At 38.5% G+C, this 57,671-nt stretch carries 50 protein-coding genes and 2 pseudogenes; 42 read left to right on the plus strand and 10 right to left on the minus strand.

Translation table 11 applies throughout. The features are described from left to right. Window positions 1-466: 466 nt before the first annotated feature. From AC3ANV_RS11310 to AC3ANV_RS11335, 6 genes are all read left to right on the plus strand, one after another. Window positions 467-1,900 (plus strand): MDR family MFS transporter, encoded by a 1,434-nt coding sequence (locus tag AC3ANV_RS11310; protein ID WP_488313681.1) that lies wholly within the window; start codon window positions 467-469, stop codon window positions 1,898-1,900. A 101-nt stretch (window positions 1,901-2,001) separates the two neighbouring features. After that, window positions 2,002-2,730, plus strand: coding sequence for an ABC transporter ATP-binding protein (locus tag AC3ANV_RS11315; protein WP_488313682.1), 729 nt, complete (start codon window positions 2,002-2,004; stop codon window positions 2,728-2,730). Beyond that, window positions 2,727-3,473, plus strand: a complete 747-nt coding sequence (locus tag AC3ANV_RS11320) for an ABC transporter permease (protein WP_488313683.1) — start codon at window positions 2,727-2,729, stop codon at window positions 3,471-3,473. The genes AC3ANV_RS11315 and AC3ANV_RS11320 overlap by 4 nt, the downstream gene beginning before the upstream one ends. 270 nt (window positions 3,474-3,743) lie before the next feature. Continuing rightward, on the plus strand, window positions 3,744-5,561 hold the full coding sequence (ftsH, locus tag AC3ANV_RS11325) for an ATP-dependent zinc metalloprotease FtsH (RefSeq protein WP_488313684.1): 1,818 nt from the start codon (window positions 3,744-3,746) through the stop codon (window positions 5,559-5,561). A gap of 208 nt (window positions 5,562-5,769) precedes the next feature. Further along, on the plus strand, window positions 5,770-6,558 hold the full coding sequence (locus AC3ANV_RS11330) for a hypothetical protein (protein ID WP_488313685.1): 789 nt from the start codon (window positions 5,770-5,772) through the stop codon (window positions 6,556-6,558). Window positions 6,559-6,648: 90 nt separating this feature from the next. Then, window positions 6,649-6,840 carry a hypothetical protein gene (locus AC3ANV_RS11335; protein ID WP_488313686.1) on the plus strand — a complete coding sequence of 64 codons (192 nt, stop codon included), beginning with the start codon at window positions 6,649-6,651 and terminating at the stop codon, window positions 6,838-6,840. A gap of 122 nt (window positions 6,841-6,962) precedes the next feature. On the opposite strand, the gene AC3ANV_RS11340 is transcribed toward AC3ANV_RS11335, so the two are convergent. Further along, window positions 6,963-8,777: a helix-turn-helix domain-containing protein gene (locus AC3ANV_RS11340; protein ID WP_488313687.1), complete on the minus strand. Its 1,815-nt coding sequence runs from the start codon at window positions 8,775-8,777 to the stop codon at window positions 6,963-6,965. A 385-nt stretch (window positions 8,778-9,162) separates the two neighbouring features. On the opposite strand from AC3ANV_RS11340, the gene AC3ANV_RS11345 reads away from it, so the two are divergent. The 13 genes and pseudogenes from AC3ANV_RS11345 (at window position 9,163) to AC3ANV_RS11405 (ending at window position 24,346) form a co-directional block, all read left to right on the plus strand. After that, window positions 9,163-10,302 carry an acyl-CoA dehydrogenase gene (locus AC3ANV_RS11345; protein ID WP_488313688.1) on the plus strand — a complete coding sequence of 380 codons (1,140 nt, stop codon included), beginning with the start codon at window positions 9,163-9,165 and terminating at the stop codon, window positions 10,300-10,302. A 46-nt stretch (window positions 10,303-10,348) separates the two neighbouring features. After that, window positions 10,349-12,316: an acetate--CoA ligase gene (locus AC3ANV_RS11350; RefSeq protein ID WP_488313689.1), complete on the plus strand. Its 1,968-nt coding sequence runs from the start codon at window positions 10,349-10,351 to the stop codon at window positions 12,314-12,316. A gap of 158 nt (window positions 12,317-12,474) precedes the next feature. Beyond that, entirely contained in the window at window positions 12,475-13,836 is a 1,362-nt protein-coding gene (accC, locus tag AC3ANV_RS11355) for an acetyl-CoA carboxylase biotin carboxylase subunit (RefSeq protein ID WP_488313690.1), read from the plus strand. A gap of 15 nt (window positions 13,837-13,851) precedes the next feature. Beyond that, window positions 13,852-14,064 (plus strand): acetyl-CoA carboxylase biotin carboxyl carrier protein subunit, encoded by a 213-nt coding sequence (locus AC3ANV_RS11360; protein WP_488313691.1) that lies wholly within the window; start codon window positions 13,852-13,854, stop codon window positions 14,062-14,064. 21 nt (window positions 14,065-14,085) lie between these two features. Beyond that, window positions 14,086-15,006, plus strand: coding sequence for a hydroxymethylglutaryl-CoA lyase (locus tag AC3ANV_RS11365; RefSeq protein WP_488313692.1), 921 nt, complete (start codon window positions 14,086-14,088; stop codon window positions 15,004-15,006). Between the two features lie 10 nt (window positions 15,007-15,016). After that, on the plus strand, window positions 15,017-15,799 hold the full coding sequence (locus AC3ANV_RS11370) for an enoyl-CoA hydratase (protein ID WP_488313693.1): 783 nt from the start codon (window positions 15,017-15,019) through the stop codon (window positions 15,797-15,799). A gap of 24 nt (window positions 15,800-15,823) precedes the next feature. Further along, entirely contained in the window at window positions 15,824-17,368 is a 1,545-nt protein-coding gene (locus tag AC3ANV_RS11375; protein WP_488313694.1) for an acyl-CoA carboxylase subunit beta, read from the plus strand. 32 nt (window positions 17,369-17,400) lie between these two features. Next, window positions 17,401-18,102 (plus strand): CoA transferase subunit A, encoded by a 702-nt coding sequence (locus AC3ANV_RS11380; RefSeq protein WP_488313695.1) that lies wholly within the window; start codon window positions 17,401-17,403, stop codon window positions 18,100-18,102. Between the two features lie 27 nt (window positions 18,103-18,129). After that, window positions 18,130-18,780, plus strand: coding sequence for a 3-oxoacid CoA-transferase subunit B (locus tag AC3ANV_RS11385; RefSeq protein ID WP_488313696.1), 651 nt, complete (start codon window positions 18,130-18,132; stop codon window positions 18,778-18,780). 598 nt (window positions 18,781-19,378) lie between these two features. Then, window positions 19,379-21,559: a transglycosylase domain-containing protein gene (locus AC3ANV_RS11390; protein WP_488313697.1), complete on the plus strand. Its 2,181-nt coding sequence runs from the start codon at window positions 19,379-19,381 to the stop codon at window positions 21,557-21,559. A gap of 118 nt (window positions 21,560-21,677) precedes the next feature. Then, a pseudogene (locus AC3ANV_RS11395) lies at window positions 21,678-22,024 on the plus strand (tryptophan 2,3-dioxygenase family protein); the annotation flags it as partial. Window positions 22,025-22,475: 451 nt separating this feature from the next. Continuing rightward, window positions 22,476-22,985: a hypothetical protein gene (locus AC3ANV_RS11400; protein WP_488313698.1), complete on the plus strand. Its 510-nt coding sequence runs from the start codon at window positions 22,476-22,478 to the stop codon at window positions 22,983-22,985. Beyond that, window positions 22,985-24,346 carry a DUF6056 family protein gene (locus AC3ANV_RS11405; RefSeq protein WP_488313699.1) on the plus strand — a complete coding sequence of 454 codons (1,362 nt, stop codon included), beginning with the start codon at window positions 22,985-22,987 and terminating at the stop codon, window positions 24,344-24,346. Before AC3ANV_RS11400 ends, AC3ANV_RS11405 begins: the two co-directional genes overlap by 1 nt. Before the next feature lie 92 nt (window positions 24,347-24,438). Here the strand turns inward: AC3ANV_RS11405 and AC3ANV_RS11410 are convergent, their stop codons facing one another. After that, entirely contained in the window at window positions 24,439-26,112 is a 1,674-nt protein-coding gene (locus AC3ANV_RS11410; RefSeq protein WP_488313700.1) for a ribonuclease J, read from the minus strand. 180 nt (window positions 26,113-26,292) lie between these two features. On the opposite strand from AC3ANV_RS11410, the gene AC3ANV_RS11415 reads away from it, so the two are divergent. The 6 genes from AC3ANV_RS11415 to AC3ANV_RS11440 all read left to right on the plus strand — a co-directional run bounded on the left by AC3ANV_RS11415 (window position 26,293) and on the right by AC3ANV_RS11440 (window position 32,560). Continuing rightward, a complete protein-coding gene (locus AC3ANV_RS11415; RefSeq protein ID WP_488313701.1) occupies window positions 26,293-27,399 on the plus strand; it encodes an FtsZ/tubulin family protein in 1,107 nt (368 codons plus the stop codon). A gap of 177 nt (window positions 27,400-27,576) precedes the next feature. Next, a complete protein-coding gene (locus AC3ANV_RS11420; protein ID WP_488313702.1) occupies window positions 27,577-28,494 on the plus strand; it encodes a DUF7847 domain-containing protein in 918 nt (305 codons plus the stop codon). A gap of 26 nt (window positions 28,495-28,520) precedes the next feature. After that, window positions 28,521-29,189, plus strand: a complete 669-nt coding sequence (locus tag AC3ANV_RS11425; protein ID WP_488313703.1) for a DUF4129 domain-containing protein — start codon at window positions 28,521-28,523, stop codon at window positions 29,187-29,189. Further along, complete coding sequence (locus tag AC3ANV_RS11430; protein ID WP_488313704.1) at window positions 29,186-30,325, plus strand: DUF4350 domain-containing protein; 1,140 nt, start codon at window positions 29,186-29,188, stop codon at window positions 30,323-30,325. The genes AC3ANV_RS11425 and AC3ANV_RS11430 overlap by 4 nt, the downstream gene beginning before the upstream one ends. Beyond that, entirely contained in the window at window positions 30,322-31,251 is a 930-nt protein-coding gene (locus AC3ANV_RS11435) for an AAA family ATPase (RefSeq protein WP_488313705.1), read from the plus strand. The genes AC3ANV_RS11430 and AC3ANV_RS11435 overlap by 4 nt, the downstream gene beginning before the upstream one ends. Next, window positions 31,202-32,560: a DUF58 domain-containing protein gene (locus AC3ANV_RS11440; protein ID WP_488313706.1), complete on the plus strand. Its 1,359-nt coding sequence runs from the start codon at window positions 31,202-31,204 to the stop codon at window positions 32,558-32,560. Before AC3ANV_RS11435 ends, AC3ANV_RS11440 begins: the two co-directional genes overlap by 50 nt. Here the strand turns inward: AC3ANV_RS11440 and AC3ANV_RS11445 are convergent. Next, entirely contained in the window at window positions 32,538-33,518 is a 981-nt protein-coding gene (locus AC3ANV_RS11445) for a stage II sporulation protein M (protein ID WP_488313707.1), read from the minus strand. The two genes, AC3ANV_RS11440 and AC3ANV_RS11445, sit on opposite strands and share 23 nt — an antisense overlap. Window positions 33,519-33,627: 109 nt before the next feature. Between AC3ANV_RS11445 and AC3ANV_RS11450 the strand changes: the two genes are divergently transcribed. Further along, window positions 33,628-34,437: an RDD family protein gene (locus AC3ANV_RS11450; protein WP_488313708.1), complete on the plus strand. Its 810-nt coding sequence runs from the start codon at window positions 33,628-33,630 to the stop codon at window positions 34,435-34,437. A gap of 68 nt (window positions 34,438-34,505) precedes the next feature. Here the strand turns inward: AC3ANV_RS11450 and AC3ANV_RS11455 are convergent, their stop codons facing one another. Continuing rightward, entirely contained in the window at window positions 34,506-35,075 is a 570-nt protein-coding gene (locus AC3ANV_RS11455; protein ID WP_488313709.1) for an isochorismatase family protein, read from the minus strand. Between the two features lie 397 nt (window positions 35,076-35,472). Between AC3ANV_RS11455 and AC3ANV_RS11460 the strand changes: the two genes are divergently transcribed. The 10 genes from AC3ANV_RS11460 (at window position 35,473) to AC3ANV_RS11505 (ending at window position 47,958) form a co-directional block, all read left to right on the plus strand. Further along, window positions 35,473-37,650 carry a malate synthase G gene (locus AC3ANV_RS11460; RefSeq protein ID WP_488313710.1) on the plus strand — a complete coding sequence of 726 codons (2,178 nt, stop codon included), beginning with the start codon at window positions 35,473-35,475 and terminating at the stop codon, window positions 37,648-37,650. A 184-nt stretch (window positions 37,651-37,834) separates the two neighbouring features. Then, window positions 37,835-38,812, plus strand: a complete 978-nt coding sequence (locus AC3ANV_RS11465) for a proline dehydrogenase family protein (RefSeq protein ID WP_488313711.1) — start codon at window positions 37,835-37,837, stop codon at window positions 38,810-38,812. A 585-nt stretch (window positions 38,813-39,397) separates the two neighbouring features. Next, the gene (locus tag AC3ANV_RS11470; RefSeq protein WP_488313712.1) at window positions 39,398-40,939 is read left to right on the plus strand and encodes an NCS1 family nucleobase:cation symporter-1; all 1,542 of its coding nucleotides are present in this window, start codon (window positions 39,398-39,400) and stop codon (window positions 40,937-40,939) included. 473 nt (window positions 40,940-41,412) lie between these two features. Then, entirely contained in the window at window positions 41,413-42,690 is a 1,278-nt protein-coding gene (ftsZ, locus tag AC3ANV_RS11475) for a cell division protein FtsZ (RefSeq protein WP_488313713.1), read from the plus strand. A gap of 107 nt (window positions 42,691-42,797) precedes the next feature. Further along, window positions 42,798-42,959, plus strand: coding sequence for a hypothetical protein (locus AC3ANV_RS11480; RefSeq protein WP_488313714.1), 162 nt, complete (start codon window positions 42,798-42,800; stop codon window positions 42,957-42,959). Continuing rightward, entirely contained in the window at window positions 42,932-43,750 is an 819-nt protein-coding gene (locus AC3ANV_RS11485) for a formate/nitrite transporter family protein (protein WP_488313715.1), read from the plus strand. Before AC3ANV_RS11480 ends, AC3ANV_RS11485 begins: the two co-directional genes overlap by 28 nt. A 207-nt stretch (window positions 43,751-43,957) precedes the next feature. Beyond that, on the plus strand, window positions 43,958-45,130 hold the full coding sequence (locus tag AC3ANV_RS11490) for a glycosyl hydrolase family 18 protein (RefSeq protein ID WP_488313716.1): 1,173 nt from the start codon (window positions 43,958-43,960) through the stop codon (window positions 45,128-45,130). A 106-nt stretch (window positions 45,131-45,236) separates the two neighbouring features. Next, a complete protein-coding gene (locus AC3ANV_RS11495) occupies window positions 45,237-45,983 on the plus strand; it encodes a hypothetical protein (RefSeq protein ID WP_488313717.1) in 747 nt (248 codons plus the stop codon). Window positions 45,984-46,196: 213 nt separating this feature from the next. After that, entirely contained in the window at window positions 46,197-47,387 is a 1,191-nt protein-coding gene (locus AC3ANV_RS11500) for an aminotransferase-like domain-containing protein (protein WP_488313718.1), read from the plus strand. 301 nt (window positions 47,388-47,688) lie between these two features. Then, window positions 47,689-47,958 carry a Spo0E family sporulation regulatory protein-aspartic acid phosphatase gene (locus tag AC3ANV_RS11505; RefSeq protein WP_488313719.1) on the plus strand — a complete coding sequence of 90 codons (270 nt, stop codon included), beginning with the start codon at window positions 47,689-47,691 and terminating at the stop codon, window positions 47,956-47,958. Window positions 47,959-48,149: 191 nt separating this feature from the next. Here the strand turns inward: AC3ANV_RS11505 and AC3ANV_RS11510 are convergent, their stop codons facing one another. Next, a complete protein-coding gene (locus AC3ANV_RS11510; RefSeq protein WP_488313720.1) occupies window positions 48,150-49,205 on the minus strand; it encodes a two-component system sensor histidine kinase NtrB in 1,056 nt (351 codons plus the stop codon). A 255-nt stretch (window positions 49,206-49,460) separates the two neighbouring features. Between AC3ANV_RS11510 and AC3ANV_RS11515 the strand changes: the two genes are divergently transcribed. Both AC3ANV_RS11515 and AC3ANV_RS11520 read left to right on the plus strand, forming a co-directional pair. Then, a complete protein-coding gene (locus AC3ANV_RS11515; RefSeq protein WP_488313721.1) occupies window positions 49,461-49,937 on the plus strand; it encodes a hypothetical protein in 477 nt (158 codons plus the stop codon). Window positions 49,938-50,048: 111 nt separating this feature from the next. Beyond that, window positions 50,049-50,522 carry an SRPBCC family protein gene (locus AC3ANV_RS11520; RefSeq protein ID WP_488313722.1) on the plus strand — a complete coding sequence of 158 codons (474 nt, stop codon included), beginning with the start codon at window positions 50,049-50,051 and terminating at the stop codon, window positions 50,520-50,522. Window positions 50,523-50,587: 65 nt separating this feature from the next. Here the strand turns inward: AC3ANV_RS11520 and AC3ANV_RS11525 are convergent, their stop codons facing one another. Then, entirely contained in the window at window positions 50,588-51,658 is a 1,071-nt protein-coding gene (locus AC3ANV_RS11525; protein ID WP_488313723.1) for a sulfite oxidase, read from the minus strand. A gap of 167 nt (window positions 51,659-51,825) precedes the next feature. Here AC3ANV_RS11525 and AC3ANV_RS11530 point away from each other — a divergent pair, with 167 nt between their 5' ends. Further along, window positions 51,826-53,370, plus strand: coding sequence for a phospholipase C (locus AC3ANV_RS11530; RefSeq protein WP_488313724.1), 1,545 nt, complete (start codon window positions 51,826-51,828; stop codon window positions 53,368-53,370). Window positions 53,371-53,467: 97 nt separating this feature from the next. Here AC3ANV_RS11530 and AC3ANV_RS11535 read toward each other — a convergent pair whose 3' ends face one another. From AC3ANV_RS11535 to AC3ANV_RS11545, 3 genes and pseudogenes are all read right to left on the minus strand, one after another. Next, on the minus strand, window positions 53,468-53,830 hold the full coding sequence (locus tag AC3ANV_RS11535) for a P-II family nitrogen regulator (RefSeq protein ID WP_488313725.1): 363 nt from the start codon (window positions 53,828-53,830) through the stop codon (window positions 53,468-53,470). A gap of 22 nt (window positions 53,831-53,852) precedes the next feature. Further along, window positions 53,853-55,070: an ammonium transporter gene (locus AC3ANV_RS11540; protein WP_488313726.1), complete on the minus strand. Its 1,218-nt coding sequence runs from the start codon at window positions 55,068-55,070 to the stop codon at window positions 53,853-53,855. Between the two features lie 612 nt (window positions 55,071-55,682). Next, window positions 55,683-55,871: pseudogene (locus AC3ANV_RS11545) on the minus strand (helix-turn-helix transcriptional regulator); the annotation flags it as partial. Here AC3ANV_RS11545 and AC3ANV_RS11550 point away from each other — a divergent pair. Beyond that, window positions 55,859-56,149 carry a hypothetical protein gene (locus tag AC3ANV_RS11550; protein ID WP_488313727.1) on the plus strand — a complete coding sequence of 97 codons (291 nt, stop codon included), beginning with the start codon at window positions 55,859-55,861 and terminating at the stop codon, window positions 56,147-56,149. The pseudogene AC3ANV_RS11545 and the gene AC3ANV_RS11550 sit on opposite strands and share 13 nt — an antisense overlap. A gap of 153 nt (window positions 56,150-56,302) precedes the next feature. Here the strand turns inward: AC3ANV_RS11550 and AC3ANV_RS11555 are convergent, their stop codons facing one another. Continuing rightward, a complete protein-coding gene (locus tag AC3ANV_RS11555) occupies window positions 56,303-56,425 on the minus strand; it encodes a DUF1259 domain-containing protein (protein WP_488314190.1) in 123 nt (40 codons plus the stop codon). A 718-nt stretch (window positions 56,426-57,143) separates the two neighbouring features. On the opposite strand from AC3ANV_RS11555, the gene AC3ANV_RS11560 reads away from it, so the two are divergent. Together AC3ANV_RS11560 and sda are read left to right on the plus strand one after the other, a co-directional pair. Next, the gene (locus AC3ANV_RS11560) at window positions 57,144-57,383 is read left to right on the plus strand and encodes an HPr family phosphocarrier protein (protein ID WP_488313728.1); all 240 of its coding nucleotides are present in this window, start codon (window positions 57,144-57,146) and stop codon (window positions 57,381-57,383) included. A gap of 100 nt (window positions 57,384-57,483) precedes the next feature. Then, window positions 57,484-57,642: a sporulation histidine kinase inhibitor Sda gene (gene sda, locus AC3ANV_RS11565; RefSeq protein WP_488313729.1), complete on the plus strand. Its 159-nt coding sequence runs from the start codon at window positions 57,484-57,486 to the stop codon at window positions 57,640-57,642. Window positions 57,643-57,671: the final 29 nt, after the last annotated feature.

The following is a 57,671-nucleotide window of genomic DNA, read 5'->3' on the forward strand; positions in this document are numbered from 1 at the left end:
CATCTTTTCGTAAGAACATTTGCGAAAATTGCCTAGAAACTTAGTAAATGAACTTTATTAAGCTTCAAAAGCAACAAAGTTTACGAAAAGAGCCTTAATAAAAGATGGGTTAGCCAATAAATTCAATTGGTTGACTCATCTTTTGTTTTACATTTCATAAAAAAAGTACTTGAGAGTTGGGAAACTTTGAACTGTTAATTATTTATTTTTGTATAAGCTTTGGTATAGGATAGGGTGGACTTTTCCCGTGGGCACTTGATGATGAGAAAAGTCGTCCTTTGACCCTATCAATTTACTTAGGGCGTTTCTTATTAAAGGGAGTACCGCTTATTTTGTTGGATCAAGTTTGAGCCTGAGCCGTAGTAGTGGTTCCTACTGTTATTTTCCTTTAGAATGAAAAGGAGTTTTGAATTCGTCAGAGGAGTGTAAAAATCAATATTTTTCAGTAGAGGGAGTGGAAGCGAAAATGAAGCAATACAATACCAGTGCAATTATGGCGTCACTGCTTATATGCGGTTTCGTCGGTATGTTCAGCGAGACGGCTCTCAACATTGCGCTAAGTAATTTAATGGATGTATTCCAAATTTCAGCCGCAACCGCACAGTGGTTGACGACAGGTTTCTTGCTTACTCTCGGCATTCTGATGCCGATGACCGGGTTGCTGCTCCAATGGTTTACGACGAGGCAATTATTTATCGGTTCTCTTGCGAGCTCGATTGTCGGCACTTTGATTGCGGCGCTCGCATTCAAGTTCGAAATTCTTCTAGTCGCTCGCGTTCTACAGGCGGTCGGAATGGGTCTGTTGATTCCGCTCATGTTCAATACGATTCTCGTTGTGTATCCACCTGAGAAACGTGGGGCAGCGATGGGGTTCGTCGGACTTGTCATCATGTTCGCACCGGCGACCGGTCCGACCGTAGCAGGTCTCCTAATTGAATATTTAACATGGCACTATATATTTTGGCTTTCACTGCCGTTTTTAGTCATAGGGCTGTTGGTAGGGCTGAAATATTTGGAAAACGTCACCGAGGTCACGAAGCCCCGAATCGATCCACTGTCAGTTATATTATCAACGATCGGCTTCGGTGGTGTCGTCTTCGGCTTCAGCAAGGCAGGTGAAGGCGCGGAGGGATGGACCAACATGGTCGTAGTCACTTCAATCGTCATCGGGCTAGTGGCGCTCGTGCTTTTCACACTAAGGCAAAAGGGTATGCGCGAACCAATGATGGACCTAAGCGTCTTCAAGTACCCAATGTACAACGTCGGGCTGCTTTTGGTACTGTCGTGTATGATGATCATCTTGTCTACCATGATTATTCTGCCAATGTATCTTCAGAACGGAATGAGACTGTCCGCGTTCGCAACTGGACTTATGCTGTTGCCTGGCAGCGCCCTGAACGGTATCCTTTCGCCGCGTATGGGGCGTTTGTTCGACAGGTATGGGCCGAAGTGGCTAGTTATACCCGGCCTCGTCTTCGTCGCGATAACGTTATGGTTTCTCTCCAGCATATCGCCCACTTCTTCGGTTGCTTTTATTGTCTGTTTGCATATCGGGCTAATGGTCGGCATCTCAATGGTCTGGATGCCGGCGCAGACAAATGGCCTGAACCAGCTGCCACCGGATTTATACCCACACGGTACGGCAGTCCTGAACACACTTCAGCAAGTTGCGGGCGCAATCGGCACAGCGATTGCGATTATCATCCTTACGAGCGGCATGGAGAAGTATTTGCACGGCTCCCCCACGCCTACTAAACCGAGCGAAATGGCTAATGCGATGACGTTCGGCTCACAGAACGTGTTCTTGTTCACCTTGATCGTGACGCTAATCGGTCTGGCTTTGGCGTTCTTCATCCGCCGTGTTGTCGTCAAACATGCGGCGATGAATTCGATGCATTGATGTTCCGATGGAGCCTGCGGGCTCCATTTTCTCGTCGTTTAGGAAACTATAAAATAATTTGGTATGGACTGACCACACCAGAATCAAAAAGGGGAACCGAGATGTCAAACGATAATGAATTAATAAAATTTGAGCATGTTTATTATTCTTTTGGGGATACATCTATTTTAAAGGATATTACCGGCTCCTTTCTTGAGGGCAAAATCACTACTTTAGTCGGTCCTTCAGGAGCAGGGAAGACAACCTTGTTTAAATTATGTAATGGACTGATCTCTCCTGATTCAGGTGAAATTTTTATTAATGGCAAAAAGATTGAAAGCTATGATCCGGTTGAATTGCGCCGGAAAATCGGGATTGCTCTTCAAAGTGCAACGATGATCGGTGGAAGTGTTTGGCGAAACCTGGCATTGCCATTGACTTTACAAGGAAAGAGATTGCCTGAGGAGAAAGCCAAAGAATTATTGAATCTCGTCGGATTGGAAGAAAAATTCTTGAACCGGAATGTGAAGGATTTATCCGGAGGCCAGCGGCAAAAAGTATCCATCGCACGCACCCTAGTGAATAGACCGGAAGTGTTGCTGCTTGATGAAATCACTTCCTCGCTCGACCGTGTATCCCAGCAGGAGATTGAAGAACTGATCGTAAGAATTAATAAAAAATATTTCACAACCATTATCTGGATTACGCATAACCTAGAGCAAGCCTTATCGATTGGAGACTATTCGTGGGTGATGATGGGCGGAGAAGTGATTGAAATCGGGGAGAGTGACATCCTTCATCATCCAAAAGATGAAAGAGTGGAACGCTTCGTAAGGGGGGATATGGAGTGAGTTTTCTAACACTGACATTAGCCCTTATTTTCGTATTAATCCCGCTTATTTTATCGAAAACATTAAAACTTGGATTGGAAAAGGACACTATCATCGCGACGGTTCGCTCGATTTTTCAATTATTGATAGTCGGGTATATCCTTAAATTCGTATTTGCTTCGGAGCATTATATTTTTATTATATTAATGCTGATGCTGATGATTGGGGCTGCAACACAAAATGCAAGAAAAAAAGGCCGATCGATTAAAGGAATGACATGGAAGCTGGTGGTAACCTTCTTGTTCGTTGAAGTGCTGACCCAAGCCATATTGATTGGATTTCACATTACACCTCCGACAGCACAATACATCATTCCCATCAGCGGGATGGTCGTCGGAAATTCGATGGTACTTGCGATTTTGTTTCTCAATCGGTTCACGGCAGAGGTCGAAGCGCGTCATGATGAAACAGAATTGATTTTGTCTCTGGGTGGTACACCCAAGCAGGCCATCCAAACGTCTCTTATTACTTCGATAAAAGCTAGCACGATTCCGACCATTGAAAGCCAGAAAACAATTGGTCTTGTTCAACTGCCCGGCATGATGAGCGGGCAAATTATTGCTGGCGCCAATCCCGTACAAGCTGTGCAGTTTCAGTTGCTCATTCTTTTTCTCTTATTAACGACGGCCGTTGTCACCAGTATTTTGATCGGATTTTTATCGTATCCAACCTTGTTTAACAAACGGATGCAGATGCAAAGGTAAAATTGGTATTCAATTTATGACAGGGTGTTATCAAATTTTTTGACAATTGACATCTTGCCATTTATTATATCTATATTATGACATAATGTCATATGAAAATGGCTTGTACAAAGTAGATAGAGGAGCGTTGCCGAAAATAACTTAGTTGAAAAGTTCGCCAAGGATTTATCAAATCAAGAAGCAATGGAAAACTAAAAGATAGAAATCAAACTTTTGAAAAATAGACTCGCCCCAAAGTGAGTAATTTACTAACCCCTTGGAGGAACTGAAATGAAACAAATCAAACCACCGAAGAAACCGCTCCTTTTTTACTATGGAATTTTAATCGTCGTAATTTTGCTGTTAAATTCGTTTATTTTTCCTGCAATTTATAATCATTCGGTAAAAGAAGTAGATTATGGGACCTTTTTAACCATGGTTGAAAAAGGGAAGGTCAAACAGGTTGATATCGAAGATGATACGATTATGTTTAAACCTTATGATACAAGTGAGGCAAAGCTATATAAAACGGGAACAATCGAAGATCCACAATTAGTGGACCGCCTTCATAAAGCGAATGTTAAATTTACGAAGGTCATTCCAAAAGAAACTTCACCGTTATTAAATTTTATTTTGACATGGATTCTTCCGTTCCTTATTTTTCTAGCGCTTGGCCAATGGATGACGAGAAAGATGCAGAGTAAGATGATGGGCGGAGGAGGACCGTTTTCGTTTGGAAAAAGTAATGCAAAGGTATATGTTGAATCAGAAACAGGGATTACGTTCAAAGATGTGGCAGGACAAGATGAAGCAAAAGAGGCATTACAAGAAATTGTTGATTTTCTTCATAACCCTAAGAAATATAAAGAAATCGGTGCAAATATTCCTAAGGGAGCCTTGTTAGTAGGACCGCCGGGAACAGGAAAAACCCTTCTTGCCAAAGCAGTAGCAGGGGAATCTAAGGTTCCATTCTTTTCTATGTCCGGTTCGGAATTTGTTGAGATGTTTGTCGGTATGGGTGCTGCAAGAGTCAGAGATTTATTTAAACAAGCCCAAGAAAAAGCACCGTGTATTGTTTTTATTGATGAAATTGATGCGATTGGAAAAAGCCGTAATTCGGGTATGCCAGGGGGCAATGATGAACGGGAACAAACTTTAAATCAGCTTTTGACGGAAATGGATGGATTTGATGCCGATAAAGGCGTTGTCATCCTGGCGGCAACCAACAGACCGGAAACGCTTGATAAAGCACTCCTAAGACCAGGCAGATTCGATAGAAGAGTTCCTGTTGAATTACCTGATTTGGCAGGACGTGAAGCAATTTTACGGGTACATGCCGAGGATGTGAAATTAGATGACCAAATTGATTTTAATGTGATTGCCAGGGCTACGTCCGGAGCTTCCGGGGCTGATTTAGCCAATATTATCAATGAAGCAGCACTAAGGGCTGTCAGATTAGGCCGTAACAAGGTGATTCAAAATGATTTGGAAGAATCAGTAGAAGTGGTTATCGCCGGCTACCAAAGGAAAAATGCAGTGATTTCGATGAAGGATAAATTGACTATCTCCTATCATGAGATTGGCCATGCTTTAGTTGCAGCAAAACAAAGTTTTTCGGCACCTGTTCATAAAATCACCATCATCCCTAGGACTTCCGGTGCTCTTGGCTATACAATGCAGGTGGATGAGCATGAAACGGTCCTGATGACGAAAGAACAGGCTTTGGATAAAATCACCACCTATATGGGAGGTCGTGCGGCAGAGGAGATTATTTTTAAAACCGTCACATCCGGCGCTTCCAATGATATTGAACAAGCAACAAAGATTGCCAGAGCGATGGTAACAAGGTTTGGAATGAGTGAAGAATTTGATATGATGGCACTGGAAACCGTGAATAATCCCTATTTAGGCGGAGATACGTCTCTCATGGTATCGGCAGAAACGGCATCTAAAGTAGATGCGGAAATTCTTAAAATTATTAAATCCTGTCATCAAAAAGCCATTAAAATTTTGGAGAAAAATAAAGATAAATTGCATGAATTGACAAAGTATCTTTTAGAAAAGGAAACGATATCCGGAGAGGAATTTATGTCCATTTTAGAAAAATAGGCATATTTGTTTAGAAATCTGTTTGATAATTCCTTTTTTAGCTGATATTGAAAAAAAGCTTTTATAAGTAGCAATAGTATGGCACTCATTGAACTTTGAGTGCCTTTTTCTTCGTTTATGGTCTTTTTTTAAAGGGGGACAGGTCCCAATTTTTAAAATCCTAAATAATCATTAAATTTTTCGACAAAAAAGAGGAATATGGAAATTTATGTCGAATTACTTGGTGAATTTAATAGAAAGGATTGGTGGTATGGTGGTAAAGAAAGAATCCGTTGAAAAAGTGGTAGAATTTGTACAGTCCGAGACCAATACAAAAACTTTTCGGCATGATTATCCTGTTTCTGATGAATTAAGGCAAGTAATGGTAGGCGAGGTATTTAGCGATTTCATGACATATGCATTGGATCGATATTATGCTGAATATCTTTCAAATTTAGAGGAATATGTGGATGATCATGATCCGAGAGAGGAAAAACGACAAGTATTAAAGGACAATTTATTTTGGTGGCGAATCTTTTATGATTCAAGCCTGAATTTTAACGAGAGTTGTGTAAAGGAGTATATTGCCGAAAACTATCATTGGCTGATCAAGAGGCCTATCATGATATCATGGCTAAGGGAATGTGCTAAGGCAATACCTAAATTCTATCATGTGGGGTATAAATATAATGATCGTGTCCTTGTCGTGACAGATATGCTAGAGGAAAAAACGCTGGATGTTATTGTGTATGATCCGCGTGCAATTCCACCTAAAAAAGGGGAAATTGTTATGGGGACATTAATCCCATTAGGTGATGGATTATATTTCCCAATTGTTGATTTTTACCATTTCGATTTTGAGGCGAGGCAAGAAATTACAACCTACATTTTCTACTATTTTGACAAATTTTTGAAAGATTCCACCATGAATGAAGCATTCATCCTCGTACTTTCCGCTATGTTACAAATTGAAAGATTAGTCTACCTTGATAATCAGGAAAATAGCTCTTCAAAATAAATTCTTCTTTTAGATAAAATCCTTCACTTCTTAATCATTTAACAATAGCTTATTCTCTTATGTTATAATATTAAAACTTGGAGGTTTTTGATGATGAATAATGAACTATTGGAATTATTACGTTCAGTTTTAAAAGAAGAATTAGAACCTTTTAATAAACGTTTTGACGGAATTGAACAAGAAATAATAGACCTAAAAACCGGACAGGAACGATTTCAAAAAAACATCATTGGGAGTCTTGGACAATATACTGAAAAAATTGCTGACCATGTTGATGATTAAACCGCTGTATTGAATAATCGTATATTTACATTAGAAACAAAAATTCAAAGGTTGAACAGACAATAAATAAATTAATGAACCTTGTAAAATAGAATTATTCCAAAACATCCAACAGATCACAATCAATCTATTGGATGTTTTTTTACATACTTGAACATACTTACTGCTAAATGAATGTTGAGTAATTGATTGCTATCTGTTAAATTAACAGAGAGGATTTCTTCAATCCTTTTTAATCGATAGTTTAAAGTATTTATGTGCACATGCAAGGCATCTGCTGTTCTCTTTACATTTTGATTCCCCTCCAGATACACACAAAGTGTCTTAAGAAGTTCTCCTTTTCGTGAGTTTTCATAGTCAATAAGGGGACCTAACACTTCATTGATAAAATCAATCACCTCATCCTCCGGATTTTGCAGGATGAACCTTTGTATCCCAAGGTCTGTATAACTGACTATTGAATTTTCCCAATTAATACGTTGAATGAATTTCAAACATTTTTCTGCTTCTTGAAGGGATTTATGTACATTAAGTAACCCTTGTTTGACTCTCCCAATTCCAAAAGCAACCTCAACCTCCCACTTTCTGGACATCATTTCGTGCTGAATCCACTTCGCTCTTTCTTTTATACGAGAAACGATCAAGGTGAAGGCAATATTGGATTGATAGGAAAGAAGAACGACGATTTGATGATGAAGCCTTACTGTCATGCCTTGGGTGGATTGCTCCAAAAAAGCCTGATTTGTAATTTGAATCATTTTTCTTATCAGACCATCTTTAGGATGGAACTTATTATTAGAGTTCGTGGAAAATTCAATAATGATAGCGATGTAGTTTCGTGCAGGATTTAAATCCAGACTTTTTGCCTTTTGTATAAGGACATCATCCATATGCTCTGAAAAGATTCTGGTTACGAATTCACCTTTCAATCGTTGTTGCGTGTCAAATAAAGTCTGTTCTTTAAAAAGTTCCAATGAAAGGACGGTACAAGCATGTTCAAGCGCCGCAATATCCACATCAGCCATTTTTTTAGTAGAAAGGATAATCAATAAACCAAGAAAATTAGGTTTAGATCCAAGAGGCAAGCTGACCAAATGGCAAGGGACTCCATCTATTTCCATTTCTTTCACAGTTAGGGAATTTTCCGGTGATTTCAAAAACACACCAGCCTGTTGTTTTACAAACTTAAAGGTCTCGTTTGAAAAGGCCGGATCATAAGAGGATGCCATCAGCTCTCCCAAATCATCAAATAGAAACGTGTTTTGCCCAATCCATTGATGAATGTACTGTAAAATGGAATGAAGATCCTCTCCTTGGAGGACAAGATTCGCCAAGGTTCTGTGAGCTTCAATCGAATCCGAAAGGTTATTGACGGTCGCCTCTTTTTCCTTGTAGAGGCTTGATCTTTCTAAAGCGACTGCTGCTTGATGACAAATTGCCTCTAATAGATGAATATCTTCAGGCTTAAAGTTTGTAGCCTGTTGGAAAGAATCCAAGGTAAATACCCCAATGCACTTACCTTTCAATAAAATTGGGGAAGAAATAACCGTTGAAAAACTAAAATTCTTAGGAATAGATCTCCTTAATAACTCAGAGTTTTGTGAAGATAATGATGTTAATGCTTTTTTTATTTCTTTCTCATTGGAAAATATCAAAGAATTTCGGGCTTCAAAGGTTTTGCCTGTCATCGATTCACCGGGTTTGAGCCGGATCTGTTGAAAAATCTTTGGGTAAAACACTCCCTGTGCGGATTGTGCGATCAGGCAATCCTGTTTTTTATCATATAACCATAATGAGCCGCCTTCTGCAGCTTCAACAACAGAGATAGTTTCACTCATAATTAATTCAATAATGGTGTCAATATCAATGGATGTATTTAGAACATTGGAAATATGTATTAAGGACTGAAGCTGGCGATGTGTTAATGTATCTTCCATTTTGGCCCTCCTTAAAAATTAGTAAATTACTAACTTAAATCCTATAACAACAGCAAATTGGTCGAAATTAACAAATAAAGATTTTAATAAAATTGAAAACGTTTGCAATATTCGTGTTAAATCTACTATCTTTTCCTAACAAAAAGCAAAATAAACAAGTATCTATGTAGAATTATAGAAAAACTTGAAAAACTTATCAATTATTCTTTTTGTGTAAAACCTACAAAATTTTTCTATTCATTTTTATGAAGATAGACATAGTATTTTGAAATAATATAGTTATAATTATTAGAAGATTTAGTAATATTTAAAAAATTCATCTTAGAAACAATCAGAACGGTATCAAAATGTAGTTCGATTAAAACATGAGAGGATTGACACTAATATGAATTTTGATTTAACAGAAGAACAGTCAATGATTCGAAAATTAATCCGTGATTTTGCAGAAGCAGAAGTAGCCCCGGGGGCAGATGATCGAGACAGGAAAGGGGAATTTCCAAAGGAAATTTTCGATAAGCTAGCGAAGTTAGGAATCATGGGTCTGCCGTTTCCTGAACAGTATGGCGGTGGAGGAGCGGATACCGTCAGTTTTGCTATTGCAGTTGAGGAATTAAGCCGTGTCTGTGGATCTACTGGAATCACTTACTCTGCGCATATTTCCTTAGGCGGTGCACCGATCAATTTATTTGGGACTCATGATCAAAAAGTTAAATATTTGACACCACTTTGTACTGGGGAATATTTGGGTGCTTTTGGTCTGACAGAGCCGAATGCCGGGTCTGATGCCGGAGGAACTCAAACGACAGCAACCTTAAATGGCGACAAGTGGTCCATTTCCGGTTCCAAATGTTTTATTACAAATGCAAGCTACGCTAAAAATCTTGCGATTACAGCCGTAACCGACCGCTCGAAAGGAACCAATGGAATTAGTGCCTTTATGGTATCAACGGAGGCTCCAGGATTTACAGTCATTAGCAATTATGAAAAGATGGGCCTTCATGCATCGAATACAACCGAGTTAATACTTGAAAATGTAAGCGTATCCAAAGACGATTTATTAGGCGTTGAAGGAAATGGATTTAAACAGTTCTTGGCTACTCTTGACGGAGGCCGGATCGGTATTGGTGCAATGGCTGTTGGGATTGCTCAAGGCGCCTATGAGAAAGCGCTTCAATATGCTAAAGAAAGAAAACAATTCGGCCAAAGCATATCGAAGTTTCAAGCGATTCAGTTCAAACTGGCAGATATGGCTATGAACATTGAAGTAGCCCGAAACATGGTGTATAAAGCAGCATGGTTAAAGGATCAAGGGAAGAAATTTAAAAAGGAAGCGGCTATGGCCAAATTATTTGCATCGGAAATCTGTATGCGGGTTTGTGATCAAGCTGTTCAAATCCATGGCGGCTATGGGTATATGAAGGAGTATCAGGTGGAACGTTTCTTCCGTGACGCGAAACTCTTGGAAATTGGAGAAGGAACATCTGAAGTTCAACGAATGGTCATTGCTAAACAAATTGGATGTTAAAGAATTTTTATGATGATTAAATAAAAATTGTTAAAGGAGCCATTACATGGATATCAGTGGAATTTTACAAGTAGTTTCAAAAAGCAAACTCGTTTATCCGGAAGAAGAAAAAGTGCGTTCAACCTCCATTGGAAGCAGCGAAGCTTTTCAAGAACTTCTTAAACAATCCCAAGAAGACCCTGCTGCCTTTTGGGATCAAGCCGCCCGTGAACTTGTTTGGTATGAACCATGGAATGAAACCATTAGTGGACAACTCCCTGATTTTCGCTTTTTCGTCAACGGCATTAGTAACCCGAGTGTAAATTTACTTGATCGGCATATAGAAAATGGGGCAGGAAACCGGACCGCTCTCATTTGGGAGGGTGAAAACGGGGACACCAAATTTTACACGTATAATATGCTCCTTGCTGAAGTAAATCGATTTGCGAATGTCCTTAAATCATTTGGTGTAAAAAAAGGTGATTGTGTAGCGATTTTTCTTCCAAATCTGGCCGAAGCCTTTATTGCCGTTTTAGCTTGTTTTCGAATTGGTGCTATTTACAATACGATTTTCTCAGGTTATTCCGAAAAATCATTGACCGACCGACTCATCAGCTTTGAGCCCAAAGTATTGGTCACTGCAGATGCGACTGAACGCCGGGGTAAAGTCATTCGTTTAAAAGAAAAAGTCGATCATGTTGTACCATCGATTCCATCTGTCGAAGCAGTCATTGTTGTAGACCGATTAGGTTCGGAGGTTCAAATGAAGGAAGGCCGGGATTACTGGTGGCATGAGCAGACAAAAGCGGCAAGTATCGTTTGTGAACCTGAGAGAATAGAAGCGAATGAGAGCGGTATTGTGTTTTATACAAGTGGTACGACAGGTAAACCAAAAGGTGTCGTGCATTCCGGCATGGCTTTTGTCATTCAAAATTACACATATGCCAAGTATCATATGGATCATCATCATGACGATGTTTTCTGGTGTACCGCGGATATCGGCTGGTTAACCATGCATATTTGGGGAATTACAGGTGCCTTAGCGAATGGTGTAACAACCGTAGTCTTAGAAGGGGCCGTTGATTATCCATCAAAGGATCGTTTTTATCAAATTATTGAAAAATACAGGGTGAATAAACTGTTTACTGCCCCAACAGCATTAAGAATGCTAAAAAGTATGGGAGAAAAGGCATTTGAGAAATTTGATTTATCATGTCTAGATGTCATTTCCCTTGTTGGAGAACCTTTCGATCCGGAAACCTGGCATTGGACATATGAAGTTTTAGGAAAGAAGAAGCTATATCTCAATAATACTTGGGGTCAAACTGAAACAGCGGGATCGCCTATCGCTGGGGCAGCTTGGCTGACGCCAATGAAACCGGGCTCCTCAGGTACGGCATTTTTAGGTGCGGTTATGGATATAGTTGATCAAGAAGGCAATCCGGTTAAACCTTGTAAGTTAGGAAATCTGGTTATTAGAAAACCATTTCCTATGCTATGCCGCACACTTTGGAAAGAACCGGAGCGATATTACGCTTCCTATTTTAGCCAAGTGGATGGCTGCTATTATGCCAGCGACTTGGCATTAATAGATGATGACGGATATTTATGGGTAGTTGGCCGCTCTGATGACGCGTTTAATGTAGCCGGACACCGTTTAAGTACAATGGAGATGGAAAGCGCTGTACTAGAGTGCGAGGGTGTTGCTGAAAGCGCCATTATTGGAATCCCTGATGAAATTAAAGGAGAAGTTCCGCTCGTATTTGTCCGTCTGGCTGATGGCTATAAAGGAACGGAAGAATTGAAACAACAAATAAATAATCGGATTATACAACAAATTGGTAAGATTGCAGCACCCAAATCAATTATTTTTACTGATATGTTGCCAAAAACAGTCAGCGGAAAAATCATGCGCCGCTTGTTGAAGGAAATCGTCGTATCAGGAAAGGTTAACGGTGACATTACAGGACTAGAAGATCCGGCGAGCGTTGCACAAATACAAAAAATAGTGGCTGAAAAATCATCAGTTAAATAATCATTAATTAGAGCCAGTCATTTGTCAGGAAAATGATCGGCAATGACTGGTTCCAATATACTAGATTAGTAATTAAAGATAAACGTAAGAATATTGCAAAATTAATGATTAGATTTTTACATATCTCCTTAAAACGATGTTAGAAAGGGTGGAAAGGTATGTTCAAAAAAGTTTTAATTGCAAACCGCGGAGAGATTGCCGGACGAGTGATCCGAACGTGTAAAGCACTGGGGATCCAGACGGTTGCGGTATACTCAGAAGCAGATAAGGATGCACTACATGTGAAGGCTGCCGATGAAGCTTACTTACTAGGGGAAGCAAAGGTATCAGAAAGCTACTTGAATATCGATAAAATTCTTGAAATCGCCCGCAATACCGGGGCAGAGGCTGTTCACCCCGGATACGGACTTCTTTCGGAGAATGCTGAATTTGCCCGTCGGTGCGAGGTAGAAGGCATTGTTTTTATTGGCCCGTCTCCCGATGTTATTTCCAAAATGGGCAGCAAAATTAAGGCAAGAAAATTAATGGAGCAGGCAGGAGTACCTGTTGTGCCAGGGATTACCTACCCACTAGCAGATGTGGAGGAAGCAATAGAAATAGCGGGGAAAATTGGCTATCCGATTATGTTGAAGGCTTCAGCAGGCGGCGGTGGCATTGGGATGCAAATCGTCCGAAGTGATGATGAACTTAGAAAAGCATTTGAAGGCAATCAGAAACGCGCTGTCAGTTTTTTTGGCAATGGAGAAATGTTTATTGAAAAATATGTGGAAAACCCTCGGCATATTGAAATTCAAATTTTAGCTGATTCAGACGGGAATACCGTTTATTTATGGGAACGTGAATGTTCCATTCAACGACGCCATCAAAAAGTAGTTGAAGAGGCTCCGTCACCATTTTTAGATGAAGCTACCCGCAGTAAGATGGGAGAAGCTGCCGTTAAAGCTGCCAAATCAATCGGTTATAAAAATGCAGGTACGATCGAATTTTTAGTCGATGAGCATAAAAATTTCTATTTTTTAGAAGTGAATACCCGTCTGCAAGTGGAACACCCCGTAACTGAGGAAATTACAGGGCTGGACCTAGTTGCCGAGCAGCTTCGGATTGCCCGCGGCGAGTCCCTAACGTTTAAACAATCTGATGTTAAACGTGATGGGCATGCGATTGAAGTACGAATCTATGCGGAGGATCCGAAAACATTCTTTCCTTCTCCAGGAAAAATTACAAAATTGGTTTTACCGGAGGGCCCTGGGATTCGTCATGAATTAGGAGTGAGCGAACATTCGGTCGTTACACCCTTTTACGACCCGATGATTGCTAAACTTGTCGTTAAGGGGAAGGATCGTGATGCGGCAATTGGCATTCTAAAGAATGCGTTAGCCCATTATGAAGTCCAGGGAATTAAAACAAATATACCGATGCTCCAACAAGTTGTCGAGCACGAAGCCTACGTTTCAGGTGATACGACAACGAACTTTGTAGAAAAGCATCTTCTGGAATCAAACAAAAAAGTAATGAAATAAGTGGAGGTTTTATTAATGAATAAAATTGTTGCAGTAATGGCAGGAAATGTCTGGAAAGTCTTAGTTCAACCCGGTGACCAGGTAGAGGAAGGACAGGATGTCATCATTTTGGAATCGATGAAAATGGAAATTCCCATTACCGCTGAATTCTCCGGCACGGTTAAGGAAGTAAAAGTAAATGAAGGCGACTTTGTAAATGAAGAAGATCTCTTAGTCGAAATGGAATAAACCTTCAAAGGAGCTGAAAACATGAACTGGCCAACGAATGTAACCATTAAAGAAGTTGGACCAAGAGATGGGCTGCAAAATGAGCAGACATTTCTTTCCGTTGAGGATAAAATCAACTGGATTAATCAATTGTCTCATACAGGTCTTCAACATATCGAAATTACTTCGTTTGTAAATCCCAAGTGGATTCCGGCACTCGCCGATTCCCTTGAGGTGGCAAAAGGAATCGAACGCTTGCCAGGCATCACTTATACAGCGCTTGTCCCAAACCGTCAAGGGCTGGAGAGGGCGTTTGAAGGCAGCGTGGATGAAGTCGCGGTATTTATGTCAGCCAGTGAGACACATAATCAAAAAAATATCAATAAATCCATTGAGGAAGCCTTTCCTGTTTTAAGAGAAGTCGTCCTTGATGCATTATCGGCCGGAAAGTCTGTCCGCGGCTATGTTTCAACTGTGTTCGGATGCCCGTATGAAGGGCAGGTGTCAGTCGAAAATGTGATTCAAGTGGCTGAACATTTATTTGAAATGGGCATCCAGGAATTATCATTGGGTGATACCATTGGAGTTGCCAATCCCAAGCAAGTTCAAGATGTGTTAACGATACTCTTAAAACGATTTCCAATTGAAAAGCTGGCACTCCACTTTCACGATACGCACGGGACTGCATTAGCAAATATTCTCGCGTCATTAGACATGGGGATCACAATCTTTGACTCTTCTACTGGTGGATTAGGAGGTTGTCCTTATGCCCCTGGCGCTTCCGGAAATGTGGCAACAGAAGATGTTCTATATATGCTGAATAACATGGGAATTTATACAGGAGTTAATTTGGAAAAACAGCTTAGCGCCGGATACTTTATTCAAGAAAAAATAGGAAGAACACTCCCTAGCAGAAATCTTCAAGCATGTAATAGCAATTCAACCATTCCACATAAAAAATGAGGTGAAATAAATGGATCAAGCCGTGCTGGTTTCAACAAAAGAGAATGGAATTATGGTTATTACATTGAATCGCCCTAATGCTGCAAATGCACTATCTGTAAAAGTTCTGGAAGAACTTAAAAACGTCATTGATACCTGTAAATTTGATCCCTCCGTTCGTTGTTTGGTCATAACAGGAGCTGGAGAGAAAGCTTTTTGTGCCGGGGCAGATTTAAAAGAACGTGCTGGAATGGATCCGCAGATGGTAAGGAAAACCGTTTCCTTGATTCGGGAGTGCATCAACAATCTGGAAACTTTACCCCAACCAGTCATTGCTGCCGTAAATGGGGCTGCATTTGGAGGGGGAACTGAATTGGCCTTGGCCTGTGATATTCGTGTGGCTTCAGAAAAAGCAAAATTTGGTCTTACTGAGACTTCGCTCGGAATCATCCCTGGTGCTGGCGGCACACAGCGTCTCCCAAGGCTGGTAGGAAAAGGAAGAGCGAAAGAGCTTATTTTTACAGCAAGACGAATTGACGCTGTAGAAGCAAAGGAAATTGGTTTAGTTGAATTTGTTGAATCTCCGGAATCGCTGTTAGAAAAGGCACTTGAAATTGCAGGCAAGATTGTTCAAAATGCGCCGATTGCCGTCAGGCAGGCCAAATTTGCCATTGAAAAAGGATTTGATGTCGATTTAACCACAGGGCTTGCGATTGAACAAAATGCCTATGAAGTCACGATTCCGACGAAGGATCGTTTGGAAGGACTTCAGGCTTTTAAAGAAAAGCGCAAACCTGTCTATAAAGGGGAGTAACATCAATAGAAGGAGGAAAACTTCATGACCATAGAAGTTCAAACAAAGGAGCTAACATTTCAAGAACGGGTTGAACGGATTTATAAAGGCGGTGCTCCAAAATATCACGAAAAAAACAGCGAGCAAGGAAAGCTATTTGTTCGTGACCGTTTAAAGCTATTGTTGGATCCAGATTCAGAACTCGAGGATGCATTATTTGCTAATTGTCTTGCAGAGGATCTTCCGGCTGATGGTGTTGTCACGGCCATTGGAAAAATAAATGGCAAGACCGTTTGCGTAATGGCAAACGATTCAACGATTAAAGCCGGTTCCTGGGGATCACGGACAGTTGAAAAAATCATTCGTATTCAAGAAACAGCCGAAAAGCTGAGAGTACCCTTGATTTATCTCGTCGATTCCGCCGGGGCCCGGATTACCGATCAAGTTGAAATGTTTCCTGGGCGCCGCGGAGCAGGCAGGATTTTTTACAATCAGGTGAAATTATCCGGAAAAATTCCGCAGGTGTGTATTTTGTTCGGACCTTCTGCTGCGGGTGGAGCGTACATCCCGGCATTTTGTGACATTGTTATCATGGTCGATAAAAATTCCTCCATGTATCTTGGTTCTCCACGAATGGCGGAAATGGTAATCGGTGAAAAAGTAACGCTGGAAGAAATGGGCGGTGCACGAATGCACTGTTCGGTTTCAGGCTGCGGAGATGTTTTGGCTAAAAATGAAGAAGACGCTATTGCCATGGCACGAAAATACCTCTCGTATTTTCCAGCTAATTTCACGGAAAAGCCGCAGAGCCAAGAAGCATTGCCGCCTAAGTCATTCGAAAAAACGATCGAGGAACTAATTCCTGAAAACCAGAATACACCTTTTAACATGTATGATTTGATTGACCGAATTATTGATGAAGGCTCCTTTTTTGAAATCAAGAAGCTTTTCGCTGCTGAACTGATTACAGCCCTTTCCCGTATTAATGGAAAACCAATCGGTATTATTGCAAACCAGCCGCGATTTAAAGGTGGAGTTTTGTTCCATGATTCGGCAGATAAAGCAGCTAAGTTTATTAATCTATGCGATGCCTTCCATATTCCGATCCTATTCCTTGTGGATGTCCCCGGGTTTATGATTGGGACAAAGGTTGAGCGGGCAGGTATTATCCGTCATGGTGCAAAAATGATTTCGGCCATGGCAGAAGCAACCGTGCCGAAAATTTCCGTCATCGTTCGTAAAGCTTATGGAGCAGGTCTCTATGCCATGGCAGGCCCGGCATTTGAACCGGATTGCTGCCTTGCTTTACCTACCGCACAAATTGCTGTTATGGGGCCGGAGGCTGCTGTTAACGCTGTCTATTCAAATAGAATTGAGCAATTGCCTGATGACGAGAAGGCAGCATTTGTTGAACAAAAACGTGAGGAATATACGAAAGATATTGATATTTTTCGCTTAGCTTCCGAGATGATTATCGATGGGATTATTCCCGCGAATTCCCTGCGTCAGGAGCTGGCCAATCGTTTTGAAGCGTATTCCTCAAAATATACTAGTTTTTCTGAACGAAAACACCCGGTCTATCCTGTTTAAATAGAATAAAACTTTTAAAGGGGGCTATTTCATTGAAGAATGGGAAAATCATAGATTCTTTTACGGAAGCCATTCATGATATTCCAGATGGAGCGACCATCATTGTTGGAGGCTTTGGATTGTGCGGAATTCCTGAAAAGGCCATCATTGCATTACGGGATAAAGGAACAAAGGATTTAACCATCGTAAGCAATAATTGCGGGGTGGATGATTGGGGACTTGGTCTATTATTGGCCAACAAGCAAATTAAGAAGATGATTTCCTCCTATGTGGGTGAAAATAAGATTTTCGAACAACAGTTTTTAAGCGGGGAACTGGAAGTAGAATTGGTTCCACAAGGTACATTAGCTGAACGGATCCGTGCGGGAGGCGCTGGAATTCCTGGGTTTTACACAGCTACAGGCGTAGGAACTGCCATTGCCGAAGGAAAGGAACACAAAGTATTCAACGGAAGAACCTATATCTTGGAAGAGGGAATCGTTGGAGACTTTGCTCTGGTTAAAGCCTGGAAGGCGGACCCGCTCGGAAATCTGATTTACCGTAAAACTGCCCGTAACTTTAATCCTTTAGCGGCAATGGCCGGAAAGATTACGATTGCTGAAGTAGAAGAGATAAAAGGACTTGGTGAGTTGAATCCTGATGAAGTTCATACCCCTGGTATTTATGTTCAACGCCTGTTACTCGGTGAAAACTATGAAAAGAGAATTGAAAAGCGGACAGTCCTGCAAGCATAGCCCAATGGGAGGAAAGGAGGAAATATCATGAGTAATGCTCGGTCCATTATTGTTAAACGTGCTGTTAAGGAGATTAAAGACGGAATGAATGTCAATCTTGGGATTGGCATACCTACCCTAATCGCCAATGAAATTCCAAGTGAATTTAATGTTCTGCTTCAATCAGAAAACGGATTACTAGGGATAGGGCCCTATCCGTTGGAAGGCACTGAAGACCCTGATCTTATCAATGCCGGAAAAGAAACCGTTACCGCTCTCAAAGGGTCATCCTTTTTTGACAGTGCCGAATCCTTTGCGATGATTCGCGGTGGACACATCGATCTCGCTATCTTAGGCGGTATGGAAGTTTCTGAACAAGGAGACTTGGCCAATTGGATGATTCCGGGGAAGATGGTCAAAGGAATGGGAGGCGCCATGGACTTAGTTAATGGAGCCAAACGGGTAATCGTCATCATGGAACATGCCAATAAAAAAGGGGAATCCAAAGTAAAAAAAGAATGTTCACTCCCTTTAACAGGTAAACAAGTGGTCCACCGATTAATTACTGATTTAGCTGTTTTTGATTTTACTACAGAAGGAATGGTCCTAATCGAGACACAAGAGGGCATAACGGTAGAAGACGTAATCAAAAATACGGAAGCAACTTTCACAGTAAGCAGGGAATTAATAGTAAAATAAGATGTATACGTCAGATAATAGATAACTGGATTATGAAACCCTGATGGCCTCCTTTTACCTTTCATGGTAAGAGGAGGTTTGTGCCGGAAGTGGATATTTAAATAAGAAAAACAATTGATTTTAAATAAATATTGACATAAGATTTATAATATTAATCCGCACATTGAATGAATCCTTAGTGCGGATATTTGTTTTGTACAGAAATCTATCACTATTTGCGTCCTCCAAAAAAATTATTTTTATGAAACACCCCCCTTAAAAATAAATTCCCTTACGAACAAATATAAATGTACCGATTTATGGAGTGAGAAAAATGAAATTTTCTATACACGATTTTCTATATATTTTTTTAGGCTTTGTCTTTGGAATTTATGAAATATTTATAGATAACACACCTAGGCTTTATACAAAAATAGTAGGAATACTATCGCTCATTTTAGCAATCTGGATCCTTGTTTCATGTCTAACTACTAAAGACAAAACTAAGCGATAAGTGCTATTAGTAAAAAAATCATCCTAATCATGCAGTGATGGATGATATGAATAGCTTCTTACTTAACATCAACTTTGAGTAACTTAAACATGGGGGAGAAGATGAATGTCAGAAGAAACATATCGTTATCGTCAGGAACGAAGAGAAGCGGAAAAGGCAAAAGAACAACAACAAAGGGGTAAAAAATCGCCCAAAAAAGGTTCCCTCTTGAGAAAAGTTTTACTTGTCTGCTTGCTGCTTGGAGTCGTTTCTGTAGGAGCCGGGGCCATTACCTTCGCAGCAATGATTAAAGGTGTACCCCAACTGGATTCGTCAAAACTAATAGATCCACTTTCGACGAAATTTTATGATAAAAACGGAAATTTTCTTTATGAATACGGCAAGGAAAAGCGGACGAAAATTAATTATGATCAAGTTCCAAAGGTGTTGGAACACGCCTTTATTGCTACGGAAGACGCACATTTTTATGAGCACCATGGAATCGACCTAAAAGGGACAGCTAGAGCCATTATCGAAAATATTTTCGGAGGCTTTGGATCACAGGGCGGAAGTACGATTACACAGCAGGTGATTAAGAACTCATTTTTGACTCCGCAGAAAACATTACAACGGAAAGTGCAGGAATGGGACTTAGCGTATCAGCTGGAGCAAAAATATTCCAAGCAGGAAATTTTAATGATGTATTTAAACAAAATCTACCTTGGCAACCGGTCTTACGGAGTGGCGGCTGCAGCGAAGAATTACTACGGAATTGAAGCAAATGATTTGAAAAAATTGACGCTGCCTGAGGCTGCGATGTTAGCCGGGCTGCCGCAGAGTCCAAATAATTACGATCCGTCCAAACCGGAAAACAAAGAAGCAGCCACAAAGCGCCGGAATCTTGTTTTGAGTTCAATGCATAAACAAGGTTATATAACAGAACAACAAATGCAGGAAGCAATGAAAGTCCCGGTAACAGAGGGCATTGTTCCGAAAAATAAGCAGCAAGGTATGCCGGATGAAGCGTTTTTGGATGCGGCTGTGAAAGAAGTGGAAGGAAAACTTAAAGATATAGACATCGGCACTGATGGATTATCTATTTACACCACTTTGGATCCAAACGCACAGGATTATGCAGATAAAATGTTGAACACAAATAATATTATTGCATATCCGAATTCCAGTTTTCAGGGAGCCTTTGTATTTTTAGATACAAAAACAGGTGAAGTTCGAGCGATTGGAAGCGGGAGAAACGACTATAAGGCAGCATTTCGAGGAAATAACTTTGCGATTGATATCAATCGTCAACCGGGATCTTCCTTTAAACCGATTTTTGATTATGGTCCTGCGATTGAAAATTTAAAATGGTCAACCGCTCATCTAATTAATGACCAGGAGACAACCTATTCAAACGGTCAACCGATTTCAAACTGGGATCATCAATATCACGGGATGTTGTCGATTCGGACGGCACTGCAAAACTCTTATAATATCCCTGCTCTTTTAACGCTCCGAGAGGTAGGAATGGATAAGGCAAAAAACTTTGCTGAACAGCTCGGTATTACTTTTGCTAACAACCAAGTATATGAATCGTACGCGATTGGAAGCAATACTGTTAATCCGTTAGCGATGGCAGGAGCATACAGTGCCTTTGGAAATAACGGAATATATAATAAACCGCATTTTATCCAAAAAGTTGTTTACCCTGATGGTAAAGTGGTTAGTTTTGCACCAAAACCAAAACGGGTGATGAGGGATTACACTGCCTATATGGTGACTGATATGTTACGGACTGTCGTAGACAATGGGACAGGAATAACAGCAAATGTCCCTGGGTTAGATGTTGCCGGAAAAACAGGAACAACTAATTTTGACGACAAGACTCTTAACAAATTTGGATACCCGACCGCTGCGACAAATGATAGTTGGTTCGCCGGATATACTCCTCAGTACACGATGGCTGTATGGACAGGATATTCGCAAAATGGTCCCGGTAACTACATGATTGGAAATACGACGAAAATCTCGCAGTTAATGTTTAAGGCAATGCTGCAAAAATTCGGGACAGACTCAAGTAGCTTTAAGCAGCCTAGCGATGTATACAGATTGAATAATGAGTTGTATATTAAAGGCGGAAATCCTGACGATGTTCCATATGTCCCATCAGTCCCTCAGAACGATAATGGAAATAACCAACAAGATAATGGTGAAAATCACGATAATGGGGAACAGAAATTAAAAGAAGAATTGAAACAGTTTAAGGATGAATGGAAACATAAAGAGAAAGGGAAACATAAACACGGCTAACATTATATCCCCTGGCTACTATCAATGTAGTTAGGGGATTTTTTTGCTGTTATGACATGGATATAGATGCTTTTTTATGATATATTGTCACGATTTAATAGGATCAGCACGAAGATATGTTCTTGATGTAGCCATCCACGCGCTTGTTGCCCGCGGATTACCTGGTGATCAGGAGGTCCTACATCGGGATTTGTCAAAAAATTATGAACCGAATGCTAGTGTAGAAGAAGCGTGGCTAACAATCTACCGCAATGTCGATCAATACTGGAACTTATACGAATTAGCTGAGAAGCTAGTTGATATTGGCAACCAACAGCAGTTATGGCGTTTTAATCATATGAGGACCGTGGAAAGAATTATTGGTCATAAGCAAGGGACAGGTGGTTCGTCAGGTGTGACGTATTAAAAAGAATACTGGACCACCAGTTTTTCCCGGAGCTATGGAGTTTAAGAACAAAACTTTAAATAGAAATGTACGCAGGATAAGTTAGTTCATTTTCTTTACTCAGATTTAACAATATTCATACAAAAATTAACATTATCAATTACAAGTAAATGATAGTATTAAATTATTACCGATTACAAAAATTGTAATCGGTTTTTTACTTAGTTGTTATTTTAAGTTTAGAAATTTACATTAAAGGGGATAGCCTACATGTTTAAGCTATTATTTGAAATCGGCGGTTCTATTTTTATTATTATTTTTTCATTATTTATACTAAGAAACCTAGAAGAATAAGTTCTCGAACGGAGCCTTTTATTTAATAACTGTATCTTCCTTTTTTGCCCTTACCAACTAATCAATTCGTTGATACTTTCCGATAAACAACATAAACCATATGTTATACTTAACAGGTTATTAGATATCCTATATAAAATAAATATAAAAAATAGGAAAAAGTTAAAGGGGAGTATTATGAGGAGGAAGTCGTTTATTGCACTTGGGGTTTGCATTATTATGGCCTTAGTTTTTATTTCAATTTATCATGTAAATAATAGCACCACCCATAAAATCAATCCTGAACGGTATACAACTCATTATAAAAATGATTTGAAAGTCTATATAGAATCAAGTGGCGTAATGAATCATCAACTCGTAGTATACGGATGGGCGATAAATAAAGGAGTAACCTACAAGTATACAAACTATGCTATAGGGACGTTCAAAGCAGTATATAATAACAATTTAGTCGTGTTGGTTGATCCTCAAAACAATGTGTATTCAATCCCGACAAAAGCAATCGATCGGTTAGATGTTTCAAGAAAAATGAATGACGCAATTGATTACAGAAATTGTGGATTTATAGCAAGGGCAAACATCAGCAGTTTTAAAAGTGGGCAAAAATACAGGGTTGGAGTTATTTTAACACCATTACATCAAAAACAGGGCTACCTAATAATGACAGATAAGGAGGTAGCTTTATAATGCAAAAAAATTATATCGCTAGCATAATTAAAAATGCGTATTTTCCTTTTTTTGTTTTTTTTATTTTGGCCTTAATTATGGATAGTAAAGTGACCCTTCTTCCAAATGATGATGAAGTTTTTAAAAACGCTTTTATCGATAACGGCGGCCCGATAGGTTGGTTTGCACACTATCGGCAAGTTTGGAGCGGAAGAATTGTCCCTCATTTTATATTAGTGCTGCTGTTAAACACTAACCCGATTGTATGGAAAATTTTAAACAGTTTCATGATAGTGGCAGTAGCAGCTATTATTTCAAAGTTTTCTATTAATCAGAATTGGCAATTTGATAATAGAAAAAAATATTTCATAAATGCATTAATCTGTGGCCTGTTATTTATGATTCCCAGTGATGTCATTATTCGATCAACTTTTTGGATTACAGGATCTCTTTCTTATTTGTGGCCGCTGGCTGCCATGTGGATTGTGATTTTGCTTTTTAAAAATCTTTATACAGCGGAAAAAAGCAATAGAGGCTTAATTATTTTTTCTTTCCCTTGTGCTATATTTGCTAGTTTTATCGAACAATCAGCACTTATATTGGTGTGTTTCACTATTTTCACCCTCATTTATTGTGTAGTAAAAAAAATAAAAGTAGAAATATATCATATTTTATTGGTCATATTGATTCTTGCATCTGCTATTTATTCGATGTTAGCTGTTGGTAATTCCGTTCGATATACGGCCGAAACACTTAGATGGTTTCCAAGTTTTGATATGTTTTCTACCCTGGATAAAATGTTTTTGGGGTTGAATTTTACCTTTACCCATCTTTTTTTAAGTGCAAATGTTCTCGTCGTTATCATGGCAATTTTACTATTTTGTTTAATTGCTCAAAAAACAAGAGATATTTTCACATTATTTGTTTCGTCTATACCTATTTTATATACGATCATTCATTTTTTTTCTATAGATTTCCTTTATCAATTTATAAGGGTTGATAGCAGTAGTTTCTTCTATGCAAAATCCCAATATTTGTCAACTTTTTTAGCGTTTGTAGTTATCATGCTTTTTGTATATTTATTTTTTATTGCTTTTGATAAGATAGAAAGCAGTATTTTAGTAACATTATTTTGGGGGGCTGCTATTTGTAGTTCAACGTTAATGGGATTTTCTCCTACAATTTATGCATCAGGAGATCGTGTATTTTATTTTACCGACATTTTCATAGTATTTATTATCGTTATCTCGGCTGCTCATTTGATTAAAAATTTCTCTAAATATAAAGCCCTATACACTGTATTGTCAATTGATTTTATTATGATAACTTTGTTTATCATGGCTTATTATATCAATAAAATTTTCCCGCTATATTTTAAATAAAGATAGTCTATTTGATGACATTCTTGTTAGAAATTTAATAAATCTTAAGGTGTCAGGCACCATTGAGAGTGCCTGACACTTTTTATAAAAAATTAAATTTCTATAATGATCGGGAGAATCATTGGCTTTCTCTTTGTTTGTGTGAATAAATATTGTCCTACTGTTTTTTTGATATTTTGTTTGATTACATTCCATTGACGGATATTCTCTTCCTGCAAGTCATTAACGGTTTTCTTAACAAGACGATTAACCTCTCTTAGAAGCTCTTCTGAATCTTTCGCATACACGAATCCACGCGTAATCGTATCAGGTCCTTGAATAATCTTTCGGTCCGTTTTACTTAATGTTAAAACAATTACCAGCATTCCATCTTCGGAGAGTTGTTTTCGGTCCCGTAACACAATTTCTCCGACATCGCCGACACCCATTCCGTCAACATACGTATCACCTGATGGTATTTTCCGAGTCTGATGGGCGACACCGTTTTCGACATCAACAACATCACCATTTTGAATGATAAACGTGTTTCCTTTCTCAACGCCAATCGATTCGGCTAACAAACGGTGATGGTGCAGCATTCTAAACTCACCGTGAATGGGAATAAAATAGGTTGGTTTCATTAAAGTAAGCATAAGCTTTAAGTCTTCCTGATAACCATGCCCGGACACATGCATTCCTGTTGTACTCCCGGAGCCATAAATTACTTTGGCACCCAGTTGGAATAAGTTGTCGATGATTCGAGAAACATCCCGTTCATTCCCGGGGATTGGGGAGGCGGCTAAAATAACAGTGTCTCCGGGGTAAATGGCTACATCCCGATAGTTTCCGCTAGACAAGCGGGCAAGGGCCGCCATTGGCTCTCCCTGGCTTCCCGTACACAGGATTGCTACTCTTTCCGGAGCCAACTGATCGACATCGCGTGCCTCGATCAGCATCCCTTCAGGAACAGTTAAATAGCCGCGTTCGATCGCAACCGAAACCACATTCACCATACTTCGGCCAATTAACGCAAGCTTTCGATTGGTCTTTATGGCAGCATCAACAACTTGCTGAACACGATTCACATTCGAAGCAAAGGTCGAGACAAAGATTTTTCCTTGAGCTTTCATGAAGGCCTCGTTCAAATGGCCGGCTACCATACGCTCCGATGGTGTAAGGCCCGTTCGTTCTGCATTGGTACTTTCAGATATTAAAACCAATACGCCTTGGCTGCCGATTTCAGCCATTTTATGAATATCCGCAAATTGGTTATTCGCAGGTGTTAAATCAAATTTGAAGTCACCGGTATGGACGACATTCCCTTCGGGTGTATGAAAGACGATTCCGAGACAATCAGGAATACTATGGCTTACTCTGAAAAAGGATGCATTTATTTCCCCCAGTTCAAGTTTTGAATCCGAGTCAATCGAAATAAGTTTTGTATCTCTAATAAGCCGATGCTCGTCTAATTTTAATTCAATTAAACCTAGTGTAAAACGGGTAGCATATATGGGTATATTTAGTTTTTTTAAAAAGTAAGGAATACCGCCAATATGATCTTCGTGCCCATGTGTCACAATTAAAGCCCGGATTTTATCCCTATTTTCTTCCAGATAGGTAATATCCGGGATAATTAAATCAATTCCTAACAAACTCTCATCCGGAAACTTCCCGCCGCAGTCAATGATGACAATATCGCCTGCATATTGAACCGCATACATATTTTTACCGATTTCATTTATACCGCCTAAGGCGAAAATAGATAATGTATTTTCATTGGTTCTCAATTTTATATCCTCCCAATTCCAATTAAATATTTTTACTATTCCCTTTTGGCTCCAATTTATTATCGATTAACGACAAACATTTTAATGGTTTTTCATTAGCTGTTACCTGTATTTTTAAAATGAACAAGTCTAAATTTAGAAAACTTGAGTATTATCTTAGTAAGATAAGGAGGCGATCTGATGAAATCAATTGGAATCTTGGGGGTAGGGCAAGCAGGTGGGAATATTGCAGAAATAGCATCAACCTTGGGCTTTCAAACCGCCCTTATCAACACGAACCAACGTGATGGATTAGTTAACACGAGGGTGGAAAAGAAGTATTTTGTCCCTGGTTTTAATGGTGCCGGGCAAGATAGATCAATAGGATTAAGAGCGGTAAATGAAAACTACCGGGAGCTGATTGACTTTGTAAAACGGTCCTTTAAAGACATTAGGCTGTTATTAGTGGCATTCTCAACCGATGGCGGTACAGGATCAGGGATGAGTCCGCTATTAATTGATCTGTTATTAGACCAACTTCCGGGCATTTATGTAGGTGCCATTGCCATTGTACCGGAACGAAATGTGTTAGCCGGGAACCGAATTAATGCTGCTCAGTGCATTGAAGAGATTTCCAAAATAGAAGCTATTTCTTCGGTGTTTCTGGTGGACAATGATCAGATGCGCAAAATTAACCCGCAATCCAGCAAACAGCAGATCTACCTTGCTTCAAATCATCAGGTCATGGAAGCGATTAACAATGTCCTGCAGGTTACGCAAAAGAGCTCTTTTTATGGTAACTTTGATGAGACGGATCTTATGAATATTTTAAGCACAAGAGGAGTTACCATTATATCTTCAGCCACTGTTACAGATACTAAGTCAACGGCAGACGTTTCTAGTAAAATTCACCGTTCTTGGGTTAACTCTATATTCTGTCCTGTTGAATCAACAGGTGTCATTCGCGCTGGTCTAATTTACGAAGGTCCGGAGAATATGTCAAAGCTAATTAACGTGCCATCTATCTTTGAAAAGGTTGGAGAACCGCTACAATTATTCGAGGGAACATATATCTCAGAATCTGACCCAACGATTATAACCATTCTAGCGGGTCTGCCATTCCCTACTCGGCGCCTGCTATCCCTAGAGGAAACTCTTGAGAAGAATAAAGACCGTTTACAAAACCTGGTCAACAAGGAATATACCCAGAAATATGAGTCCCGGATATCTTGGGCATCCAACCTCAAAGTTAAGCCTGAGAAACATGCAGGCTCAGTATCCTCCAAGTTATCAAAGTACCAAAGATAAATAGTAAAGCTGATATCCTCACCGGTTACTCTTTAAACCGGTGGGGATATTTTTGTATATAAATCGAAAAAACTAAATTACAACAAACTTCCTCAGGTTTCGGGTGGTGACAGGCACCCCTATTTATGTAAAAATAGGTATTATTAAACATATTTCATTCTAGGAGGAATGTAAGATTTGGAAACGAAGTTTAAAAAACCTAAGGGTTTTGGTGAAATACTGGATCATACGTTTGGTATAAGTAAAAATCGTTTAAAGGACTTTTTTATGATTTTCCTTATATTAATGGGACCGGTTTATTTGCTTGAAGCAATCATCCAATTAGTTTCGGGGATAAGCTTTTTCAGGGAGGTTGGGAATGGCGGGTTTGATCGAATGTTTGCCAATTTTAATCAAACACAAACGATTAATTCAGGCAGCTTGAGCTCTGACTTAGGATTAATCGTGTCGGGACTGTTCGGTTTTCTTTTGTTTCCGGTTGCCGAAGCCGCAATCCTGTTGGCAATCAATCACATTCGGAAGAATGAAGACTATACGGTTGGGTCGGTGATTAAACAAAGCTTTCGCCGGTTTTGGCCGATACTTGGCAGCAATCTTTTATTTGGTCTTATTGCTTTTGGAATCATGATTATCCCAGTATTGATCGTTACTTTTACAGGCGTGTTTGGATCTTTTGTGAATCCTATTTTAGGAATTGGACTAGCAGTTGTTCTTTTTTTAGGTTTTGCAGTCGGGATTGGTTTATTATTTACCCGCTGGAGTTTTTATTTTGCCTTGGTCGTACTTGAGAAAGATTCGCCTACGGCCGGAATTGCAGGAAGCTGGCGGCTTACGCGAAAACGGACATGGATATTAATGGGGCTATATATCGTGTTTTATTTGATTATTTCAAGTATTACCTTTGCCGTACAAATGACGTTTGGTATCTTTTTAGGTCAGAGTGTATTGCTATCAATCATCTCGAACATCATGTCCTTATTTACAACAATGTTTTTTTCCGTGGGCTATGGTGTCATGTTTCTTGATTTAAAAATAAGACATGATGCAGATGATTTAAAGGATATGATTGATGAATATAACACGACCACTCTATAAAAAACCTATTTTAGTAGGTGATGACGATGCTTGATTCTAACCATGCCCGGCTTGAACTTAAGGATATTTTGAATAATAAAGAATACAGAGTCTATTACCATGATTCAAAGAGCTGGCTTGAAACTTGGTGGGAAAAAGCAATCCAATGGATAGCCAAGAAGCTGGCAAAATTGTTTCCAACCCCCGAATCGGCAAGCTCTGCTTCTGTGCCTGTTCTTATTGTGATTATCATCGCGGTAATCATCGTATTAGCTATTACCGCATTTTTTATTTTTCGAAATGTAAGACGTAATCGAATACTACGTGACCAAAAGCCGCTTCATTCAATGAAAGAAATCAATTGGTCATTTCAACAGCATTTAATCGAAGCAAGGAAACTGGAAGACTTAGAAGACTATACGCTTTCCACCCGTCATTTGTTTTTAGCGTTACTCCTTAACTTTCATGAAAAGGAATGGCTTGTGGCAAGAATTTGGAAAACAAATTGGGAGTACTATGACGAGCTTCGGAAAGTAAATCAACAGTGTGCCGATCAATTTTATCTTCTTGCTTCCTTTTTTGATGAGGTGACGTATGGAGAACGGAAAGTTCAAAAAAAGGAATATATTCAGTTTCAAAGGGGTGCAATAAAATGGCTTGAAGAAAATGAATCAACACGTGAGTGGCTTAGTGAAAGGGGGGAGGAGAATACTTGAAGAAATCTCAATCGAATAGACAAACGTGGATTTGGCTTACTGTTCTCCTTCTTTTTTTTGTGCTAATCAATTATTACATTTTTTCACAAAAGCCAAAGGATTATCCAAACTATGTTTCTGATTCTCCGTCTCCTAGCGGTGTGAAGGCAATTTATACATATTTAACGAAAGAAATGAAAGGTAAACGTTGGGAGTATCCCCCCAAGCTGCTTCCAATAAGGAAAGATAAACAATTACTTGTTATGGTTGAACCTGCTGCTATTCCTGATAAAAAAGAAATGGAAGCCTATAAAAATTTCATGGATGCCGGAAATACCATTCTTTTTTTTAAAAACAATCCGAAAGGCCTGTTTGATTTAAAGACAGAGCCTGTAAATGAGGAGCCTTCCTCAAATAAACCATTGAAAATATACGATCAACATCGTTGGCAATACAAGGCTGAAATAAATTCCTCCATTCGTCTGCTGACTCAGAATAAAAATGAAATCCTACTCTATGATGATGCGGGTCCCGTTGCGTTAAAACAATCTATTGGTAAAGGTCAATTGATTGTTTCGATTACTCCAGAATGGATGACAAATGGCAACCTTTTAACAGATGATCATTTACCGCTCATTCTTAAGCTTTTTAAAGAAAGTCATTCACGAACGGTATTGTTTGATGAATACATTCATAGCGGTAAGAATGCTTCAACCATTTTTACAATTTACCCAAAGTGGTTTTTACTGATGATCCTGCAAGGAATCCTGGTGACCCTTCTCTGGCTTTGGTACAAAGGAAAGCGTTTCGGACCTGTTTTTGTCCCAAGGGAGGAATCGGTTCGTTTTAGTGATGAAGGAATTCAAGCATTAACCGCATGGTATCTAAGAGGCAGTCGATACCATGATTCACTATTGATTCAAGCTGACTATGTGAAGCTTCTACTGCAGGAGCGATGGGGTATACCCTACAGCAGGGAATGGCAGGATCTTACAGGAATGTTTGAACGAAAGTGGCTTCAAATGCCAATGAGTGAAATCCGTGCATTTCTAATCGGTTTGGCAAATATTATGGAAAAAGAAAAAATAAGCAAGCAGGAATATTTGTTTTGGTCAAGGAAGCTGGAACAATTAAGAAAAGAGGTGGAGCAAGGATGAAGATAGAATTATCATCCTTTTTGGAGAAATATGAGGAACGTATTTTAGGTCAGAGTTTAAATCTTAGGCTCCTATTATCAGCCGTTTTATCAGGCGGTCATGTCCTACTTGAAGGGGTACCCGGTACCGGCAAAACGCAAATGGTTCGAACCCTTGCCGGTCTTTTGGGCGGCAAGTTTAACCGGATTCAGTTTACACCGGACTTACTTCCAAGTGATATCACAGGAAGTATGATTTACAATATGAAAGAAGGTTCGTTTCAAACACTTAAGGGGCCTATTTTTACTAATATCCTATTAGCAGATGAAATTAACCGCACACCCGCAAAGACGCAAGCAGCGCTTTTGGAGGCAATGGAAGAAAAGCAGGTTACCATCCAGGGTGAAACCTATCTCCTGCCGGAGGTATTTTTTGTTGTTGCAACTCAAAATCCGATTGAATTTGAAGGAACGTATCCGCTTCCTGAAGCACAACAGGATCGTTTCCTATTTAAGCTTTACATTGATTTCCCAGCCTTTGAGGAAGAGAAAAATGTTTTAAAGCAGGTAATCGAAAACCGATTGGATGAAACTCTTGTTGCCTCTATTCTAGATATGGACACATTTATCACGATTCGTAAAGAAATTGAGAAGGTCACAGTTGGGGAAAATGTATTGGATTATATCATGCAAATTATCAGGAAAACGAGGGAAGCAGAATCCATTAGCTTCGGTGCCAGTACAAGGGCGGGAATAACGATCGGAAAAGCAGGTCAAGCATGGGCCTATCTTGCAGGAAGGAATTATGTTTCACCCGATGATATAAAAATGGTAGCTAAACCGGCTTTACGACATCGTATTCAGTTATCCCCGCATGTAGAATTGGAGGGTGTTACTGTTGACCAAATCATTGAAGAGCTTGTGGGGGCGGTTCCTGTTCCGAGGTAGAGGGATTCTGCCAACAAAGCGTTTGTTGCTGAGTTTTCTCATCCTTTCCTTCTTAATATGTATAGGAACTGCTTGGGAAATCTCATGGGGATTTGTCATAACAGTAAATATAAGTGTTTTTTTCGTAAGTCTGGCAGATTTACTCTTTTCACCCAACAAAAATCAACTTTTTTTTAAACGTACTCTTTTGGAAGAAATGGAAAGAGGGATTACTTACTCGGTTGGGATTGAAGTGAGAAATAGCTCGCAAAATTCTTTTTCTTACCGTTTGATTGATGGAATTCCCCAGACTTTCGAAAGGCCGTTTCCTCTTGTTGGAGTTGCACCGCCGGAGTCTCAAACATTCGTGACCTATGATACGATAGCCTCGGTGAGAGGGAAATATGAAATTAAAAAGCTTTTTTTTCGTTATAGGAGTTTTATTGGTTTATGGGAAAAGCAAACAACGGTAGAATTAGCGGATTCCGTTAAAGTCATTCCCGATTTAACAGAGACGAAACAATATTTAGAAAGTGCCCAGCAATTTTTATTATTTGAAGGAGTAAAGATTCGAAAACAGCGCAGTGGTGTTGGAGATTTTTCAAAAATCAGAAGTTATGTGGTCGGGGATGACCCGCGCAAAATCAATTGGCGCCAAACGGCTAAACTGCAAGAAGTGATGACCAATGAATATGAACCGGAGCATGGGAAGTATATTACAATCATAATTGACTGTGGAAGAATGATGGGAGCTGAATTAACAAAAGGAAATCGGTTAGAAAAGACATTAGAGGCAGCTTTAACTGTTACTGCTGCTGCACTTCAAAAAGGTGATTATGTTTCTGTCCTTGCCTTTTCAAAGGAAATAAAAGTTTTTGTTCCGCCGGCTAAAGGAATGTCTCACCTGCAGACCATTTTGCAAGCCATTAATCATCTACAAGTGGATGCCGCAGAGTCGAATTATCCGGCTGTATTACAATATTTAGAAATGGTCCAAAAGAAACGAAGTCTTCTTTTATTATTTAGTGATGTTCGAACCTTCCTTTACGAGGAGAGCGCTTTAAGTTATTTAAAGCGGCTCAGACAACGGCATTTATTTTTAATGATTGGCATCGAAGACAAGACGCTTTTAAAGAGAGTAAAAGATGAACCTATAGATGTTCCTGCAGCGATGTTAAAAAGTATTGCACAGCAGCAATTACTAATAAAGAAACGTGAAAAAATCAAATGGGAAAAACAAGGACTCCAAATGATTGAGGCCCGTGAGGAAAAATTGGCTGCAGCAGCCGTTTCCTATTATATTGACATTATGAATCAAAATCTGCTGTAGCCTTTTGTTTGACAAGCTTTAGCTTTCCGATGATAACATACAGGATTACACCAATTACCGTTAAGAAAGCGACGATATATTTAGCTTCTAAAGAAAGGGCAGCAGGTGTAATAAAACCTTCAATCACCCCTGCAATGACAAACAAAGGGACAGTCCCAAAAAGAAGTTGAACGGATCGTTTCGCTTGGCTTTTTAATTGGAAGCCCCTTGAATACTGTCCCGGTACAAAGAGCTTATAGCCCATTAAAAGTCCGGCGCCGCCGGCAATAAAAATAGCTGTAAGCTCGATTATCCCATGGGGAACAATATAAGCCCAAAAATTATAGGATTTTCCATAATGCCAAAAAAGGGCAGCAAGGGCGCCTAAGAGGATGCCATTCGTGACCAGCAAATAGATGGTCAATATCCCGAAAGTAACTCCTCCGGCAAAGGCAAGTACCGCTACTCGGATATTGTTCGTCATAATGCTCGCTGACATCAAGGCGGAATCTACCTTTCCGGCACCGCTGCCAAGGTGTTCAGGTGAAATCCCTTGCGCTATATCCGTCGGAAGAATCGAATAAATATGAAGGGGATCATTAAGTACTGAAACAAAACTCCCTAATGCACCGATGATAAAAAACACCATTGCGGCCAACACAAACTTCCATTGCTCCACTAATAAACCTATAAATTTTGTGCTAAAGAAATAGCGAATTTGTTTTATGCTGGATACTTGATCTTTGTACAATAAATTATGTGATTTTGAAACCAGTCCGTTTAAGTATTCCATTACTTCATCATTGGGGAAGTAAGTTTGACAGTATGAAAGATTCTGGGCTGCTTTTTGATAGTGCCGGTAAAATTGAGTGATATAATCACCCGTTACGCCATTTCTCCTCTTACTTAATAGCGTCACCATTTGTTCAAGCTGTTTCCATTCTTCACGATGTTTTTTTATAAATTGCTTTACATCCATTTAGACACCTTCTTGCTTAAGTAGGGTTAGTGTTATTCCTAATTATAGTAATTATGTTGAAAAATAGGAACAACTTTAGAAAAAAGTCAATCAAGTTAGGGGAATCCTTGTGAATCAAGAGCATTTAGATATAAAAACACCTGAATTTGTATCACTTCAGTTCCAGCTTGCCGGTTTAGGAAGCCGGGCGGCAGCATTTATTATTGATCAACTAATCCTAACCGCGGTTAATATTTTGCTCTTGCTTATCTTTTTTTTCGTTACGAAAGGCATGTCCTCACTTCCGGTTACAGCAGAAGTGAATATTAATTCACTTCCTTTGGCCATAACGATTATTGCTATTTTTATCATTAATGGCGGATACTTTTTTGCCTTTGAATTTTTTTCAGGAGGTAGAACGATAGGGAAGAAAGCGTTAGGGATCCGAGTGATTCAGGAAAATGGCCACAGCCTCACATTGCTTTCAAGCTTTATCCGTAATCTTCTTCGGATAATAGATTCCTTGCCGGTTAGCTATTTTCTCGGTTTTTTGATGATGTTTTTCCATTCAAAACATAAGAGGGTTGGAGATATTGTCGCCGGTACGATTGTAGTACATGAACGAAAAGCAAAAAGGAAAAACAAACCTTCAGCTCTTGAAAAGGAAATGAAAAACAGAGGGCTCTCTAAAAATGACCTAATACTTGACGAATGGACGTTAAACACATTCGGCTTGAAAGAATGGAAGCTTTTTTCTACGTATGCCATCCGATTTATCCAATTATCAAAAACTGATAGAAATCAACTAACGAAACAAATAGCGGAAATTATGCTTCCGAAAATCGGAATAGAAGTTGAAGGTAAAAACGATCAAGATTTAGAAAACACACTTCTTATCCTGTATTTAATCCTTAGGGATGAATGGGAGATTGAAATGTGATCAATATGAACATAACTAAAAAAGCTTGGAGTTCCAAGTTTTTTTGTTTTAGTCAGTAGTGATGAGTTTTAATCTGCTTCATTCACGTCTACTATAAATTGTTGAAGCGATCTTACTTTACCGATTTTTGGGAATATATATTTACAGGACGCGTCATGTTCTTCCCGGCTGAAAGTGGTCATGGCATCTGTAATGAAAATTTGGTGATATCCATATTGAAATGCCTCTCTTGCCGTACTCTCTACACCGATATTAGTGGCAATCCCACACAGTACAATGGTATCGATGCCTCTACGACGAAGTTGAAGATCTAAATCTGTCCCGAAAAAAGCCCCCCACTGACGTTTTGTGACAACATAATCATTGTCGTCTACTTTAAGCTCCGGAACTAGCACTGCCCAATCTGTCGGACGCTGAACTGCGGAAACAGGTTGGTCTGTTTCTGGCTTTAAAGAGTCTTTTCCATCATGAAAAGCAACTTTTACAAACGAAATAAAACCGTCTCTTTGACGAAAGAGCTTGACCAGCTCGGCGGCTTTTTCAACAACGGCTTGACCGCCCGGTATACCTACTATCCCTTTTTGTAAATCTATGATAATTAAAGCTGTTTTTTGAAAATTAATTTGCAACGAACTCATCTTAATTCCTCCTTATTTGCCTCATATGTTTATGACTTTCTTGGTACAGATTTCTTGAATACGTTAGTATCATACAAAATTTTGTTTGTATAATACAAATTTTTGTTAATATAATCACTTGTGGATTACACCAACTAAGGAAATTACAAAAATTCTTTAAGAAAATTTTTACAGACCACTTTTCTTGTATTGTATAATAGAGATAGCGCTGTCATTTCTTAGAAATACTTTATGACGGTATAGAATAGACTGATTAATTGAAAGGAAGTGAGCGGATTATTTTTCATCCTTCTTTTTAATGATTGTCTCTTTTTGCGAAGGGAAGTAAGAAGGTGTCGAAGCTTCTAAGTTTTCTGAGGTTGAGGAAAGTTATGTTACATAAGGGGGAAAGGTTACGATGAAAAATTATGTGGATGTTGGTAATCTAAAAGTAGCGGATGTACTCTATCAATTTATTAATGACGATGCCCTGCCCGGAACCGGATTGGACCGTGAGAAATTCTGGTCTGATTTCGAAACACTCATCAGTGATTTAACACCGAAAAACAAACAGTTATTAGCACGTAGAGATGATATCCAAAATAAAATCAACGTTTGGCATCGCGAAAATAAAAATTTTCATTTTGAAAGCTATAAATCATTTTTACAGGAGATTGGCTATTTAGAACCGGAAGCTGAGGATTTTCAAATTTCCACTGAAAACGTGGATGACGAAGTAGCACTTAAGGCCGGGCCGCAATTAGTCGTACCGGTAGATAATGCCAGGTATGCTCTAAATGCCGCCAACGCCCGCTGGGGAAGCCTTTATGATGCATTATATGGGACAGATGTTATCAGTGAAGAGGACGGAGCGCAGCGTGCGGGAAGCTATAATCCGATTCGAGGGGAAAAAGTCATAGCCTTTGCAAAGGAATTTCTGGATCAAGCAGCACCGTTAAAACAATTTTCCCATAAGGATGCGGTCAAATATACGATTGTTGAAGGGACATTGACGGTTTCACTTAGTAATGGAACAACAGCAGGTCTCCTGGATGATTCTAAACTGACAGGGTATCAGGGAAATCCTGAAGACCCATCAGTTATCCTGCTGAAAAATAACGATCTCTATTTTGAAATCCAGGTAGATCGCAACCATCCAATTGGCAGAACGGATCAGGCTGGTATTAAAGATATCGTCATCGAAGCAGCATTAACGACCATTATGGATTGTGAGGATTCCGTCTCTGCAGTTGATGCTGATGATAAGGTTCTTGTGTATAGCAATTTGCTCGGTTTGATGAAGGGTGATTTGACTTCTGCCTTTACAAAGAACAATAAGACTCTAATACGGACACTTAATCCTGATCGTTTCTACACTTCTCCAACAGGTGAGGAAATTACCCTAAAAGGGCGTTCACTTATGTTTGCCCGTGTCGTCGGACATTTAATGATGAGTAATGCCATACTTGATAAGGATGGCAACGAAGTACCTGAGGGGATTATGGATACGGTTCTCATAAGTTTAATTGGAAAGCATTCTCTTTTAGGTACCGGAAAATACCAAAATTCCACTAAAGGCTCAATCTATATCGTAAAGCCAAAAATGCATGGATCCAAAGAAGTGGCGTTTGCCAACGAAACATTTAACCGCGTTGAAGACATGCTTGGACTAAAAAGGTATACACTTAAAATCGGTGTCATGGACGAGGAACGCCGTACGTCTTTAAACTTGAAAGCTTGTATCCGAGAAGTAAAGGAAAGAATCGTGTTTATCAATACAGGTTTCTTGGATCGGACAGGTGATGAAATCCATACATCTATGGAAATAGGGCCGATGATTCGGAAAAATAACATGAAATTTTCAACCTGGCTGCAAAGTTATGAAAAATCAAATGTATTTGTCGGCCTTGCAACCGGTTTTCAAGCCCGTGCGCAGATTGGTAAAGGGATGTGGGCAATGCCGGATTTGATGGCCGAAATGCTTAAGCAAAAAATTGGCCACGTTCAAGCGGGTGGAACTACCGCTTGGGTACCTTCACCGACGGCTGCAGCTTTACATGTTCTTCACTATCATCAAATGAATGTCAAAAAAGTGCAAGATAAGCTCGCAATAGATATTCAAGATTTAAGAGATGACATTTTAAACATTCCGGTAGCAGAAAATCCTAAATGGAGTCCGGAAGAAATTCAGCAAGAACTTGATAACAATGCACAAGGTATCCTAGGATATGTGGTCCGCTGGATAGATCAAGGAATTGGTTGCTCAAAGGTACCTGACATTAATAATGTTGGGCTAATGGAAGACCGTGCGACACTGAGGATTTCAAGTCAGCATATTGCCAACTGGCTGCACCATGGAATTTGTACGAAAGAACAAGTACTTGAAACATTAAAGAGAATGGCGAAAGTTGTAGACCGGCAAAATGAAGGGGATCCATACTATCGTCCAATGGCAATTGATTACGATCAGTCTGTTGCGTTTCTAGCCGCATGTGACTTAGTCTTCGAAGGCTACGTGCAGCCAAACGGTTATACGGAGCCAATCCTTCATCGCCGCCGCATCGAGGCAAAAGCAAAAATATCTGTTGAAAAATAACATTTAACAAGCAAAACAAATAAAGATCAGGTACCTTTATTTTTGAAAAGGAACTGATCTTTTTTTTGAAAAATTCAGGTCCTTACAGGCGGCAAATTAGAAATTTTCACAAAATAATATTTAATGAAAGCGTATGCTATAATGATAAATGGTGATGAAAAAACAACAATAAGGAGCATCCGCTATGTTGAAAGACTTTTTTATGGGTTTATCCCAAAACCAATTTCTTAATAGTGCAGCGAAAAAGTACGGGTTAAAAATGGGAGCGCAAAGTGTTGTTGCAGGAACAAATATAGAAGAAGCAATTAAGAGCATTAAAGAGCTAAACGCCCATGGGATCTCTTGTACGGTCGATAACTTAGGAGAGTTCGTTTTTAGAGAAGAAGAGGCGACAGCAGCGAAAGAACAAATTCTCAAAGTAATAGAAGCTATTCATGAGAATAAGGTAGATGCTCATATTTCTTTGAAACCAACCCAATTGGGTTTGGATATTGATTACTACTTTTGTTTGAACAACTTAAAAGAAATCGTTGATAGAGCAAGCAATTATGATATTTTTGTTAATATTGACATGGAAGATTACGGTCACCTAAAGCCTTCTTTTGATCTTTTAGACGAGTTATCAATGGAATATAATAATGTCGGAACCGTTATTCAGGCGTATTTCTTTGAGGCACAGGAAAACCTCGAAAAATATAAAAATTATCGTCTGCGTATTGTTAAGGGTGCATATAAAGAACCGGAACAATATGCCTACCAAGAGAAGAAAGATATTGATAAAAACTTTATTAAACTAATCGAATGGCATTTATTAAACGGGAAATTCACATCCATCGCAACACATGATCACAGAATCATTAACCATGTAAAAGATTTTGTTAAAAAGAATGACATTTCAAATGATAAATTTGAGTTTCAAATGCTCTACGGATTCCGAAAGGATCTTCAATTAAAACTTGCGAGTGAAGGCTATAACTTCTGTACCTATGTGCCATTTGGCAATGACTGGTATGGTTATTTTATGAGACGTCTTGCAGAAAGACCGCAAAACTTAAATCTTGTTGCCAAACAAGTATTTAACAAAAAAACAAACACGATGATTGGATTGGCAGCAGGTGCATTTTTAATTGGAAGAATGTCTAAGCAAAATAAGCGTAAGTAAATACTTTCCGGAACCTCCCATATGATGTCAATGGGAGGTTTTTTGTGAATAGGACATTCCTAATATTGGACCGATAATATGGTAGAAAACCGTTCACCATTTAGGACACATAATTTAACAGTTATTATACTGTTAAAAAGAAAGTGCTCCTTCTTTATTAAACTTTGCTGTTCCATCTTACAAAACATATAACAGTCGGTATGATTGATTTTACTTTTTGTCCAATGACAGAATTTTTGTGCGTTATATAATATAAGATAGGAAGGTAGGTTGTTTTGTTTCTTACGTTCCAGATTATTTTTGTACAAGAACTGTTTTCTTGCACCGCTTGAAGAAACAATGGAAATAAAAATTGGAGTGTGATGCTATGGAAAATATCTACAAAAGCAGCTGAAATTTTCGCAATATTCCCACGAATCGGTATGATTACTTACTGTTCCATAACTGAATAATTCGAAAAAAGAAATTGGTTGACGAAAATGGATATGGAAGAAGGGGAAGGTTTCAGAAATATTCAAGTTCGTAAACTACTGCAAGGTTGCGCTTGCAAGGCTCCATTAAAAACGAAACAAGGGGGAATTTTTGTTGAAAACGCAAATTGAGCAAAATGGAATTGTAACCCTGACACCTGAAGTTGCCAAAGGGTTAAGTAACAGTGATTTATGGAATGATGATTTACGGCCAACAACGTTAAAGGAGCATTCATGGAAGGGTCTAAACTTTGCTACATTGTGGATCGGCATGTGTTTATGCATACCTGCCTATACTATGGCCAGCGGGATGATTTCTTTAGGAATGAACTGGTGGCAAGCAATTGGAACCATTTTTCTCGGAAATGTTATAGTACTTATCCCCATTTTATTAAATTCACACGCCGGTACAAAATTTGGCATTCCATACCCTGTTTTTGCCCGTCTTTGGTTTGGCTCTAAAGGGGCGCACATTCCAGCCTTAGCTCGAGCAATTGTAGCCGCCGGCTGGTTCGGGATTAACACGTGGATCGGAACTACGGCTGTCGACACATTATTATCAGCTTCTTACTCTTCTTGGGCAAATTTAACGGGTCATACGGCAATCGTATTTGCAGTGTTTTGGGCCTTAAATGTAGTCGTTGCCTACAAAGGGCCTCAAGCAATTAAAGTATTAGGTCTAATTGCTACTCCAGTAGTTGGTATTTCTTCTATTATTCTACTTATTTGGGCATTTACTCACTCCGGTGGGTGGGGACCTATTTTAGCGACGCCATCTAAATTTAATACTGCCGGTGAATTTTTTAAAGTATTTTTTCCGGCACTAACTGGTGTCATTGCTTTCTGGGCAACACTTGCTTTGAATATTCCGGACTTTTGCCGTTATGCCAGGAGCCAAAAATCTCAAATGCTTGCTCAAAGCTTCTCCCTTCCGATTACGATGAGCGTTTTTTCTTTTATTGGAATTGCCGTCACCTCTGCAACAGTGGTCATTTTCGGTCAGGCCCTTTGGGATCCGGTGCAATTGCTTGCTAAATTCCCGCCATTTGTTATTTTTTTAGGAACAGTTGTCATTGTAATTGCATCCTTAACCATTAACGTTGGTGCTAACATCGTTGCTCCTGCCCGTGCGATTGAAAATTTAAATCCAAGACGCATTACATTTGGACTTGGTGCCCTTATTACGGGATTATTCGCAATCTTAATGCAGCCATGGTATATTATGGATAATTTCGGGAATTATATTTTTGGATGGTTAGGAACATATGGAGCATTACTTGGTCCAATCGATGGGATTGCGATTGCGGATTATTGGCTTGTTCGCCGTAGGCAGATGGCTCTAAATGAGCTATATGATGTAAACGGCCGTTACAGTTATTTAAGTGGTTTTAATAAAAATGGAGTGTATTCTCTTATAATCGGTGTAGTTATTCCTGTACTCGGTTTATTCATTCCAGGTCTTCGCTTTTTGTGGGACAATGCTTGGACATTTGGGTTATTTATTTCGATTGGCGCTTATACGTATTTAATGAAAGGTGACAAAAGCGTTTTACAACCGGGAGAATATGATCAAATTACCAGTTTTAAAACCTTCCCTTCTGACTCTTTAACAGATTCAGTAACGAACAATGAAAACATAAACGTTGACATTTATTAACAAAAAACAAAAAGGGCATTTCCTCCAGATTATGATACGCCCAAATTTCAATTAACAAAAGTGCTAAGAACTATCCGAGATTAGGATAATTCCAGCACTTTTATTTTTATTTTATTGGCTTTGTTAAAGCTCATTATTGATTTAGCTCACTATGTTGATTGGAGCGGAAATCAACAGGCAAGTTTAATAGAGTCATTTTTTTAAAAAATAATTTTTATTGACAAATGATGATAAAGAGGGCCAATAGTATTTTTGTTAGCATTTTTTGAATTGCTTTTACTTAATCTAAAAGCTAATGTTTCAAATCACTTAAACCTTGCGATATAATGATAATAAAAGCGGGAATAGTGAATCCATACCTACGAAATAGGAGTGACTGGAGGACTATATAAAAAACCTGATTATTTTGTTAAAATATTAATTAGTAAAAATGAAATATGGATTTGTAAATACATAGGCAGGTGGACCAATGAATGTGGGATTTTGACATGAATATAGATCAAATTGCTAGAATTAAAGTAATCGGTGTCGGCGGCGGAGGAAATAACGCCGTTAACCGGATGATTGAGGATGGTATCCAAGGCGTTGAATTTATTGCTGTCAATACAGATGCTCAAGCACTTAAACTATCAAAAGCAGAAATTAAAATGCAAATTGGTACAACGTTGACAAGAGGTTTGGGAGCAGGTGCAAACCCGGAGGTTGGCAGAAAAGCAGTGGAAGAAAGCAAAACGCAGCTGCAAGAAGCATTAAAAGGAGCAGACATGGTATTCGTTACAGCCGGAATGGGCGGCGGTACAGGAACAGGGGCAGCTCCTGCGATTGCGAAAATTTCCCGCGATCTCGGAGCGCTAACGATTGGTGTTGTAACACGTCCGTTTGGATTTGAAGGCCATAAACGTGCAACAAATGCAGCAGCCGGAATCGATTTAATGAGAAAAGCTGTGGATACATTAATTATCATTCCAAATGATCGCTTATTACAGATTGTAGATAAAAAAACGCCAATGCTTCAGGCTTTCCGTGAAGCAGATAATGTTCTTCGTCAGGGTGTTCAAGGTATTTCAGATTTAATTGCCGTTCCTGGATTAATCAATCTGGATTTTGCGGATGTGAAAACGATTATGACCAATAAGGGTACTGCGTTAATGGGTATTGGGGTCGCAAAAGGTGAAGGCCGTGCTGCTGAAGCAGCAAGAAAGGCGATTTCCAGTCCGTTACTTGAAACTTCCATCGATGGAGCTCAAGGCGTGTTAATGAATATAACCGGAGGAAGCAATTTAAGTCTGTATGAGGTACAAGAGGCAGCAGATATTGTTGGTGCCGCTACAGACCAAGAATTAAACATGATTTTTGGTTCGATTATTAACGAAAGCCTAAAAGATGAAATTATGATCACGGTTATTGCGACTGGTTTTGTTGATAAAGAGGATCCTTACTTAACACCTGCTTCCAATTCTTCAAAGGAAGTAATTTCAAAACCCCGGTCACAAGTACGACCTAGACGTGAACAGATAATACGGGAAGAACCAGTTTATGAAAATGGCCGCCAATGGCAGGAGCCGGAACCACCAGTGTATAAAAATAGTAGCCGCCAATGGCAGGAGCCGGAACCACCAGTGTATGAAAATAGCCGACAAAGGCAGGAACCGGAACCATCGGTGCATGAAAACAGGCGACAATTGCAGGAGTCGGAAGATTCGTTGGATATTCCAACGTTCTTACGCAATCGAAATAAAAGGTCTTACTAGTAATTTATACCTATAAGAGGCTGCCGAGTAACTCTCGGGAGCCTTTTTGGCTTATTGTTAAAAATATATCAATACGTCAGTTTTCTTATAAGTGGGTGTTGCCAATATTGGAAATTGAAAGCGCTATAAAAATAGTAGAAAACTTTTCACAAGTGAATGGCGAAAAATACGATAAAATCAAAGTATGTTCAACATTTCACATTGTTATGGATATGGATATCATTTTAGAGGAGTGTTTTTTATGGCTTACAGTAAACCCGAAAAAATAATGGAGATCACAGTGGAAAACGGTATTAAAAAAACGAAATACCCTTTTATGGAAACTCTTATATTAGGGTTTGAAGCAGGTGCATTTATTGCTTTAGGTTATTTACTTTTCATTCGTGTAACAGCTACATTATCTGTAAACCTAGAAGGATTAAGCAGTTTGATCGGAGCATCTGTTTTTCCTGTTGGTCTTATTCTTACCTTACTTGCAGGCGGTGAGCTTTTGACAGGAAATATGATGGCTGTGCCAATCGCTCGGATGGCGAACAAGATAAGTACTTGGAAGGTTTTCTATAATTGGTTCCTTGTTACGGTCAGTAATTTTGCCGGAGCAGTTTTTATTGCCTACTTTTTCGGTCATGTTGTTGGCCTTACAGAAACGGCACCTTTCTTGACCAAGACTGTTAGTATCGCCCAGCATAAACTTGAAGCATCCTTCCTCCAAGCCTTTCTATCTGGAATTGGCTGCAATTGGTTAGTTGCTTCGGCAGTATGGTTGTCCTATGGGGCAGAAGATATGATGGGGAAAATTGCAGGTATTTGGTTTCCAACAATGGCATTTGTTGCAATTGGTTTTCAACACGTAGTGGCTAATATGTTTGTCATCCCTGCTGCAATATTTGCAGGCCATTTTACATGGATGGAATATATTCATAATTTTATCCCTGTTTTTTTAGGAAATGCGGTTGGCGGAACTGTGTTTATAGCAATGGCCTACTGGCACGCCTATAAGAAAAAGAACAATACCATGCCGGGAGTTATTCAACCAATCTTAAAAAAAGCGGTCAGATAATCAGGGTGTCATGCACTGCGCCCTCCGTAAAGTTGTAAATCCCGAGTGTGGTGAATTTGTTTTAAAGGCTGACGTTTTAGAGCGTTAGCTTTTTTGTTTCAGTGGTTGATGTGGTTATTAAAAAAATATAACAATACTAGTTTTAGTTCTTGACCCAATGATTTTACATATGAATAGAAAAGAAATATCAAAATGGAGGTATTAATCATGAAAGACACCTCTAATCATGGTTTTGGGTCAGCCACCAAACTTCGGTATAAAAAATTAATCTGGGTTCTATTCGTTTTTCTCTTCCTCATTGTCATGATTATCCCTAGCATTATTATCATGTTTTTTGGAGCGGGTGCTGCTTCTATGCATTTCAATGATTTATTTACGGTTTCAAAGCAGGATCAAGCATCATCAAGATTCAAAAGTAATCAGAAACCTAATAATGCTTCTTCCCAAAAATCGCCACTTGACATAGGATGGGTTTCCGGCAACAGTACTAACTTTCAACATTTAGCTGATTATCATAATCTAAAGGTAGTTTCACCTGAATTAGCGACTATTGATAATCAATTTAATCTAAAAGTAATATCAGACCCATCCTTAACTAACACCATTCGCGAGCAAGGAAAAAGAATCTGGACAAGAGTAATCATTGGTACTGATACGAGTACAAATGTTCATACATTTTTAGCTAAATCTAAAAAAGTCCATGAGGTGATTGATAAGATTATTCATAGTGCAAAAGCCAATCATTGGGATGGAGTAAATTTAGATATTGAAAATGTAAGTAGTGAGGATCGAAATGCTTTTTCCCAATTTGTAAAAGCTTTATCGGACGGATTAAATAAATCCTCAGTTATTCTTTCTATTGATCTCCCTCCCGAAACAATTGGAAGTAATAATATAGGAACCCCATTTGATCATGAAGTCCTTGGGAAGTATTGCAACTATATTATTTTCATGGGATATGATCAACATTGGTCAACGGATCCAATTCCCGGGCCTATTACCTCTTTATCATGGTTAAAAGAAAATTTAAAAGAATATCTTCATACGGGGATTCCTGCTGAAAAATTAATACTGGGACTTCCCGCCTATACGAGAATTTGGGAACAAAATCAGCAGGATCATGTTGTAAAGAATCCTGCAGAACCTCTTCAATATGTTGAGAAGTTAGTAGCTCAAAATCATCGGAACTTAGCTTGGGACTCAACGTTGGGGGAGTATTTTATTTCATATACTGCACAGAACTTACAATATAAAATCTGGCTTCCCAATGAGAAATCATATAACTTATATTTGGACTTGATTCCTCAATTACACCTAGCCGGTACTGCTGTGTGGGATCTAAATCAAATGAACTCAGTTTACTGGAATAAAATTTTTTGAGGTGCCTTGAAGAATAGATAGATTATTTAACATTTCATTCATAAAATGGTAACAAATTTCGGACATCCTATCTTCTGTAAATCCCAAAAATTAAGGAGGAAGTTACATGAAGAAAAGGATGTTCGTTTCTTACATTTTTTCAGTAGCGTTTTTGTTTGGATTGATTGGATCATCACAGGCTTTTGCAGCAAATGAAGGAAGCATGGAATTACGCCCTGTACATCATGAAATTGGCCATAAAGGTCATTTTAGGAACAATCCGGAGTTTATCAAGAAACAGGCAGAAATGCTGGGAATCGAAACAAAGGGTAAAAATACTCAGACCCTGGAAAAAGAAGTAAGGGAAGCGATGATAAAGAAGAAGGCGGAATCACTAGGGATAAATACCAAAGGGAAAGATGCTGCCACGATAAGAAAAGAAGTGAGTGCTATGTGGATAAAAAATAAGGCAAAAGAATTAGGAATTAATCCCACAGGCAAGGATACAAAAGCGTTATTCAATGAAATCCTTGATAAAGAAATTAAAAAAGAGGCAAAGGAATTAGGGATTTCAACAGAGGGGAAAGAGCTTAAAGATTTGGCCCATGAAGTGTATGATGCACGTATTAATAAGCAAGCCAAAGAATTAGGGATTAACACGAATGGAAAGGATCTTCGTGAAATCTCACATGAAGTGCGGGAGAAAACGATTATCCAAGCAGCTAAAAATTTAGGTATTGAAACGAAAAATAAGTCAACACAGGAAATCTTTACTGAAATTATTACTAACCATGCAGATAAAGTAAAAGAGTTAAATCTCTTTCCTGCGGAAAGAGGAAATTGGCATTTCTTTCATGGAAAAGATAGGAAGTAATCATGATGAAAAATCCTCATTTATTGTAAAGGTTCTGTTTTCAGGTACAAAACATTAATAACATAAAAAAAGGGTATCAAATAGCAAATATTTTTTCTGAATATTTAGTAAAAATATTGCAAAATGGTATTCTATATTATACTATTAATGACAATATATTATATCATATGGATTTGCCATGATACAGATTCATTCAAAAAGGAAGGGACTTCTATGAATTATTCATTTGCACCACAAACTAAAACCTATCAATCTTCTGCAGTAAGAGACATACTTAAGGTTACTCAACAAGGACATGTGATTTCATTTGCAGGAGGATTACCTGCTGAAGATATATTTCCATTGGAGCAAGTGAAAATTGCTTATGAAAAAGTATTTGCATCAGGAAAATCCTCATTGCAATATGGTTTAACAGAAGGATTCAAACCGCTTAGAGAAGCAATCCAAACAAAAATGGAGCCAAAAGGGATTTCGTCCAATCCTGATAACATTCTTATTACAACAGGTTCGCAACAAGTAATCGACTTGTTTGCAAGGATTATGCTTACACCCGGCGATGTTGTGCTTACTGAAGACCCTACTTATTTGTCAGCCTTACAGGTTTTTCGATCTTATGGAGCCCAAGTAATAGCAGTTAAAAGTGACGAAAATGGAATGGATCCGGATGACTTAAAGGCCAAAATGGAAATTTTACGTCCTAAATTTGTCTATGTCATTCCTACTTTTTCTAATCCGGATGGGAAGGTCTGGAACAATGAACGGCGTCTAAATTTACTTAATCTATGTTATGAATATAACGTCCTTGTACTTGAGGACGACCCTTACGGTGATATTCAATTTCATCAAGATGAAGAATATCATCCGGTAGCAGCCTTTGACACTTATCAGAGTCATGTTGTATATACGAGCACTTTTTCAAAATCAGTCGTTCCAGCCTTAAGGACAGGATGGGTTACGGGGCCAATTGAAATTATTCAAATGATGGTACAGGCAAAGCAAATGAATGATTTACATTCCAGTTCTATTGACCAGCAAGCACTATATTATTTGTTACGTGATTTCAACCTTGATAGTCATATAAGTTTATTAAAAAGAGAGTACTATTATCGGATGACAATCATGAGGGATTATTTAAGTAAAATAGGTTCCGGGTTATTCACCTGGAAAGAACCGAAGGGTGGTATGTTTATGTGGGTAGAAGGGAGTGAACAGCTAAACACAACCACTCTACTCAGTAAGGCTGTTGACAATGGTGTCGCGTTTGTTCCGGGAGCACCATTCTACGTTGATCAGCCTAAGAACAACACATTCCGATTAAACTTTAGCCATTCCACACCTGAGATGATAAAACTAGGGATGGACCGATTGGTGGAGGTTTTGGTGCCTGCCACAACTCAAGTTTAATAGATGTAATCCGATATGGAAAAATTTTCAAAGTAAATACCGATTTTACAACACAGTAAACCGTTAGGATTTAATTATCCTAGCGGTTTTTATATGCCATTTACATGGGTACTGTCGCCTGATAAATCTCGGGATTTTTGTCGAAAGCCTTCAAATCTCGTCTTTTTTTGTCTCTTTTTAACTTGTTTTATCGAAGCCATTTAATATAAATTAAAAAATGCTATAATTCTGTTCATGACTAATAGAATCAGATGTTAATCAATCAAGTAATCATTCGTTTTTTACGGGGTGTATTTTTGCTATGAGACTAGAGCAATTAGAAGAGGCAATTAAAGAGAAAAGAGAAGAGATGATAAATATCGGAATGGAAAAAGGGCTTTTATGTGAAGAAACAATATTTTGTAGCCAAGAATTGGACGAGCTGATAAATGAGTATAATAGATTAGTGGCTGAACATAAACGTTCCGGGGCAATAAATAAATACATTGAATTAGTTCTTCATGTTGAAAAACAAGCCTATAACCTTTTATGGATGCCTTATAATTATTTATTTAATTACCTGCAATATTAAAAGTAATGATTAAGGTTAATCCGGGACCTGATGGTCTTTTTTCTTTGGGGAATTGTGCCAACCAAGCCAGTTAGATAAGAAAAAGATACTCCCTTCTAGAAGTATCGATAAAGTTAAAGCTATAATCCCCTATAATAGAAAATAGGAATTCAGCCAATGTATATGATTAAGTGTAAAGTAGAAGATAGTGTTTAATTGTTTTTTCCTTTATAAGGAAGTTGAATATGAATGGTTGTTCCGATTCCCACTTCACTTTGAATGAAAATATTCCCTTGATGTTCATGTATCGTTGTAAAGACCTGTGTGAGACCAAGACCCGTTCCATCTATTTTACTGGTAAAGAAAGGGGTTCCCAGCATTTTTAATTTTTCTTTTGGAATACCTATTCCTGAATCAATCACTTTTATATGAATCCATTCATCCTTGTAAAAATGTTCAATTCTAATTTTTCCATTGTCCTCAATTGCTTCAAGTGAATTCTTTATAAGATTGAAAAAGGCTTTCTGAAATAAGTTTCGCTTTCCAACTATCTTTTTTTCTGAATCCATTAAATCCATTTCTATTTCTACTTTATAAAGCCTTTCTTGGAACAAATAGATGAGAGAAGCTAACTCCTTACATAAATCGATGGAAACTACTGGTTCATCGTGTAAATCCGGTTTGGATACCTGTAATAAATTCTGTAAAGTGGCTAAAGCCTTCTCTAATTCATTTTCCATGATATCTAAGTATGGGTGTGAGCCGGATTCTTTTATTAATTGTAAAAATCCTTTTACAGCTGTTAGGGGATTTTTAACTTCATGTGCTATACCGGCAGCAATTTGACCAAGTGAAGCCAGTTTTTCCCGATTATTCAAAAGCTTTTCTGCAGCTTTACGGTGTGTAATGTTTTGCATCGTAACCTGTGCGAAAACTTGATTATTTATAAAAAAAGGTACAGACATTACTTCAACATCAATTTCTTCCCCATTGCTCTTCATCATTTTTAGTTCTGTTGTTTTTAAAACTTCGTGATTAACGAGAATCCTTCTCAGTCGCTCTTTACTTTTATCATGGAAATCAGGGTGAAGAAAAAGCCACATATCTTTTGATATAATATCTTTTGAAGTTTTTAACTTGAATAATTCCAAACATGCCTTATTGCAGTATAATATTTTACCCTCTGGTCCAACAATCCAAATTGAATTCAGGGAATTTTCAACCAATTGATGAAAGTCTATCTCTTTAGACTCTAGATGCAATTTCAAGTGAATTCCTCTTTTTCTATCTAGTATTAAAAACAGTATATCAGGTAGCAATGAAAACTTAAATGTTATATTGAAATTTAGTCTTTGTACCTAAAAATAAAAACCCACGAAATACAGGGAAAACGGAAAGAAATCAATCAATTTTGAACAGAGGCCAGTAAACCGTTATTATTAAAGCGAGGTCTTTTTGTACACAAGCGGCTGTTTTAGCCATTCGTCAAAAAATTGTAAAATAAAGAAATGGAGGGAAAAACAATGTTGTTAATTAGTATTGTGATTCTCATATTATTGGTCCATTTTCTAATAATCCGCCCTCTTACACAACGAAATCGACCGCAAAGAATTGATCAGAGCAGGGTCTATTATGAACAACCGGAATATTATGGGCCATCAGCCGGAACCGGAGGATTGGGGAGATTTGGAACGTTTGCAGGAGGGATAGCTGCAGGGGCTTTACTTACTTATTTGTTTGAACAAGGCAGAATCGGATTTAATCAATATAACGCATGGCAGCATTTAGAAGATCAAGAAATAATGCGGGAACTTATGGACCAAAATATTCTCCAAGAGCATGAAATTGCTCAATTGCAAGACGAGATTGGATATCGGGACGATTGGGATTTAGACGATAGAGATGAAAACCCGGATGATTTTGATTACTATGATAAAGATGACCAACAGGACAATGATGGATTCGATGATTCAAATAGTGGAGATGATAATTGGGTTTAGGTTAAAAGGCATGGACCAAGACGAACTATGTACTTTCTATTTGAGAATCCTTAATGAAAAATAGTTTCGAATAATTTTAAAATATGAATAACCGAAAGGAATAAAAAGTAAATGACAATGCCAATTACGATTCCTGATCTTTCATCAAGACCGTTTTCTCTTTTAGTAGAACGTTTAATGGATTCATCACCGGATGTACTGTTTCGAGCTTGGACGCAGCAGATTGACAAATGGTTTGCCGCACCGGGATCGGTGTTAATGAAAGGTGAAGTCAATGCCCCCTTTTTCTTTGAAACCATTTACAAATTCGAGGAACAAAGCGAGGCGCAGCGCCATCCTCATTACGGAAGATTTCTTCGGCTCGAACAGGATCGACTCGTTGAATTAACATGGGTTACGGGGGAAGGGGGCACAAAGGGAGCGGAGACAGTTGTCACAGTTGAACTTGAACCTCACGGCAAAGGCACGCAGCTCCGTCTTACACACGCAGGGTTTCCTGATGAAGAGTCGAAGAACGGGCATGAATATGCCTGGCCGTTTGTACTTGAACAGCTCGACAACCGGATGATTGATAATACAAATTAAATAAGCAGGCCTTTTTGAAAAAGCCCAATACCCGATAATATAGAAGTCGGGTGTAGGGCTTTTCATTATTCAATTTTAACCTTAATTGTATCCATAGCATTATATCCATATCCTTTTCGATTCCAAAAGGGGGTAGCAGGTTGACTACGATTATAGGAATCTGTTACCCTCGTCATAATCGTGTATTCACCTTTTTCCAATACTGACCATTCAAAAATCCATGAGGTCCATTCATAACCGCCATTATTTTGATTCGCCCATTTTGCCTTTGACCAGCTTTTTCCGCCATCCGTGCTGACTTCAACTTTTCCAATTTCTCCTTTTCCCGTCCAGGCAATTCCGTTAATTAAATGGAAACCAGTATTTAGAACGGCCATATCTAATGGTTTTTGGATGGTAGAATTTACATTTATGGTTGTGACTGGAAAGGCATCTTCGTTATTTTCCTTATTTGGATAATAAACATAATCAATAGATTGAAAAGGACCATTAAACTCGGAGTCTATTACACTAATTTGCTTAATCCATTTTACCGATGCCATTGCATACCACTGTGGAACAATTAATCTTAACGGAAAACCGTGCTTAATTGGAATTGGTTGATTATTATATTCGAATGCAATTATCGTATCTGGATGAAGGGCTTTCTCTAAAGGCAAGCTTCTTGAAAAAGGATAAACCTGATCAGTATCCGTTCTTTCTCCATAATCATACCCCTCTACTACAACCTCTTTTGCCCCCATCCTTATTCCTGCTGATTCAAGGAGCAGCTTTAAGGGTACACCCTTCCAGATCCCTTGACTTATTGCACCTTTTTGCCATTGTTCTCCATAGACTTTCGGCTCGAAAAAATTGCGTTTGTCTCCTGCGCACTCTAGAACAACTTTAATCGTTTTTGAAGGAAGCTTTAGGATATCTTGCATTGAAAACAATTTCGGTGTTTTAACTAATCCATTTATAGGCAGCCAATAATTTGAATAGGTGAGCGGCGGGTAAGAAAAGTGGTTTCTCCTATAAAATAACTGCTGATTCATAATATCTGTGCTAATAAATTGAATGGGTGTTTCTTGATTTTCCGGATGTAAATCACGGACAATTAACGACGGTTTTATGGAAGAGTCATATAGCTTTGACATTTTTGCCTCCTAAATTTTACGCCTGGTAATAATATCTATGAATAATAAATGAACTATTTGTAACAATTTTTTTAAAAGCAATCAACAATACTTAACTCTAGGTTAATACTATATTTACATTAGTTTATTAAAGTAATACCTGTAAGATATTTATAGGAGGCGTATATATGGATGCAAAGAAGCTAGCTAAAGTTTTTAATGTTCTAAGTGTTGCCGCTTTAGGTACTTTGTTAACAGTATCTCCAATGGTTAACACCCCAGTTAATGCGCAAGTAAATACAAAGGCCACTGAACAGGCTAAGGAAGTTAAGGCAGAAACAAAAACCCCGATTAAACATGTAGTTGTTATTTTTGGCGAAAATGTATCTTTTGATCATTACTTTGGTACATATCCATATGCTTTAAACATTAAAGGCGAACCTAAATTTACTGCAAAGTCGAATACGCCGGAAGTTAATAATCTATTAACTCCAAAAGACTATAATGGAACACAGCCGGAAATCTCCAAAACAAATCTGATAAGCAATAATCCGAACTCTGCAAAACCTGTTCGTCTGGATCGCTCCGAGGCGATGACAGATGATATGGATCACAGTTATCATGATGAAATAGCAGCTACTGACGGGGGTAAAATGGATAAGGCGGTCGAGACTACCGGGAGAGGGAAAAATCCGGGAATCGTGATGGATTACTATGATGGTAACACAGTCACTGCACTTTGGAATTACGCTCAAAGCTTTGCGATGAGTGATAACTCCTTTGGAACCACATATGGACCATCTACACCCGGTGCATTAAATCTGATATCAGGTGAAACTCACGGGGCAATATTGTATGACAAAAATGGTCAAAAAGTATCGAACGATATTTTAAATGAATTTGAGAATGGAACAGTTACCGGTGACCCTAATCCTTATTTTGATAAAGCCTCAACCGGTTTGACAGTTGCAATGAATGACACAAATAAAAACGTTGGCGATTTACTAAATAAAAAAGGGATTACTTGGGGCTGGTTCCAAGGCGGCTTTGCTGATCCTACTGCTAAACATACAAATATCGGAGGTGCAGCTGTTACCGATTATAGCCCGCATCATCAGCCATTTGAATATTATAAGTCTACTGCAAACCCGAATCATGTTTCACCAAGCTCTTCCGATATGATTGGTAAAACGGATCAAGCGAATCACCAATATGATATGAAGGATTTCTGGACAGCTGTAGATGGCGGAAATATGCCAAGTGTCAGCTACCTTAAAGCACCAATGTACCAAGACGGTCATGCCGGTTATTCAGATCCATTAGATGAACAGCAATTTATTGTTAATACGATTAATCATCTGCAAAAAACACCTGAGTGGAAGGATACAGCGGTTGTCATCGCTTATGATGATTCAGATGGTTGGTATGATCATGTATATGGACCAAATAACGGTCAATCAGTTGAGTCCGGTAAAGCAGGATATGGTCCAAGATTACCGCTGTTGGTAATCTCTCCGTATGCTAAGACTAATTTCGTTGACCATACATTAACGGATCAATCATCCATCCTTAAGTTTGTTGAGGATAACTGGAATTTAGGACGAATTGGCGGCACTTCCCTTGATGAGAAGGCTGGCAGTATTGAAAACATGTTTGATTTTAAAAAGGGACTACGAAATAAAAAACTTTTCCTTGATGAGAAAACAGGACAGCCTGTAAAAGCTAAAGATTGAAATAGAAAATATTGATTTTTATCAAGCAAAAGACAGGGGCCATCTTATTAGATGGCCCCAAGTTTAATTAATCGGGTTCTGATTTATCTGCTTCTTATTATTTTTCGTTTTGTAATGCATCGCAGCCTTCTTCACCTGTTCGAATCTTAATCGCATTAGCGATTTCATAAACAAATATTTTCCCATCACCCGGCTGACCGGTGTATAATACCCGGCGGGCGGTATCAATGACCGACTGAACAGGTACCTTACAGACAACTATCTCAATTTTAATCCGCTCATGCATGTCCACTTTACGTTTGACACCACGATATAATTCTGTAAAACCTTTTTGCAATCCGCAACCAAGTACATTTGAAACGGTTATTCCACTTACACCGATTTTTGCTAATTCTTGTTTGAAATCATCGAATTTGCCAGGACGTGTAATAATTTCAATTTTGGTTAACTTATCGGTCACACAATCACCCTTTTCACTATATTTATTCGTGATACGCTTTCTCTCCATGCAATGTAATGTCAAGACCGAGTGATTCTTCCTCATCTCCTACACGAATAGGTATGAAAATGCTTACTAATTTAATAATAATATAAGTTATGACAGCAACAAAGATATATGTTGAAAGAATGGCGATCATTTGTTTCAAAAATAAGCTCGGATTACCGTAAAATAATCCATTCGCCCCGCCTGCGTTTACAGTTTTAGTAGCAAATAACCCGGTTGCGATGCCACCCCATGTTCCGCCAATGCCGTGTAGTCCAAATGCATCTAATGCGTCATCATAGCCAAGCTTTTCCTTCAACGAGGAAATGGACCAGAAGCAAATAAGACCGCCGATAAAACCAATTAGGATAGAGGCAAAAGGTGTAACGAATCCGCAACCTGGCGTAATGGCAACAAGACCTGCAAGCGCACCTGAAACAGCACCTAACATGGTTGGTTTTTTATTGATAAACCACTCAACCAGAATCCAGCCGAACATACCTGCGGCAGCGGCAGTATTTGTATTGATAAAAGCGATCATTGCTATGTTGTTTAACGATAATGCACTACCGACGTTAAAGCCAAACCAGCCAAACCAAAGGAGCCCAGCTCCTAAAACCGTAAATGGCAGGGTGTGTGGAGCTGTTGTGCTGGCATTTTTTCGTTTTCCTAAAACGATTGCCAAAACTAAACCGGCGACACCTGATGAAATATGAACAACAGTTCCTCCGGCAAAATCTAGTGCACCTAATTCACGCAGCCATCCTCCTACTCCCCAGACCCAATGAGCAACAGGTGTATAAACGATAACTGTCCATAACGATGTGAATAAAATAAAGGCAGAAAAACGCATGCGTTCTGCGAAAGCGCCTGAAATAATGGCAGGGGTTAAAACCGCAAACATCATTTGAAAAATCATATATAAATTGTGAGGGATCGTTCCGCTATAATCAGGATTGGGTTTAAACGAAACCCCTTTTAACCCAAGCCATTCAATGCCTCCAATCCAAGCATTTCCACCTGGAGAAAACGAAAGGGAATAGCCTACTAAAATCCACAAAATTGAAACGATTGCCATGGAGCTATAACTATGCATCGTGGTACTAAGAACATTTTTACTTTTTACCATTCCGCCATAAAATAAAGCGATACCCGGTGTCATAAGCATTACCATCACTGTTGCGACAAATACAAATACTGAATCGCCCATTTGCATACTATTACCCTCCGATTTTATTAGGTAAATAATTTCACCTTTAACGTTATGTTTTCTTACATAAAATCCTTATGTTATGTTTCCTTACACGAGATATTATATAAAGTATCATATAGTTTTCTGTTGCTCCTTTCAAGATTTTTTTTGGAAATCCATTATTTCACAGAAGCGAATGCAATTGTATGTAGATATGTCAAACGTGCCATTATTATTGACCTAACTAATTTCACTTCATTGCGTATTAAAATATAATTAAAAAATAACCCGACAGAACTAAATCTGTCGGGTTATTTTTTAAAAGATGATGTTTTTCTCAATATTGAAGTGTAATAGACTTTTTCTAGCCTTCTATGTTTACTGGCTTTTTCAACGTTACGATTGAATCTTTCTCAGAAGATTATCCAACACGTTTGATAAAGAAGGAAAGCAACTAAAAAGTCCCTGATATCGCTAATCCAAAAGGAGAGTGGTATCAGGGACTTTTTAATTAGAAATAAAAGAAGAGAAATAATTTTAGAAGTTATTAGGTTGGTACAGACAGATGCTGTTACATGATCCGGTCTATTTAATAATGAAGAAACCACGGATAGAATGTCGAAACGAAGCAAATTTCTAATGTAGATCTCTGAATTTTGCAGGGGTCACACCTGCAAATTTTTTAAATACCTTTGAAAAATAACTTTGATCATGGAAGTTTAAAAGAGTTGAAATCTCAGTCAAAGAATGGGTTGTAAAGGTTAATAAACTTTTGGCTTCATCCACTTTAGCTTGTTGAATATATTCTGTTATTGAAATGCCCACCAGTCGTTAGAATCAAACAGGAAATTAAGGAATCCTCTGAACCATTTGCACAGTATGCTGTTCGTTCACCGGAAGATGCCCAAAAATTAGCAGCCTCTTACATTGCAGATGAAGACCGGGAAGTGCTTCTAGTGATGATGCTCAATACCAAAAATCAGGTAGTGGGGCTACATAGAGCACATGCTACAGATAAAACTGTAAAGGAGATATGTACAATTACGGGAGTCAGTCAGGCAGCATTTTATCGCAGACTAAAGGAAATGGAACAAGATGTTTAATTTTCAGTTCAGGACAATTGGAAATATTTACACATGTGGCCCCTCATTCCTCGAATCGTTTCGGTACTCCTATGTTATTTCAAATAATTTAATTTAAAATTTAAGATCCTTACCGTTGTAAACGGTATTGAATAGATTAAAATAAACCTGCTTTTAGTGCAGCTTCAAAACTGTCTCTTGCAATTCGAATGGACTAAAGATCTTTTCCCAATGGTGAATATAAATTAACCGTGGTTGATCAAATAACCAATGGTTGTGAATTGCAGTTATAATAATTCCTCTTTACGAATTGCGGATACAAAACGGTCAATTTCCTTTTGAAGGATAACTGTTTCACCTCATGTATTAAGAAGAACTTGTAGAAACAATCAGATGGGACTTTCAACAAATATACTTTATTATTTGCATCCGATATCAATTGCCAAAGATTTTAAATGTCCTCAACCAAAAATATTGAAATCTTACCTCTAAACATTCTGTTATATTAAAAATGAGGACAGACAACATCTTTTTTAAACTTATTTTGGAGTGAAGACATTTGGAGAAACATTTTGAAAAAAAGTAAACGCTTATATTAAAGAGCATAGATGCTCTATTGAAGATACAAAGCACCGACAACATCTTCACTTTGATACACCGATTGGCTGGATAAATGATCCAAACGGATTCGCAGCCTGACTTCAAAAAGACCATTATTAAAGCTAATTGGTAATAAGAAAGAATCTTATGATTAAATTATGAAAGATCTTAATGACAAATGGGTGAAGGCAAGAACTGATGTAGAAAAATAATCTCTTGATAATATTTAAAGGGGAAATGCATTCCACATGCATTCCCCCTTTATTTCTTTAACTAATTAAATGACCATTTCAGATTCAGTTAGAAAATATAATAGATGTCGAAGCAATGAAAGGTGCTAATTCAAATATAACAAGAGTAAATAAAAACTCTCTGGAAATTAAGGGGGGATTAAAATAAATGGTAGAAAAAGATTGTGGTACTACTAAACAGGGGACTTCAGGGCCAAGTTGCATCCGAGTTTGTGAGGAAAGCATCTTTATTTACTAGTGACATCAATATTCTTAAACAAGGCAAATTGGTCGCTGGTAAAAGTATTATGGGTGTTATGTGCTTAGCAATTAGAAAAGGAGAAGAAGTTACACTTTTAGTAGACGGAATCGATGAACAAAAGGCAATCGCATTCTTAGAAACATTCCTTTCGGGAAGAATCTGATCCATTGAATTTGTTACTAAACCGTGGTTATCAACAAAATTTAAAGAAATCTTTTGGTCCATTCAAATAAAGATATTTTAGGTAATTGGAGTGAAACAAATTGAATAACCTTAGCACTGAAAGATTACTAGATGCATATAATCAAGCTATTGAGTTTAATCTAAGCAAGGACTTTATTACATTACTATGTATTGAGCTAAATAAACGAAATATTGATGAATCACTCATAATCCCCATAATAGGGTATAATAAAAACTAAACAATATTTTCATAATGAATCTGTTTAAT

Source organism: Neobacillus sp. DFD-2R (assembly GCF_057747865.1).

Coding starts and splice junctions, on each gene's coding strand:
- AC3ANV_RS11310 (WP_488313681.1), top strand. CDS start 467: ATGAAGCAATACAATACCAGTGCAATTATGGCGTCACTGCTTATATGC.
- AC3ANV_RS11315 (WP_488313682.1), top strand. CDS start 2,002: ATGTCAAACGATAATGAATTAATAAAATTTGAGCATGTTTATTATTCT.
- ftsH (WP_488313684.1), top strand. CDS start 3,744: ATGAAACAAATCAAACCACCGAAGAAACCGCTCCTTTTTTACTATGGA.
- AC3ANV_RS11330 (WP_488313685.1), top strand. CDS start 5,770: ATGTCGAATTACTTGGTGAATTTAATAGAAAGGATTGGTGGTATGGTG.
- AC3ANV_RS11335 (WP_488313686.1), top strand. CDS start 6,649: ATGATGAATAATGAACTATTGGAATTATTACGTTCAGTTTTAAAAGAA.
- AC3ANV_RS11340 (WP_488313687.1), bottom strand. CDS start 8,777: ATGGAAGATACATTAACACATCGCCAGCTTCAGTCCTTAATACATATT.
- AC3ANV_RS11345 (WP_488313688.1), top strand. CDS start 9,163: ATGAATTTTGATTTAACAGAAGAACAGTCAATGATTCGAAAATTAATC.
- AC3ANV_RS11350 (WP_488313689.1), top strand. CDS start 10,349: ATGGATATCAGTGGAATTTTACAAGTAGTTTCAAAAAGCAAACTCGTT.
- accC (WP_488313690.1), top strand. CDS start 12,475: ATGTTCAAAAAAGTTTTAATTGCAAACCGCGGAGAGATTGCCGGACGA.
- AC3ANV_RS11360 (WP_488313691.1), top strand. CDS start 13,852: ATGAATAAAATTGTTGCAGTAATGGCAGGAAATGTCTGGAAAGTCTTA.
- AC3ANV_RS11365 (WP_488313692.1), top strand. CDS start 14,086: ATGAACTGGCCAACGAATGTAACCATTAAAGAAGTTGGACCAAGAGAT.
- AC3ANV_RS11370 (WP_488313693.1), top strand. CDS start 15,017: ATGGATCAAGCCGTGCTGGTTTCAACAAAAGAGAATGGAATTATGGTT.
- AC3ANV_RS11375 (WP_488313694.1), top strand. CDS start 15,824: ATGACCATAGAAGTTCAAACAAAGGAGCTAACATTTCAAGAACGGGTT.
- AC3ANV_RS11385 (WP_488313696.1), top strand. CDS start 18,130: ATGAGTAATGCTCGGTCCATTATTGTTAAACGTGCTGTTAAGGAGATT.
- AC3ANV_RS11390 (WP_488313697.1), top strand. CDS start 19,379: ATGTCAGAAGAAACATATCGTTATCGTCAGGAACGAAGAGAAGCGGAA.
- AC3ANV_RS11400 (WP_488313698.1), top strand. CDS start 22,476: ATGAGGAGGAAGTCGTTTATTGCACTTGGGGTTTGCATTATTATGGCC.
- AC3ANV_RS11405 (WP_488313699.1), top strand. CDS start 22,985: ATGCAAAAAAATTATATCGCTAGCATAATTAAAAATGCGTATTTTCCT.
- AC3ANV_RS11415 (WP_488313701.1), top strand. CDS start 26,293: ATGAAATCAATTGGAATCTTGGGGGTAGGGCAAGCAGGTGGGAATATT.
- AC3ANV_RS11425 (WP_488313703.1), top strand. CDS start 28,521: ATGCTTGATTCTAACCATGCCCGGCTTGAACTTAAGGATATTTTGAAT.
- AC3ANV_RS11435 (WP_488313705.1), top strand. CDS start 30,322: ATGAAGATAGAATTATCATCCTTTTTGGAGAAATATGAGGAACGTATT.
- AC3ANV_RS11445 (WP_488313707.1), bottom strand. CDS start 33,518: ATGGATGTAAAGCAATTTATAAAAAAACATCGTGAAGAATGGAAACAG.
- AC3ANV_RS11455 (WP_488313709.1), bottom strand. CDS start 35,075: ATGAGTTCGTTGCAAATTAATTTTCAAAAAACAGCTTTAATTATCATA.
- AC3ANV_RS11460 (WP_488313710.1), top strand. CDS start 35,473: ATGAAAAATTATGTGGATGTTGGTAATCTAAAAGTAGCGGATGTACTC.
- AC3ANV_RS11465 (WP_488313711.1), top strand. CDS start 37,835: ATGTTGAAAGACTTTTTTATGGGTTTATCCCAAAACCAATTTCTTAAT.
- ftsZ (WP_488313713.1), top strand. CDS start 41,413: ATGTGGGATTTTGACATGAATATAGATCAAATTGCTAGAATTAAAGTA.
- AC3ANV_RS11485 (WP_488313715.1), top strand. CDS start 42,932: ATGGCTTACAGTAAACCCGAAAAAATAATGGAGATCACAGTGGAAAAC.
- AC3ANV_RS11490 (WP_488313716.1), top strand. CDS start 43,958: ATGAAAGACACCTCTAATCATGGTTTTGGGTCAGCCACCAAACTTCGG.
- AC3ANV_RS11495 (WP_488313717.1), top strand. CDS start 45,237: ATGAAGAAAAGGATGTTCGTTTCTTACATTTTTTCAGTAGCGTTTTTG.
- AC3ANV_RS11500 (WP_488313718.1), top strand. CDS start 46,197: ATGAATTATTCATTTGCACCACAAACTAAAACCTATCAATCTTCTGCA.
- AC3ANV_RS11505 (WP_488313719.1), top strand. CDS start 47,689: ATGAGACTAGAGCAATTAGAAGAGGCAATTAAAGAGAAAAGAGAAGAG.
- AC3ANV_RS11515 (WP_488313721.1), top strand. CDS start 49,461: ATGTTGTTAATTAGTATTGTGATTCTCATATTATTGGTCCATTTTCTA.
- AC3ANV_RS11520 (WP_488313722.1), top strand. CDS start 50,049: ATGACAATGCCAATTACGATTCCTGATCTTTCATCAAGACCGTTTTCT.
- AC3ANV_RS11525 (WP_488313723.1), bottom strand. CDS start 51,658: ATGTCAAAGCTATATGACTCTTCCATAAAACCGTCGTTAATTGTCCGT.
- AC3ANV_RS11530 (WP_488313724.1), top strand. CDS start 51,826: ATGGATGCAAAGAAGCTAGCTAAAGTTTTTAATGTTCTAAGTGTTGCC.
- AC3ANV_RS11540 (WP_488313726.1), bottom strand. CDS start 55,070: ATGCAAATGGGCGATTCAGTATTTGTATTTGTCGCAACAGTGATGGTA.